Source organism: Streptomyces griseochromogenes (assembly GCF_001542625.1).
Classification (GTDB): domain Bacteria; phylum Actinomycetota; class Actinomycetes; order Streptomycetales; family Streptomycetaceae; genus Streptomyces; species Streptomyces griseochromogenes.
Map to the genome: position 1 here is coordinate 3,825,469 of NZ_CP016279.1, position 57,671 is coordinate 3,883,139.

Sequence of the window (57,671 nt, forward strand, 5' to 3'; positions counted from 1 at the left end):
CGGAAGCTGACGTCGGACCTCGGCGCGGCGGAGCGCACCGCCCTGTTCGAGGGCACCGCGCGGCGCGTCTACGACCTCTGAGCCACCCCGGCGAGCCGCGTCGGCGGCAGATACTCCCGTACGTACGTCCGCTGCCAGCACGCCCCCGTCTCCCGCAGCTCGCGCCAGGTGGTGTAGCGGTAGCGGAAGAGACGGGCACGGATGTAGCGGGGCGGGGCGTCCGGCGGGAACGGCGAGCGGCGCAGCAGCTTCAGGGTGTCGCGGTCGTTCTCCAGGAGCCGTTCCACCAGGCCGCCGAACCAGTCACCGGCGTAGGCCGGGGACAGCGCGGCGAACCACATCAGCCAGTCCAGGCGCAGATGGTAGGGCGCGAACTGGCGGGGCCAGTGCCGAAGATCGCCGGGCTTGCCCTTGAACGCGTACTCGTGCCAGTCCGAGTCCTCCCGCGGCATGTCGTCCCGTGTGCCCTCGACCACCACCTCGTAGCGGACCCGGCTGACGGTGCCGAACGCGCCGTAGGTGTTCACCAGGTGCAACGGGTCGAAGGACCGGTTCATCACCTGACGGCGGGAGATCATGTTCGTGACCGGGTGGTAGCTCAGACAGACCAGCAGCGCGGCGAGGGCGAGCACCACGACCTCGTACCACAGCGGAGCCGGGGGCACGGAGGGTGCCGTGGCGGGCAGCCTGAGCGCCGACAGGGCGAGCACGATGGTGATCCAGTTCAGCCAGGAGAAGTTCCCGGACAGCACCAGCCACAGCTGGGTGACGATCATCAGCGCGGCGGCGGCCGAGGCGACGGGCTGCGGGGTGAACAGCAGCACCGGTACGACCAGCTGGGTGAGGTGATTGGCGGCCACCTCCACCCGGTGCAGGGGCCTGGGCAGATGGTGGAAGAACCAGCTCAGCGGACCCGGCATCGGCTGTGTCTCGTGGTGGTAGTCCAGGCAGGTCAGCTTCCGCCAGCAGGCGTCGCCCCGCAGCTTGATCAGCCCGGCCCCGAACTCGACCCGGAACAGGATCCAGCGCAGCAGGAACAGCACGACGACGGGCGGCGCGACCTCGTCGTTGCCGACGAAGGCGCCCAGGAAGCCGACCTCCAGCAGCAGCGACTCCCAGCCGAACGCGTACCAGGTCTGGCCCACGTTGACGATCGACAGATACAGCGCCCACGGCACCAGCCACAGCAGGATGCCCGCCCACAGCGGCAGCAGGGAGTCCGCGCCGGCCAGCAGCGCCGCCGAGACCGCGCAGCCGGCCCAGGCACAGGCCGCGAAGAAGCGGTCCGAGTAGTGCAGATGGAACAGGCTGGGGGTCCGCCTGAAGGGCGCCCGGGCCGTGAAGCGGGGGATCGGCAGCATGCCGCGCTCGCCCAGCAGGGCCCGGAACTGGAGGGCGGCCACCAGGAACGCGACGAGATACACACCGGCCAGAGCCCGCTGGAAGACCAGCCGGCTCAGCCAGTACTCGGGTGCGGTGAACCAGTCCACGGCCGTGCCCTCCTGCCTCCATTGTGGCCGCCGGGACGGTGGCGTGCCGAGGGCTCGTCACCGCGGGTACCGTACCGCCGCCTCGGTGTGACCCCGGGGAACGAGGCGGACGACCGCCGTCCGGGTCGAAGAATCGCGGAAACCCTGGCAAGGTGGCCCCATGGCTGATCGGGGAGCGAGTGCCCCGTCACTCACGGAGGACTGGCCCGCCCACCCGGGCCCGATTCTGGCGCTCAATCGCATGGGCAGCTTCGACTGGGACCTGGACGCCGGCCTGTTCGACATGGACGCCCAGGCCCACGAGGTGTTCGACATCCTCCCCGAGGAGTACGACGGCAGGCCGGAGTCCCTGGCGGTCCGGGTGCCGCCGCCGGAGTCCGCCCGGCTGGACGCGCTGGTGGCCCAGGCCATCAAGGACGGCAGCGAGAACTACGGCGCCTACTTCCGCATCCGCTGCCGCGACGGCACCCCGCGCTGGACCCACACCCAGGGCTACATCCGGCGCGACGAGACCGGCCGGCCGCGCCGGGTCGTCGGCATCGTCCGCGACGCCACCGAGGAACTCGCCGACCGCGAGACGCGCAGTGTGCGGGCCGCCCAGGACCAGGCCTTCCGGCAGCAGACCAACGTCGTCCAGGTCATCTCCGCCGCCCTCTCCCACGCCCGCACCGTCCAGGACGTCATCGACATCCTCAAGGACGCCCACGGCGTCCGGCACCTCGGCGCGGCGAGCCTCGTCATGGGCCTGGTGGAGGCCGGCCGGATCCGGCTCATCGCGGAGGGCCCGGCGGGCAGCTTCGTGCCCGGCACCCGGATCACCCGGATCGACGAGCCCTACCCGATGGGCGAGGTCGTACGCACGCTCGCCCCGCGCTTCATCGAGTCCCCGGAGGAGTTCGCCGAGGGCTACCCGATCCTGTGGCCGCACATCACCGGCCTGAACATCACCTCCGCCGTCTATCTGCCGCTGATCGCCCAGGCCCGCCCGTTCGGCGCGATGGGACTGCTCTACAACGACCGGCGGGGCTTCTCCAGCGAGGAGCGCGCCGTCCTGGTCGCGCTCGGCAGCACCATCGCGCAGAGCCTGCAGCGGGCCATGCTCTACGAGCAGGAGAAGGACCTCGCCCAGGGCCTCCAGCAGGCCATGCTGCCCCGCACCATCCCGAACGTGCGGGGGGCCGACGTCGCCGTCCGCTACCGTGCCGCCGCCGTCGGGGGAGCCCTCGGCCGGGACATCGGCGGCGACTGGTACGACCTGATCCCGCTGCCCGGTGGCCGGGTCGGCGCGGTCATCGGCGACGTGCAGGGGCACGACACCCATGCGGCGGCCGTGATGGGCCAGCTGCGGATCGTGCTGCGCGCCTACGCCGCCGAGGGACACACCCCGGCCACCGTGATGGCCCGCGCCTCGGTCTTCCTGCACGAGCTCGACACCGACCGCTTCGCCACCTGCCTGTACGCGGAAGCCGACCTGTCCACGGGGGTCGTCCAGGTGGTCCGGGCCGGGCACATCGACCCGCTGGTCAGACAGGCCGACGGCACCTGCCGCCGGATCCCGGTCGAGGGCGGGCTGCCGCTCGGCCTCTCCGCGGAGTTCGGCCGTCTCGAGTACCCCGTCTGCACGCTCGAACTCGACCCGGGCCACACCCTGCTGCTGTGCACCGACGGGCTCGTCGAGCAGCCCGGCGCCGACCTCGACGACGGGATGCGGACCCTGACGAGCCTCATCGCCAAGGGCCCGGACGAGGTGCGCGACCTCGCCGCCCGGCTGATCGAGGTGGCCGAGGAGCGCAACGGCGACGACGACGTGGCCCTGCTCCTGCTGCGCCGCCGTGTCCCCGAGGCCCCCCGGGCCGGCGGCCGGCTCCAGCAGCACGTGGGCCCCGGCGACCCGGAGGCCCTCGCCCACGCCCGGCACATGATCCGCGCCGCGGTCCGCTCCTGGGGCGCCCGGGACCGGGCCGACGAGATCGAGCTGGTCGCCGACGAACTGATCACCAATGCCCTGATGCACACCGAGGGCTCCGCGATCGTCACCCTGCGGGGCCTGGAAGGCAGCGACCGGCGGCTGCGCGTCGAGGTCGAGGACTGCTCCAGCGCCCTGCCCCGCCGCCGTGACGCGGGCGAGGACGGGGTCTCCGGACGCGGACTGCTCCTCGTGGACCGGCTCGCCGACGTGTGGGGTGTGGAGGCGCGGGGCGGCGGCAAGGCCGTGTGGTGCGAGTTCCTGGTGTCCGAGCACACCTGACCTCACGGGCCCCGGATGGCACTCTGGACGTATGCCGGAACTGCCCGAGGTGGAAGCCCTCAGGGACTTCCTGACCGAGAACCTGATCGGCCACGAGGTCGTACGGGTGCTGCCCGTCGCGATCAGCGTCCTGAAGACGTACGACCCTCCGGTCGGCGCGTTCGAGGGCAGCGAGATCACCGCCGTGCACCGGCACGGGAAGTTCCTCGACATCGAGGGGGACTCCGGCCTGCACCTCGTCACCCATCTGGCCCGCGCCGGATGGCTGCAGTGGAAGGACCGTCTCCCGGACGGCCCCCCGCGCCCGGGGAAGGGGCCTCTCGCCCTGCGCGTGGCCCTGGAGACCGGCGCGGGCTTCGACCTCACCGAGGCCGGCACCCAGAAGAAGCTCGCCGTGTACGTCGTCCACGACCCGCGGGACGTGCCCGGGGTGGCCCGTCTCGGCCCGGACCCGCTCGCCGCCGGCTTCGACGAGGCGCGCCTCGCCGCCCTGCTCAAGGACGAGCGGCGCCAGATCAAGGGAGCCCTGCGGGACCAGAGCCTGATCGCGGGGGTGGGCAACGCCTACAGCGACGAGATCCTCCACGCGGCGAAGATGTCCCCCTTCAAGCTCGCCGCGTCGCTCAGCCCCGAGGAGATGCGGAGCCTCTACGAAGCACTGCGCACCACGCTCTCCGAGGCGGTCGAACGCTCCCAGGGCCTGGCCGCCGGACGTCTCAAGGCGGAGAAGAAGAGCGGCCTGAGGGTCCACGGCCGCACCGGCGAGCCCTGCCCGGTCTGCGGCGACACCATCCGCGAGGTCTCGTTCAGCGACTCCTCGCTCCAGTACTGCCCCACCTGCCAGACGGGCGGCAAGCCGCTGGCCGACCGCAGACTGTCCCGGCTGCTGAAGTGAGCCCGGCGGCTACCGCGGCATCAGCGTCACCAGCCGCTGCCCGTCCGTGGTGCGCACCTCGTAGCGGGCGATCTCGTCCGGATGCATCGTGGAGCCCGCCATGGTCGTGGTCGTGCCGGGGGCGTGGTCGCCCGCGTTCCAGCCGGAGACGACCTGCTCGGAGCCGTCCTGGCCGATGACGACGAGCCGGCAGGAGTGGGGTCCGGAGGCATCCTTCACCTCCAGCCGCATCCGGCTGCCGAGGTCCCCGTCCTCCGTCGTGACCTGGGCCCACACCCCCGTCTTCGGGTCGGTCGCGGCGGTGACCCTGGCGGACGGCGCATCGTGCCCGGCGTAGACCATGACCCCTGGCCCGGCCACCGCCAGCACCACCGAGGCGGCCAGACCGTACAGGAAGCGACGGCGCCGGGCCCGGTGCCGGTGGGTGAGCTCGCCGAGGAGCCGGTCCAGCAGCCGGGGACCGGGCTGGGCCATGGGGTGCACGAAGCGCGGCGTGGCCCGACGGTACAGCATCAACTGCCGTGCCGTGGGGCCGAACTCGGTCACGTGTGCCGCGCACCGAGGGCACTCCATGAGGTGGTCCTCGAAGCGGAAGGCCTCCGCCTCGTCCAGCACGCCGAGCGCGTACGCGCCGACGTCGCGATGCCTTTCCAGGGACCTCATGCCGAATCCTCGTGCCTATGGGTGTGGGTGGGGTTACTCCTTGCTCCCACCCGTACGCAGCCGACCACCGAATCACTCAAGACACACACCGAATCGTGACCAAGAGATTCGGAGCGGCCCGGCCCGCGGATTGGTCCGAATTCCCGCCGGTTCAGAAAAGGTGGATGGCCAGATGCCCGAGCGGCAGTCCGAGCCGCCAGGCGGGCGTCCACACCTTGGGCCCGTCGTCCTCGCCGAACACCGCGCCGCCCTGCGGCACCGCGTCCAGGTCGGGCGCGAGCAGCTCGGTCTCCTCCAGCCAGCGCCAGGCTCCGGCCGCCAGGTCCAGGTCCGGCGACGGCGCGCCGGAGCCGGCCTGCTCGGCGGTCAGCTCGGCCATGCGCTCGCGCACCCAGTCCTGCCACGGCTGGTCGTACGCCGTCAGCGACAGCCAGTTCTCCAGCTGCGAGATCACCCGGATACCGGAGAGCTCGCCGTCGGTGTCGGACAGGAAGACGGTCAGCGCCAGCGCGTCCCGGCCGGCCCGGAACTCGAAGGACGTCGGCGGCATCAGATCGCCGGTGCGCAGCAGCTCGTCGGCGATGTACTCGGCGTACAACCAGGCCATGGGGACGGCCAGTTCACCGCCGCCGGTGCCGTCCGTGCTCTCGTGCCCTCTGTGCAGCATCCCGTCCTGCCTTCCTCCGGTGCGTGCGTGTCGCCCGAACCCCTGGACCCAAGACGGCCGGCCCCGTCCGGAACACGGATGAGGACAGCTGATTGCCCGAAGGGGGGTCGCAGCAAGGCGCTTTACCGAGGTTTGACCTGGCCTTCGGTTTCACCGCAGGTCGGCCGCATAACCCGGAAGGGCCCGGCGCAGGGCACGCAGCGCGTAGTACGCGCGGGACTTCACGGTACCGGGTGGAATTCCCAGCGTCTGCGCGGCCTCCGCCACACCGGCCCCACGGAAAGACACGAGTATCAGGACGTCACGGTGTTGCGGCGTGAGTGTCTTCACAGCCTCCCGGACATCGAGCATCGCCACGGCCCGCTCGGCGCAGTGCGCCGCCGGGGGACAGAGGGCGCACGCGGCTGTGCGACGGACGGTCGATCGTGTCGGCGAACGGTAGGAGGGGCGGCCCGCCGCTGCGCAAGCACAGGTCCGAATGGGTTAATGAAGGCGTCTGATTTGTTTGCGTGGTAGGCCGTATTCATACCCATATGCCCATCAAGGCGTTGTCGGTAAATACGACGATCCCGGGGTGTGCAGATGATCGGACGAAGGCACCAGGTGGCACTGGCCCTGACCGCGCTCCTTGCCGCGGGCGCCGCCTGCCAGAACCACGAGCGGCACGAGGCCGCCGCGCCGGGCCGCCCGGCGCCGACCGTCGGCCGCAGCTTCACCCTCGTCGCCTCCGGCGACGTCATGCCGCACAACTCCGTGACCGACCGTGCCGCCTTCGACGCCGGCGGCACGGGCTACGACTTCCGCCCGATGCTCTCCGGCATCGAACCCCTCGTACGCCACGCCGATCTGGCGCTGTGTCACGTGGAGACCGTCCTCGCGGCGGACGGCACCCCCGTCGGCCCGCTGGACGTCGCCTCGCCGCCGCAGATCGCCCAGGGCCTCGCCACGACCGGCTACGACGGCTGCTCCACCGCCTCCGAGCACGCCCTGGACGACGGCGCCCCGGGGCTCGGGCGCACCCTGGACGCCATGGACCGGGCCGGCCTCGGGCATGCCGGAACCGCCCGCACCGAGGCCGAGGCCCACTCGGTCACGATGCTCCAGGCCGGCCCGGCCAAGGTCGCGCACCTCTCGTACACCTTCAGCACCGGCGACCACCAGCTTCCGGCCGGACAGCCCTGGTCCGTCAACCTGATCGACGCGGACCGGATGGTCGCCGACGCCCGTGCCGCCCGCCTGTCCGGCGCCGACGTGGTCGTGGTCTCCGTGCACTGGGGCACCCAGTGGCAGGACGCCCCCGACCGGCTGCAGCTCGAACTCGCCCAGCGCCTCACCGCCGCGCGGACCAACGGCCGCCCGGACATCGACCTGATCCTCGGCACCCACGCCCATGTCCCGCAGGCGTACGAGAAGGTCAACGGCACCTGGGTGATCTACGGCATGGGAGACCAGATCGCCGGCGAGATGTACAACGATAAGGGCGTCAGGGACTCGCGGGGCAACGAGTCCACGATCGGCCGCTTCACCTTCTCGCCGCCCACGGCCCCGGGCGGCCGCTGGCCGGTCACCAAGGCCGAGTTCGTCCCGCAGACCTACGACGTCGACGCCGGCCGCGTGATCGACCTGAACGACGCGATCGCCCACGGCGCCGACCTGGAGGGCGTGCGCGACCGCATCAGGGACGTCGTCCTCAGCCGCGGGGCCGCCGGGGACGGGCTGACGATGGGGGAGTGATCACTCGGCGGGCGGCCGCCCGGCCAGCACCGAGCGGCGGTAGGAGTAGCCGAAGTAGACCACGCAGCCGACCACGAACCAGACGGCGAACCGCACCCAGGTCTGCCACTGCAGAAACGTGATCAGCCAGATCGAGAAGACGACACCCAGCGCGGGCACGAACGGCATCCACGGCGTGCGGAAGGTGCGCGGCAGCTCCGGCTGCCGGTACCGCAGCACGATCACCGCCGCGCACACCACCACGAACGCCAGCAGAATGCCGATGTTGGTCAGCTCCGCCGCCTCGCCGATCGGCAGGAACCCGGCGATCAAGGCCGACGCGGCCCCGACGATCCACGTCACCCGGGTCGGCACGTGCCGCGTCGGGTGCGTCTTGGCGAACCACCTGGGCAGCAGCCCGTCCCGGCTCATGCTGAACCACACCCGGGTCACGCCCAGCATGAAGGTGAACATCACCGTGAGGATGCCGATGATCGCGCCCACCGCGATCACATCGGCGAGCCCGTGCAGCCCCACGGCCTTGAACGCCGAGGAGAAGCCGCTCTCCGGATCGATGTCCTTGTAGTTCTGCATGCCGGTCAGCACCAGGCAGGCCGCCACGTACAGGACCATCGAGATGGCCAGCGAGTAGATGATGGCCCTCGGCATGTGCCTCTGCGCGTCCTTGGACTCCTCGGCCGCGGTCGACATGGCGTCGTAGCCGAACACCGCGAAGAACACGGTCGCCGCGCCCGTGAACGCGCCGCTGATGCCGAACGGGAAGAACGGGTGGTAGTTCGCGGTGTCGATGTGGAACACGCCCACCGCGATCACCAGCAGCACCACCAGCACCTTCAGCGCCACCACGAACGTCTCGAAGCGCGCCGCGCTGCGGATGCCCAGATTGAGCAGCCAGGCGATGAGCAGACACAGCACGGCCGCGAACAGGTCGACCCGGTGCCCGTGCCCGGTGCCGGGCGCACCGAGCATCCAGGCGGGCAGGTTCGCGCCCATCTCCTCGACCAGGAAGCCGAAGTAGCCGGAGATGCCGATGGCGACCACGGCGACGATCGCCGTGTACTCCAGCAGCAGGTCCCAGCCGATGAACCAGCCGGCGAACTCACCGAGCACCGCGTAGCCGTACGTGTACGCCGACCCCGCCTTCGGGATCAGCCCGGCGAACTCGGCGTACGACAGCGCCGCGCACGCGCTCGCCAGACCGGCGATCAGGAACGACACCAGCACCGCGGGCCCGGCCGTGCCGTTGGCCACCGTGCCGGCCAGCGTGAAGATGCCCGCGCCGATGATGCCGCCCACACCGATCGCGGTGAGCTGCCACAGCCCGAGCGACCTGTCCAGCCGAGGGCCCTCGGCGACTTCGGTCTCCTCGATGTGCTCGATGGGTTTGCGGCGGAGAATTCCTTCACCCGCTCGGAGCCTGGCCATACGCCTCACCTCATCGCCGACGGCAAACGGCTGACGCCGGATCATGATGGCTCAGGGGAGTCACAGACGGAAGACACCACGCACGGCCCGGGACGCGCGCAGGCCGCGTCCCACACCAGACGGTGCACCGCTGGGGCCCTTGGCGGAGTGCCGCCGCGAGCGGCCGGAGAGCCGCCTCAGCGCTCGGGGCGCCGGCCTTCGGACGGCTGCCGACCGACTCCACGGTGGTCGCGTCGGCCGGCATCATCTTCACCGCCGCCCCCGGCGCCCACCTCAAGGCGCTCCTGCCGTCCCAGGGGCTGCTCACCGCCACCAGCCGGTCCGAGGCCACGACCTGGACCGCCACCGTGTTCGAGCCCCACTCGGCGGCGTCGCCGTCGGCCCGCTCGGACCGCTGACGACGCTGGTCGCGGACGCCGCCGGGCATCCGCTGTCCGCCTCGCCATCCGGGCGATCGGCACGGACGAGCCCCGCCCCGAGCACCGCCCGCCGTGTTCCGCGCCGGTGACGTCCTCGGCAGCTGACGGCACCTGCTCACCAGCCCCGACCGGCGCCCGCTGCTCCTGAACGTGCTCGTGGTCGGCGCCCTGATCATGGCCGGCTCACCGCTGCTCCGAGCTCTCATGCGCCTGGGAGTCTCCGGGCTGGTGCTGATGCTGGTGCTGGTGGCGTTCGAGGCCGGGTTGATCATGTGCGGGGCGTGTTCACCCTCGGCCACCCTCGGCCACCCTCGGCCACCCTCGGCATCGTCGCCGAGTGTCCGGGCTGACCGCGGCCGATCGGGTGGCCCGTACGCTCGCCGTCCGGTCGGTCGCCGGCACGGCGGTCACCGTGGCCGTGACCGCTCTGCGGGGTCCGCCGGCCCGCGCACCGCGCTCGACGGGGCCCCGGTGCCGCTGCTCGTGACCCCGCTGTCGCTGTGGTGCCCTACGGAACGACCGTCACCGGCCAGCGTCCCGCCTTCACCAGCCGGACCGCCACCGAGCCGATGATGCGGTGCCCGGCCTGCTCGGACGCGCCCACCACCACCGCGTCCGCCTTGAGCTCGTCGGCAGCCTTCACCAGGCCGTTGTAGGCGTCACCGCGGAAGGTGTGGAACTCCCAGCGCACCTCGAATATCCCCTTGACCCGCTCGGCCGCCTCCCGGATCTGCGCGATCAGGTCCTCGGCGATCTCGTCGGTCGTCTCCGCGACCGGCGCCCCGAGCGCCGCCCCGGCCGCGAGCAGCGGCTGCACGTACACCACGGCCAGTAGCGCGTGCTGGCGACGGGCCAGACCGCCCGCGTACGCGGCCGCCCGCAACGAGGTGTCGGAGCCGTCGACCCCGACCACGATGACCTTCGGCCCATCCGTACCGCGCTCGAACTGGTGAGCGTGCTGTTCGTGCTGCTCCGTCACATACCGAGGCTATCGGAATCGGCGCTTCCCACCGAGGCCCGGGGCCGCTCGACGGGCGAGCGGCCCGCGCCCTTCCTACAGTCGGAACCATGACTGCCACCGCCGGGCCGGCCGCGCGAACGGATGCCGCGGGCCCGGCCCGCCCGCCCGCCGGCGGCCGCCTCGGCTGGGTGCCCGAGGCCTTCGGGACCCTCTTCGCCACGCTCGGTCTGCTGTGCGCCCTGCTCGCGTTCTTCGCCCCGCTGCGCCGCCTGCTGCGCCCGCTCGTGCGCATCCTCGACCTGCTGCTGATCCCCATCAGCGCCAACCTCGCCTACGCGGTCTTCCTGTTCCTGCTGGCCGCCGCCACCGCCGCCCGCAAGAAGGCGGCCTGGTGGCTGGTCGTCGTCTACCTGAGCCTGCTGGTCCTGTCCGACATCCTCGGCCTGGCCCTCGGCCAGTACACCGAGTCCCTGCCGTCCCTCGTGCTGTGCACCCTGCTGCTGCTCTTGCTGGTGGTGGCCCGCGGGGAGTTCTACGCCGCCTCCCGCCGCGGTGCCGTGTGGCGCGCGCTGGGCGTCCTGCTGGCCGGTCTCGCCGTGGCGATCGTGGTCGGCTGGGGCCTGGTCTCGCTGTTCCCCGGCACCCTCCCGCAGGGCCAGCACCTGGCCTGGGCGGCCGACCGGGTGTGCGGCGGACTGGTCTCCAACAGCTCCTTCGGCGGCCGCCCGCCGCGCAAGGTCACCTTCCTGCTCGGCCTGTTCGGCGCGCTCGCCCTGCTGAACGCCGCCGCCGCGCTGTTTCGTTCGCAGCGCCTGGAAGCGGCCCTGCACGACGACGAGGAGGCCCGCATGCGCGCCCTGCTGCGGGCCTACGGCGCACGGGACTCGCTCGGCTACTTCGCCACCCGCCGGGACAAGGCCGTCGTCTTCTCCGCCAGCGGCAAGGCCGCCGTCACCTACCGCGTCGAGGCAGGCGTGTGCCTGGCCAGCGGCGACCCCGTCGGCGACCCGGAGGCCTGGCCGCACGCCATCGCCGCGTGGCTGGACGTGGCCCGCCGCTACGCGTGGGCACCGGCGGTGATGGGCGCCTCCGAGGACGGCGCCCGCGCCTACGCCCGCGCCGGACTCGGGGCCCTCCAGCTCGGCGACGAGGCGATCCTGCACGTGCCCGGGTTCGACCTCGACGGCCGCGACATGCGCGTCACCCGCCAGGCCGTGCACCGCGTCCGCCGCACTGGTGCCACCAGCCGCATCCGCCGCCACGCCACGCTCACCGACCGGGAGATGGAGGAGATCGTCGACAGGGCCGACGCCTGGCGGGACACGGAGACCGAACGCGGGTTCTCCATGGCCCTGGACCGGCTCGGCGACCCCGCCGACGGCGACTGCCTGCTCGTGGAGGCCATCGGTGAGGACGGCAGGCTCCTCGCACTGCTCTCCTTCGTGCCCTGGGGACGCGACGGCGTCTCCCTGGACCTGATGCGCCGTGACCGTGCCGCCCCCAACGGGGTCATGGAATTCATGGTCGCCGAACTGTGCGCGGCCGCCCCCAAACTGGGGGTGCGCAGGATCTCGCTGAACTTCGCCGTCTTCCGCTCGGTGTTCGAGGAGGGCGCCCGCATCGGCGCCGGACCGGTCCTCAGGCTCTGGCGCCGGCTGCTGCTGTTCTTCTCCCGGTGGTGGCAGCTGGAGGCCCTCTACCGGTCCAACGCCAAGTACCACCCCGAGTGGTATCCGCGCTTCATCTGCTACGGCGAGACCGCCTCCCTCGCCCGTATCGGCCTCGCCTCCGGCATCGCCGAGGGATTCGTCTCCGTACCGTCCCTGCGCAAACTCTGGGGAAAGGGGCACCCGAAGACGGGGCAGCGGCCCGCCACGACCGAGGGTCTGCCGTCCCTGACGGCGCTCGGTCTCGACGGAGGGGACGAGGCCGGGCCCGCCGCCCCGGACGCGGGCCTGCCCGAACAGGTCCGCGTCCGGTACCGCACACTGGACCGCCTGCGCGCCGACGGCACCGACCCCTACCCGGTCGGCGTCCCCGCCCCCACCCACGCCCTCGCCGACGTCCCGCGGGGCCAGGAGGTCACCGTGGCCGGCCGCGTCATGCTGGTCCGCGACTTCGGCGGCATCGTCTTCGCCGTCCTGCGCGACTGGTCGGGGGACCACCAACTGGCCCTCACCCGCGACGGCTCCGGGCCCGCCCTCGACCGCTTCCGCGCCGACACCGACATGGGCGACCACATCACCGCCACCGGCCGCGCGGGCCTCAGCGACCACGGCGAGCCCACCGTCTTCGTCACCTCCTGGCGGCTGACCGGCAAGTGCCTGCACCCGCTGCCCGACAAGCGGCGCGGCCTCGCCGACCCCGAGGCCAAGGTCCGCCGCCGCTACCTCGACCTGGTGACCAGCCCGGACGCCCGCGACGTGATCCGCGCCCGCTCCACCGCCGTACAGGCCCTGCGCCAAGGCCTTCTGGACCGCGGCTTCCTCGAGGTCGAGACCCCGATGCTGCAGCAGATACACGGCGGTGCCAACGCCCGCCCCTTCACCACCCACATCAACGCCTACGACCTCGACATGTACCTGCGCATCGCACCCGAGCTGTACCTCAAGCGGCTGTGCGTGGGCGGCCTGGAGAAGGTCTTCGAGCTGGGCCGCACCTTCCGCAACGAGGGCGTCTCCTACAAGCACAACCCCGAGTTCACGATGCTGGAGGCCTACCAGGCGCACGCCGACTACGACGTGATGCTCGACCTGACCCGCGAGCTGATCCAGGGCGCCGCGACCGCCGCCTTCGGCACGCCCGTCGTCCGCAAGGACGGCGAGGAGTACGACATCTCGGGGCAGTGGCCGGTGAAGACCGTGTACGGGGCGCTCTCCGAGGTGCTGGACGAGGAGATCGGCCCCGGCACCGAACTGCTCAGGCTGCACCGGCTGTGCGACCGCACGGGAGTGCCGTACACCGCCGACGACGGACCGGGCGATGTGGTCCTGGAGATGTACGAGCGCCTCGTCGAGGAGCGCACCCGCCTGCCCACCTTCTACAAGGACTTCCCGACCGACGTCTCCCCGCTGACCCGGCAGCACCGCGCCGACCCGCGGCTCGCGGAGCGCTGGGACCTCGTCGCCTTCGGCACCGAACTCGGCACCGCCTACTCCGAACTGACCGACCCCGTCGAACAGCGCCGCCGGCTCACCGCGCAGTCGCTGCGGGCCGCCGGCGGCGATCCGGAGGCCATGGAGCTGGACAGGGACTTCCTGGAGGCCCTCGAGTACGCCATGCCCCCGACCGGCGGCCTCGGCCTCGGCGTGGACCGGCTCGTCATGTTCCTCACCGGACTGACGATCCGGGAGACCCTGCCGTTCCCGCTGGTGCGCCGCCGCTGACACCCGGCTCCGGGCCGGCCGCCCGCACCGGGTGCCGGGGCAGGGTCAGCAGCGCGACCACCGCCGCCGTCAGGCACAGCGCCGTACCGAGTTCGAAGCAGTCCCGGACCCCGCCGCCCAGGGAGACCTCGTACTGATGGACACCGGTGAGCGCCGAGGCCGGCGTCCGCTCCAAGGCGACCTGGATGATCCCGGCGAACAGCGACACGCCGAGGCCCGCGCCGAACTGCCGGGAGGAGTTCAGGCCCTGGGGGAGCGCACCGCTGCCCGACCGCGCGAAGCCGGCGGGCAGCGCGAGCACACCGCAGCCGAAGGCGATCAGCAGCAGCGGCGGCTGCACGTCGCCGAAGCCGTAACCCGCCCCGGGAAGGCTCAGCAGCACGTACCCGACGGCCGACACACCGCAGGCCCCGGCCACCGTGGCGGCGAGACCGACGCGGGCGGCGAGGGCGGGCAGCGCCACACACCCCAGCACGACCCCGGCGACGGCGGGCAACAGGGCCCAGCCGACCCGCATCGGGGACAGCCCGCCGAGCAGCTGCGTGGCGATGGTGAGGGCGGACACGACACCGGCCAGGCCCGCCGCCAGCAGCGCCACCACCGTGTACGCGCCGAACGCCCCCCGGTCCCGGTACAGCCGGGCGAACAGCTCCGGTACCCCCTCGCGCCGGCCGAACCAGCCCAGCACGGACGGCACCAGCGCCCCGGCCACGGCCACGGTGATGACCGTGGTCGCGGACAGGCTCCGGTCGCCGAGCCAGTCGGTGAACCAGGCCAGGAAGCCCAGCGGAACGACGGCCAGCGCGGCGCGGCCCACCCCGGGCCCGGCCCCGGGAACGGGCGCGGACTCGGTCAGCGCCACCGGGGCCAGCGCCACGAGCACCAGCCCGGCCACCGCCTGCACCCAGAAGATCGTGTTCTCGGACTGCGAGGCGTCCAGCAGCATGGAACACGGCAGCACCACCGCCGGCGAGGCGCAGGCGACGACCGCGAAGTGCACGTTCAGCGCCCGGTCCCGGCCGGGACCGGCCGGATGCGTGGAGTCGATCAGGGCCAGCGCGCAGGCCGTGATCGCCGCCGCCGCGAGGCCCTGCACCGCCCGCGAGGCCAGCAGCACCCAGGCGTCGGACGACAGCGCGGGCGCCGCCGCCGCGACGCTCGACAGCGCGAGCCCGCCCATCAGCACCCGCCGCTGCCCGAGCGCCTTGCCGATCGCCCCCGCGAACACGGGCAGCGCGGCGAAACAGACGCTGTACACGGACAGCAGCCACGTCAGCCCCGCGAACGACAGCTGCCGGTCGCGGGCGATCAACGGCAGGCCCAACGCGAAGACCATCGTGTCGAAGACGACCAGGAACTGGGCGACGGCCAGCAGCACCACCGCCAGCCCCCTGCGCCGAACCTCACTCGCTCCCCCGTGTACGACCAACTCGGCTCGCCCTCCGACCTCGTCATCAGATCCGTTCCTGCGGACCGATTGCTTATCAGAAGCGACGGAGCGCCGTGCGACCGCCCCCTGTCACTCGGCCGACCGGGTGGATTCCCGCCGCCGCACCGGTGTCGCTGGGGTGCGCCCAAGGCCTGCCGGGCGACTGATGAGTCATGCAGAAGGATCAGTTGTTCACGCGGCGCCGGATGCTGCTCGCCGGCGCCGCCGCCCTGGGGGCCGCCGGCACCGCGGGAGTGGTCGTGGCGAGCGGCGGCGGGGAAGAGACCCACTCCGCCGTCCCCGTCGCCGGTCCGCAGGCCCGTCAGGCGCTCAAGCCCTCCGCCTTCCGGCTCCAGCCGTTCGCCGCGGACGCCCCGCCGCGCGCGGCGCCGCGCAAGCTGAAGGCGCGCCACGAACCCATCCTGCGGATCTCGGGACGCGGCAGGCACATGATGCTGACCTTCGACGACGGCCCCCACCCGGAATACACCCCGCACATCCTGGACACCCTCGCCGAGTACGACGTACGGGCGATGTTCTTCGTGTGCGGGGAGATGGTGGTCGAGAACAAGAAGCTGGTGGCCCGGATGGCCGACGAGGGACACGTGGTCGGGAACCACACCTGGACCCATCCGCTGCTGACCACCCTCAGCCGCGAGGAGATCCGTGGGGAGATGGAGCGGACCAGCGACGCCATCGTGAACGCCTACGGGGAGCGCCCCCAGTGGTTCCGCGCGCCGTACGGGGCTTGGAACCGCGCGGCCTTCCAGCTCGGCGCCGAGATGGGCATGGAACCGATGGCCTGGACCGTCGACACGACCGACTGGATGACGCCCGGCACGGACACCATTGTCGACCGGGTGGAGAACGGCGCCGCCCCCGGCGTCGTGGTGCTCTCCCACGACGCCGGGGGCGACCGTTCGCAGAGCGTCAGGGCCATCCGGCGATATCTGCCCTATCTGCTGGAATCCGGATATCACCTCACCGTGCCGCCCCGCCGCATGTCCTGACGGGGCATTCGCCCGCTCGGACACGGCCTCTCAGGTGACCGCGACCAGGCGGGCGAACACCACGACATTCCCGTCGTAGCCGTGCTGTTTCGAGAAACCGCCGCCGCACGTGATCACCCGGAGTTCCGGCGTGCCCTTCGAGCCGTACACCCGGTCACCGGGGAAACTGCTCTTCGCGAAAAGCTCCACTCCGTAGATGTCGAACACCGCGGTCTTTCCGTCCTTGCGCAGGACCTCGACCCTGCCGCCTTTCTGCAGGCCCCCGAGTCCGTAGAAAACCGCGGGACCCTGTTTGTTGTCGACATGCCCGACGACGACCGCGGTGCCCTTCTCCCCGGGGGAGACCGCGCCGGTGAACCAGCCCGCCAGATTGGGGTCCTCCGGCGGCGGAGCGCCGACCCAGCCCTGCTCGTCCAGGCCGACGGGCACGATGGGCGCGTCGACCCGGATGGCGGGGATCCGGATCCGGGCCGCCACGGAGAACGGCAGCGGGGCCGGGGCGTGCATCAGCGTGCCCGGGGTGGCACCGGTGTCGTCCCGGGTGTCCGGGGCCGCGGCCGAAGCGGGCTGCGGCGGCCCGACATCGAATTCCCCGGAACCATTCCGAATGAGCGCCAGACCGGTCAGCAGAACAAGCGCTATCACGCCCCAGGGCGCGCGCTTCTTCCGGCGCTCCTCCTCTTCGGCCAGTTCGGACAGCTCGGACGCAGACATTCGCCAACCCCTCTCGACGCGGCCTTTACCACGTCCCTTACACATGGGAAAACGCTAAGTCCCGCGCGGGCGACGGGCGACGGGACGACGGGCGAACGGGTGGCCCGCCACGTTCCCGGTGCGCCATCCGAGTTGCAGCCGGAAGGAAATTTCTGACGGTCCGTGACCTGCACCAATATCGGATTGTGTGGTTTTCTCGCGGCGTGTCCGCTCACCAGGACGGACCATTCTCGACATGCGGGCGTGTTCGGCGCGTCTGAGGGTCTTGTCGGGAGGTGCTTTCTCGCCGATCGACCGGGAACCGGACCCGGTGTGCCTCTCGCGGAGGATCAGATGCGAAACCAACGTGTCCTGGCGGCCGCGTGCACCGTGGTCGCCTCTCTAGGGCTCGCCACCCCCGTGGCCGTCGCGGACGGCATGGGCAACGGGGGCGGTACGGGCGGAAACGGCGTCATCACCGTTCCCGGCAACGGCGTCGGTGTCGCACCGGGTGTCGGTGTCGCACCGGGTGTCGGCGTCGGACCCGGTGTCGGACCCGGCTTCGGGAACGGCTTCGGCCGGTGCGACAACGGCCGCGGTGACAACGGCCGCGGTGACAACGGGCGGGGTGACAACTTCGGCCGCTGCGACAACGGGCGGGGTGAAGACTTCGGCCGTGGCGACAACGGAAGGGGCGACATCTTCGGAGACCGGGACAGCCCGCGCAACATCATCGCCACGCCCGGTGTGGTCGCCGCCGGCGGCCGGCTCACCGTCACCGTGGACGGCTGCCACGGTGGCACGGCGTCCTCGCCCGCCTTCCAGACCATCTATCTGGTGCCGATCCGCGACGACATCTCGCGGGGCGAGGCCAGGATCGACCAGGACGCCCATCCCGGCCACTACGACATCACGGTCAATTGCAACGGCCGCACCCTCACCCGCCCGTCGGCCTTCTCCGTGCTCGGCGGCGTCCAGGGCGGCGTCGGCGGCAGCATCACCAGCGGCGCCACATCGGCCGACATGGCCATCGGTGGCGGACTGGTGGCCGCGGCCGTCATCGGGGGCGGTGTGGTCTGGGTACGGCGGCGCAGCGAGAGGCGGATCTGACCCGGAGCCCTGGTTCCCCTTCGTCACGGCGCGGCGCACGCGGACGGGCCTTCGCCCCGACCCTTTGCGGGAACCGGGGCGAAGACCCGTGTGTGTCGCCGCTATCCCTTGACGTGCGGGAACAGGTTCAGGAACGGCTGGGCGGACGCCGCGATGCCCCGGCTGTAGGGCGCGTCGAAGTCCCAGATGAGGAAGAGCATGAAGGCGATGGTCGCGGAGAACAGGCCCGCCAGGATCAACTCGCGCCGGGTGCGCCGGATCTGCAGCGCGAAGACCATGCAGATGGTGATGACCGCTCCGGCGAGCAGCCCGAACCACACCACGGACGGCATCGTCGCCCCGGTCGAGTCGGCGCGTGCGTTGCGCGCCTGGTCGGCGGCGGCCATCTGGTCCAGCAACGGCTGGTAGGCCTGCGCCTCGAAGTCGTTCTTCGGCTGGTAGTCCGTGACGTCGTGACGGACCTGTGCCAGCAGTTCCGTGCCGTGCTCGGTGACCCGCTCGTGCTTGGTCATCGACCTCCACTCGGTGGTCACGACCTGTCCGACATAGGCGTTGACGTCGTCCCGAATCCGGTCACGGACGTCCGGCGGGTAGACCCGCACCCGCTCGGAGATCTCGTGCAGCGCCTGGGCCTCGGCCTGCACGTGATCCTGGGCGGCGCTGCGCGCCTCCCACACGCCCGCGATGGCCAGACCCAGGACGATGGCGTACACGACGCCGATCCACATCGTCATGTACTCGATGACGTCCGGGGTCTCGTTGGGATCCTCGTCGTCGGGCGCCCGCTTGTGCCGGACGAGGGTGATGACGACCACCACGGCACAGGCCGCGAGCATCGCGAGGACGAGAACAAGCCAATCCGACAACAGATGCCTCCAGAAAGAAGGTGGGCGGGCGGCGCGTCAGCGCGGCCGCAGCGCCGCGACGGCGACGATCGCCGGAACGGTGATGAGCAGGACGTAGGTGACCGGCGTGGTGTGGTCGGGCGCGGTGTGCGAGGCCGGCCGGGGGTGGTACGCCGGGTAGCTCACCGGGGTCACGGAGTGCCGCAGACGGGGCTTGGGCTTCGGGACGGGCTTCGGCTCCGCAGTCGGGGCGGGCGGCGGAGCCGGAACCGGAGCCGGGGCCGGAGTCGGCCGGGGTGCGGGGGCCGGTGGGGCGGGCGGCCGCGGCTTCGGTTTCGGCGGCGCCTTCGGTGTGGGGGTGGGCCGCGGCCTGGGCGACGGCTTCGGAGCCGGAGTCGGCTTCGGCGTCGGGGTGGGCGTGGGCGTCGGCGGGCACGGCGGCGGCGTGGGCGTCGGGCACGGCGGAGGAGTGGGCCAGCGGTCGCTGTCTCCCGCGAAGGCCACCGCGACCGTGCCGTCGGGGCCCGTGGAGGCGGAGGCGCAGGCGTCGGCCGACGCGGTGCCGACGGGGCAGCCCACCAGGGTCCAGGTCAGGGTCAGAAGGGCCAACACCCGTGTGGCGGGCGCACATCGGGTCACTTCGGGTCCATGCACGTCGGAGATCATGAGGCGCCGAGCGCCGTCGCACTACGGAGTGGACCGTGATTGATCCGAAAGAGGGATAAAAGGCGATCAATGGTTTGACGCGTAGAAGCATTCACGACTGGTCGATATGTACGCCCGTGCGAGTCCCGTTCGAGGGTCCCGTCACCGGATCCGGAAAGAAATTCGCCCGGCGGTTGAACACGAAGGCCCCCTCCCCGCGTACCCATGGCCGTGCGGCGGCTTGGCAAGGCGTCGCAATATCCAGGCGAATTTGGGGAGTTGACGATGAAGACCTCCTGGCGGACCGCCTCACTGGTGGCCACAGCCGCTTCGGTGCTGGCGCTGACGACGGCGTGCGGTCAGGACAACAGCACCACTCCGTCCTCGGCGGCCCAGAACGTCGGGGCCACGGCCCCGGCGGGCGGCTACGGCGTCCCGGGCGCCACGGCCAGCACCGGGGCGGGGGCGGGCAACGGCTACGGAGCCGACGGCAATCAGAGCTCCAGCTCCCCGGCCCAGTCCGCGCCCGCGGGCAAGCTGACCGTGGCCGGCAACCCCGACCTGGGCAATGTGCTGACGGACGGCTCAGGCCTCACCCTCTACCGCTTCGACAAGGACACCGCCAATCCGCCCAAGTCGAACTGCGACGGCGACTGTGCCACCACCTGGCCGCCGGTTCCCGCCGACGACGCCTCGGCCGGCGCCGGTATCGACAAGGCGCTGCTCGGCGAGGTCACCCGGGCCGACGGCACCAAGCAGCTGACCATCGGCGGCTGGCCCGCCTACCGCTATGCCAAGGACGTCAACGCCGGTGACGTCAACGGCCAGGGCGTGGGCGGCAAGTGGTTCGCGCTCGCCCCCAACGGCAAGAAGGCATCCCTGTCCTCCCTGCCCGGTCTGTCCGTCCGCAAGGACCCCAAGCTCGGCGACATCATCGTCGACAAGAACGGCATGACCGTCTACCGCTTCCTCAAGGACAAGGCCTGGCCGAAGGTCATCTCCAACTGCGCCGGGGCCTGCCTGGAGAAGTGGCCGGCCGTCGCCCCGGTCAAGGCCGACGACACCAAGGGCGTCAAGAAGAAGGGGCTCATGGGCTTCACCCGGCCCGACGGCGAGAAGCAGATGACGGTCAACTGCTGGCCCATCTACACCTTCTCCGGCGACAAGGCTCCCGGAGACACCAACGGTCAGGGCGTGGGCGGCACTTGGTACGCCGTCTCGCCCGACGGCAAGCCGGTCGGCGCGCCGGGCAAGTAGAGATCACCTCCCCAGGGTCGATCGCCCCGCCCACCGGCGCCCGATCGAAGGTCCGCCCCCTCCGCACCGCACGGAGGGGGCGGACCGCTGTGTTCACCCGGACCGCCGCCCCGTCCGAGAGGCGTCACGCAGCGGGGTCGGTCAGGCACTTGCCGCAGGCAGTGACCGGGAACGGATGGTCAATTTCCGGTTCGGGTCGCTCCTTTGCCGGGCGATCAGTAGCCTCTGCTCGAACACCGGATCGCCTGTCCCTGTCGCCTACGCCTTGGAGAGATACATGGAGCGTCCCGCCTGGGCGCCACGGAGCATCGACATCTCGGTGCCGAGCGTCTCGCGTATCTACGACTACTACCTGGGCGGATCGCACAATTTCGAGGTGGACCGGGAAGCGGCCCGCAAGGCAATGGAGTTCATGCCGGGCCTGCCGAAGATCATGCAGGCCAACCGGGCGTTCATGCGCCGGGCCGTGCGCTTCGCGGCAGAGGAGGGCATCGACCAGTTCCTCGACATCGGCTCCGGCATCCCGACGTTCGGCAACGTCCACGAGGTGGCCCGGGCCGCCGTACCGGGCGCACACGTCGTCTACGTCGACCACGATCCGGTGGCGGTCGCGCACAGCCAGGCGGTGCTGGAGGGGAACGAGAGCGCCGATGTGATCGCCGCCGACCTGCGCAAGCCCCAGGAGATCCTCTCCAGTCCGCAACTGGAGCACCTCATCGACCTGAATCGGCCAGTGGCCCTGCTCCTCGTTGCCATACTGCATTTCGTGGAAGACGCGGACGACCCGTACGGTGCGGTGGCGGAACTGCGCGAGGCGCTGGCGCCCGGCAGCCTGCTGATCCTCACCCATGCCTCGTACGAGGGAATCCCGTTGCCACCGGAGCGAGCCGAGGGCGCGGTAGACGTATACAGGGACATTCGCAACCCGCTGATCATGCGCTCGCGCGACGAGATCGCGCGGTTCTTCGAGGGGTACGACATGGTGGAACCCGGACTGGTGCCGATGCCGCACTGGCGCCCGGAGTCGGAGCCGGAGGACGAGGATCCGTATGCCTTCTCCGGATTCGCCGGCGTGGGGCGTACGGCGTGAGCGCGGAACCGGACGGGCCCGAGGGCAGACTGCGCCGGCTGACGACGATCTGGAGCCGGTCCCTCTTCCCGGTCACCTCCACGTCCCGCACCCGCGCCGAGTTCGAGGAGGAACTCCTCCCGCTCGCACGCCGGTTGAGCGGCCTGCTGCGGGCCCGCAGCTTCGACGCCGAGGAGGCCAAGGCGGTCGGCGCCGCCCTGGTCGAGGCGCACTGCACCGACCCCGAGGCGCTCACCCGCACCCTGGACTGCGTCGACGCCTATCTGGTGCTCTACTGCGGCGAGGACGGCCCCCAGGACGAACTGCGCATGCGGTCCTCGCGGTTGCAGCACGCCATGGCCGCCGGGTACGCGCAGGCGCTGCGCGAGCGCACGCTGTCCGAGCAGGAGGCCATCGCCCAGGCCGCGCTGCGGGCCCAGGGCGTGGTGGCGCAGGCGCTGCACGCCAGCGAGGCCCGGTTCCGCGCCGTCTTCGAGGGCGCGGCCATAGGTATCGGCATCGCCGATCTGGACGGCAACGTACTCCAGGTCAACGGGGCCCTGCTGCGCATGTTCGGACTCTCCGCACAGACCCTGCGCGGCCGCAGGGTCCTCGACTGGACCCACCCCGAGGACGCTCCGCAGACCTGGAAGCTCTACGACGAGCTGGTGCGCGGCGAGCGTGAGCACTACCACGTGGAGAAGGCCTTCAACCGGCCCGACGGCACCGTCCTGTGGACCAACTTGACGGTCTCCCTGCTGCGCGATGCCGACGGCAACCCGCAGTACCAGCTCGCGCTCATGGAGGACACCACCGAGCGGCGCCTGCTCCACCTCCGGCTGCGCTACGAGGCCACGCACGACGCGCTCACCGGACTGCCCAACCGAACATTGTTCTTCGAGCGCCTGGAGAAGGTGCTGGGCGCGGGCGAGGGGCAGCGCTTCGGCCTGTGCTACCTCGACCTGGACGGCTTCAAGACCATCAACGACAGCCTCGGCCACGCCGCAGGCGACCGGCTGCTGGTGGAGGTCGCCGACCGGCTCCAGTCCTGCGCGACCGCGCCCGGCGAGATGGTCGCCCGGCTCGGCGGCGACGAGTTCGTGGCCCTGACCACGGGGCCCGGCACCGAGCGCAAGGTCGACGAACTCGCCGAACGCATCATGAACGCGCTGATCACCCCGGTCAGCATCGACGGCCGGGACCTGCTGGTGCGCGGCAGCCTCGGCATCGTGGAGGGCCCGGCGGGCGAACGCACCGCCGCGGAGGTCCTGCGCAGCGCCGACATCACCATGTACCGGGCCAAGTCGGCGGGCGGCAACCGCTCGGAACTCGCCGACCCCGAGGCCGACGCCCGCGCGATCACCCGGCACGGCCTCACCACCGCCCTGCCGACGGCCCTGGAGCGCGGCGAGTTCTTCATCGAGTACCAGCCTCTGGTCCATCTCGGCGACGGCAGCGTACGCGGCGCCGAGGCGCTCGTGCGCTGGCTGCACCCGCAGCACGGTGTCCTCGGACCCGACCGCTTCATCCCGCTCGCCGAGCACACCGGCCTGATCGTCCCGCTCGGCCGCTGGGTCCTGGAGGAGTCCATCCGTCAGGCTCGTGAATGGCGAGAACGCTACGGCGAGGAGACGACCGCGGGGCCGCTGCGCATCAACGTCAACCTGTCGCCCTGCCAGCTCAGCCATCCCGGCCTGGTCCAGGACACGGTGGACATCCTCGAACGTTCGGGCGTCACCCCGGACGCCCTCTGCCTGGAGGTCACCGAGTCGGCCCTGATCGGCGCCGACGACGATCTGCTCAAACCCCTGCGCCGGCTCGCCGAGATGGGCGTCGACATCGCCCTGGACGACTTCGGCACCGGCTACTCCAACCTCGCCAACCTGCGCCGCCTCCCGGTGAGCATCCTCAAACTGGACCGCTCCTTCACCCGGGGCATGCAGCAGTTCCCGGCCGATCCCGTCGACCTGAAGATCGTCGAGGGCATCGTTTCCCTGGCCCACAGCCTCGACCTGGCGGTGACCGTGGAGGGCGTGGAGACGGGAGCCCAGGCCGAACAACTCCGCATACTGGGCTGCGACACGGCCCAGGGCTGGTACTACGCGAGGCCGGGCCCACCGGAGAGACTGCACGACTTGGCTTTGGTGGACGCGAACGGCTGAGTTGGGGGGTGTGGGGGGCGCAGCCCCCCCACAAAGGGGCGCGGGGAACTGCGCGAGCAACCACAAGCGACCCGGACCCCCCGACGGCGCTACCCAGGCACACGCAACCGGGCTTCACCGCTCAAGCAACATCCGCTGCAACTCCCGAGCGGCCCGAGGCGGAGCCACATCACTGCGATGAGCCAGCGCGATGGTGCGATGCAGCCCCGGCCGAGCCAACGGAGTGACCCGCAGCCCCCGCCCGGACCGACTGGCGACCATCCGCGGCACCACAGCGACACCGAGCCCCGCCCGCACAAACCCCAGTACCGCGTCCATCTCGCCCCCCTCCACGGCGAACTCCGGCTCGAACCCGGCGGAGCGACACGCGGCCACCGTCAGTTCGCGCAGGTCGTAGCCGTGCCGGAACATCACGAGGCGCTCGCCCTCCAGATCCCCGATCTCGACCACCCGGCCACCCCGCCCCGGTGCCCGCACCTCGGGTGAGGACACCACCACGAGATCCTCCCGCAGCAGCTCCACCGTCGTCAGCGCGGGCGCGGGCGTCGGCAGCGGCAGCACGACCAGGGCGAGATCCAGGGCTCCGCGCGCCAGCTCCCGTACGAGGTCGTGCGACCCGCCCTCCTCGATCAGCAGCTGGATGCCGGGGTAGCGGTCGTGGAAGGCGCGCAGGACATCGGGCAGCAGGCCCGTGCACAGGCTCGGCGTCGCCCCCAGCCGCACCCGTCCCCGCCGCAGCTGCACCAGTTCCTGCACCTCGTGCCGGGCCGTGTCCGCGTCGGCCAGGATCCGGCGGGCCAGCGGCAGCAGGGCCTCGCCCGCGTCGGTGAGCGTGATGTTGCCCCGGGCGCGCAGGAACAGGTCGGCGCCCAGCTCCCGCTCCAGCGCCTTGATCTGCTGGGAGAGGGAGGGCTGGGCGACATGGACGAGCTCGGCGGCCCGGGTGAAGTGCCGGGTCTCGGCGACGGCCACGAAGTACTGGAGCTGCTGGAACTGCATGGCTCCACGATAGCCTCCACCTATTGAATCCAGCTGGACCATGTCTTGGACCGATGGGGCCGAAGGGCCCTAGCGTCTTGTGGCATGGCTCTGGCAACGCGGACGGACCGACGGCCGTCCATGGCGCGCACCGTGTGGGACAGCACCGTCGGCAAGAAGACGGTGATGGCCGTCAGTGGCGTGATCATGCTGCTGTACCTGGTCGCCCATGTGATCGGCAACTTGAAGATCTTCTTCGGTCCCGAGGAGTTCAACCACTACGGGCACTGGCTGCGCACCGTCGGCGAACCGTTCATGCACTACGAGTGGACGCTCTGGCTCATCCGTGTCGTGCTCGCCGCCGCCGTCGTCGCGCACGCCGTGTCCGCCTACCAGCTCAGCCGCCGCGACATCAAGGCGCGCCCGAGCAAGTACGTGCACGGCAAGCCGCGGGCGAGCTACGCGACGCGCACCATGCGCTGGGGCGGGATCATCCTCGGCCTGTTCATCGTCTGGCACGTCCTGGACCTGACCACCGGCACCGTGCACTCCGGCGGCTTCCAGCCGGGCCACCCGTACCAGAACGTGGTCGACACCTTCTCCACCTGGTACGGCGACGTGATCTACATCGTCGCCATGCTCGCGCTCGGCCTGCACATCCGGCACGGCTTCTGGAGCGCCGCACAGACACTCGGCGTCGGCAGCCGCGCCCGCGACCGCGCCCTGAAGACCATCGCCGACGTCCTCGCGCTGCTGCTCACGGCCGGCTTCATCGCCGTACCCGTGGGCGTCATGACCGGAGTGGTGAGCTGACCATGACCTACACCCACTACACGACCGGCGAGCCGGTCATCGACACCAAGGCCCCCTCGGGCCCCGTCCACGAGCGCTGGGACAAGCGCCGCTTCGAGGCCAGGCTGGTCAACCCCGCCAACCGGCGCAAGCACACGATCATCGTCGTGGGCACCGGTCTGGCCGGCGGCGCGGCGGGCGCCACCCTCGCCGAACAGGGCTACCACGTCGTCCAGTTCTGCTACCAGGACTCCCCGCGCCGGGCCCACTCCATCGCCGCGCAGGGCGGCATCAACGCGGCGAAGAACTACCGCAACGACGGCGACTCCATCCACCGTCTCTTCTACGACACCGTCAAGGGCGGCGACTTCCGCGCCCGCGAGTCCAACGTGCACCGCCTCGCCCAGATCTCGGTCGAGATCATCGACCAGTGCGTGGCCCAGGGCGTGCCGTTCGCGCGCGAGTACGGCGGCCTGCTCGACACCCGCTCCTTCGGCGGCGTCCAGGTCTCCCGCACCTTCTACGCCCGCGGCCAGACGGGCCAGCAACTCCTCCTCGGGGCCTATCAGGCACTGTCCCGGCAGATCGCCGCGGGGAACGTGGAGATGCATCCGCGTACCGAGATGCTCGACCTGATCGTCGTCGACGGGCGGGCACGCGGCATCGTGGCGCGTGATCTCGTCACCGGGAGGATCGCCACGTACTTCGCGGACGCGGTGGTGCTGGCCTCCGGCGGCTACGGCAACGTCTTCTACCTGTCCACGAACGCCATGAACTCCAACGCGACCGCCGTGTGGCGGGCGCACCGGCGCGGTGCCTACTTCGCCAACCCCTGCTTCACCCAGATCCACCCCACCTGCATCCCGCGCACCGGCGACCACCAGTCCAAGCTGACGCTGATGAGCGAGTCGCTGCGCAACGACGGACGGATCTGGGTGCCGAAGGCCAAGGGCGACACCCGGCCGCCGCACCAGATCCCCGAGGACGAGCGCGACTACTACCTGGAGCGCATCTACCCCTCCTTCGGCAACCTGGTCCCGCGCGACATCGCCTCCCGCGCCGCGAAGAACGTCTGCGACGAGGGGCGCGGGGTCGGCCCCGGCGGGCAGGGCGTCTACCTGGACTTCGCCGACGCCATCGGGCGGATGGGCCGGGGGGCCGTCGAAGCCAAGTACGGCAACCTCTTCGACATGTACCAGCGGATCACCGACGAGGATCCGTACGAGGTGCCGATGCGGATCTATCCGGCCGTGCACTACACGATGGGCGGCCTGTGGGTCGACTACGACCTGCAGACCACCGTCCCGGGCCTGTTCGCGATCGGCGAGGCCAACTTCTCCGACCACGGCGCCAACCGGCTCGGCGCGTCCGCGCTGATGCAGGGCCTGGCCGACGGCTACTTCGTCCTGCCGGCCACCATCAACGACTACCTGGCGCGCAACCCGCACCAGGGCCCGGTGACCGACGAACACCCCGTCGTCCAGGAGGTGCTGGCCGAGACCGAGGACCGCGTCAACCTGCTCCTCGCGGTCGACGGCGACCGCACCCCCGACTCCTTCCACCGTGAACTCGGCGAGCTGATGTGGGAGTTCTGCGGCATGGCGCGCACCGACTCCGGGCTGCGCAAGGCCCTGGAGCGCATTCCGCAGATCCGCGAGGAGTTCTGGCGGCGCATCAAGGTGCCCGGCACCGGCGAGGAGTTCAACCAGGCGCTGGAGAAGGCCAACCGCATCGTCGACTACCTGGAGCTCGCCGAGCTGATGTGCCTCGACGCGCTGCACCGCGCCGAATCCTGCGGCGGCCACTTCCGCGAGGAGTCCCAGACTCCGGACGGCGAGGCGGCCCGCGAGGACGACGCGTTCTCCTACGCCGCGGCCTGGGAGTTCACGGGCACGGGCGCGGCGCCCACCCTGCACAGGGAAGACCTGGTCTTCGAGTACGTCCACCCCACCCAGCGGAGCTACGCATGAAGCTCACCCTGCGCGTCTGGCGCCAGAAGAACGCACACGCCGACGGCGCGATGTCCACGTACGAGGTGGACGGCATCTCGTCCGACATGTCTTTCCTGGAGATGCTCGACACGCTCAACGAGGAGCTGATCCTCAAGGGCGAGGACCCGGTCGCCTTCGACCACGACTGCCGCGAGGGCATCTGCGGCGCGTGTTCCCTCGTGATCAACGGCGATGCGCACGGCCCCGAGCGCACCACCACCTGCCAGCTGCACATGCGGTCCTTCAAGGACGGCGACACGATCGACATCGAGCCGTGGCGGGCGTCCGCGTTCCCGGTGATCAAGGATCTGGTGGTCGACCGGTCGGCCTTCGACCGGATCATCCAGGCCGGCGGATACATCACGGCGCCGACCGGGTCCGCGCCGGAGGCGCACGCCACGCCCGTGCCGAAGCCGGATGCGGACTTCGCCTTCGAGCACGCGGAGTGCATCGGATGCGGGGCGTGTGTGGCGGCGTGTCCGAACGGCGCGGCGATGCTGTTCACCTCCGCCAAGGTCAACCATCTCAATGTGCTGCCTCAGGGGGCGCCCGAGCGGGAGACGCGGGTGCTGGACATGGTGGCGCAGATGGATGCGGAGGGGTTCGGGGGGTGCACGTTGACGGGTGAGTGTGCGACCGCGTGTCCGAAGGGGATTCCGCTGGTGTCCATCACGAGCATGAACAAGGAGTGGCTGAGGGCTACCCGGAAGGTGGGGAACAGGTAGCGCCGTCTCCTTCAGTGAACGTTCGCCGAAGAGCGGCGGACGGGCGGGGTCGGGAGTGGTGCTCCTTCCGGCCCCGTCTGGTTTTCCTGCGGCACCCTCACCCACGCCGTTCAACAAGCCCACACCCACTCTCCGGTCCTCGGTCACGCGCAGGTCAACCGGCGTCGGAAGAACAGGACAGGCAGACCGGACCGTCGGACTGCCCCTTCTGCCGACCCCGGCCCGTTTCCATGGAGAGAGCCATGACCGGCGTCACCACGCTCGACCGTCCTCCGCAGCCCGAGGCACCCACCCGCTACACCGTCACCCTGGCCCGCGACGAGGCCGACGTCCGTGCCGCGCAGCGGCTGCGGCACGAGGTGTTCGCGGGGGAGATGGGTGCCCTGCTGGCCACCCCGCAGCCGGGCCTCGACGTCGACCCGTTCGACGCGTACTGCGACCACCTGCTGGTGAACGACACCGTGACCGGACAGGTCGTCGGCACCTACCGGCTGCTGCCGCCGGAGCGGGCCGCGGTCGCCGGCCGGCTGTACTCGGAGGGCGAGTTCGACCTGGCCCGGCTCGACGGGATCCGGCCCGGACTGGTCGAGGTCGGCCGCTCCTGTGTGCACCCCGACCACCGCGACGGCGCGGTCATCGGCCTGATCTGGGCCGGGATAGCCCGCTACATGGTCGACCGGGGCCACGAGTGGCTGGCGGGCTGCTGCTCCGTGCCTCTGGCCGACGGCGGCGCGCTGGCCACCGGTACCTGGGAGCGGGTGCGCGCCAAGCACCTGGCGCCCGAGGAGTTCCGGGTACGGCCCCTGCTGCCGTGGGTCCCGAACGCCGAGGTCCCGGCCGGGCACACCGACCTGCCGGCCCTGCTCCGCGGCTACCTGCGCCTCGGCGCCTGGGTGTGCGGCGAGCCCGCGCACGACCCGGACTTCGGGGTCGCCGACCTGTACGTGCTGCTGTCGATGCGCCGGGTCAACCCGCGCTATCTGAAGCACTTCCTGTCTCTCGTACCGGCCTGATGAGCGTCTGGCTGCCCAGCGCGCCCTGTACCCCGGGCGCCTGTGTGGAGCCGGCCGCGCCCGCCGCGGCCGTACCCCGTGCCGTGCTGCGGATCACCGCGGTCGCGGTCCTGGTACTGGCCGGGGTCGTGCTGGCGCCGCTCGGCGGGAGGATCCCCGCCGAGTGGGTCAGGCGATGGTGCCGGACGATCGTGCGGGTCATCGGGGTCCGGGTCCGCTTCACCGGCACCGCCACACCGGCCGGCGGACTGCTGCTGGTCGCCAACCACGTCTCATGGCTGGACATCCCGCTGCTGGCCGCCGTACGCCCCGCCCGGATGCTCGCCAAGACCGAGATCCGGCAGTGGCCCGTGGCGGGGGCGCTGGTCGCGCGCGGCGGGGCGCTGTTCATCGAGCGGGACCGGCTGCGCGCCCTGCCCGACACGGTCGCCCGGATCGCCGACGCCATGGCCGAGGGCGCGGCCGTGGTCGCCTTTCCCGAGGGCAGCACCTGGTGCGGGCGGGCGCACGGCCGTTTCCACCGGGCCGTCTTCCAGGCCGCGCTGGACGCCGGCGTACCGGTGCAGCCGGTCCGGCTGCGCTATCGGCAGGACGGCGGAGGGGCCGCGACCACCGCGGCCGCGTTCGTCGGCGAGGACACCCTGCTCGCCTCCCTGTGGCGGGTCGCCCGCGCGCGGAACCTGGTGGCCGAGGTGGAGGTACGACCGGTGATACCACCCGGTGCCCATCCCGACCGCCGTGCCCTCGCCGCCGCCGCCCAGCCGGTCCCCTCCGAGCCCGGCTGGACCCATGCCGTCCTGCTGGAGCCGCGGCCCGACCGCGTCACGGCATGACCCGGGCCAGATAGGGCGCCGTCGCGCTGCCCTCGGCCCGTGCCACCCGCAGCGGCGGCCCGGTCACCACGATGCGGCCGCCCCGGTCGCCGCCGCCCGGCCCCAGGTCGATCACCCAGTCGGCCTCCGCGACCACGGTCATGTCGTGCTCGACCACGACCACCGTGTGCCCGGCGTCGACGAGCCCGTGCAGTCGGTCCATCAGCACCTCGACGTCGGCCGGGTGCAGTCCGGTCGTCGGCTCGTCCAGCAGGTAGAGGGTGTGGGCGCGCCGGCCTCGCTGCAGCTCGCTCGCGAGCTTGATCCGCTGGGCCTCCCCGCCGGACAGCTCGGTGGCGGGCTGGCCCAGGCGCAGATAGCCGAGGCCCACGTCCAGCAGCGTGCCCAGGCTGCGGGCAGCGGCCGGGACGTCCGCGAAGAAGGCCGCCGCGGCCTCGACCGTGAAGTCCAGGACCTCGGCGATGTTCCGTCCCCGGTACGCGACCCGGAGCGTGTCGGTGTTGTAGCGGGCGCCGCCGCACTCCGGGCACGGCGCGTACGTGCTCGGCAGGAACAGCAGCTCGACGCTGACGAACCCCTCACCCTGGCAGGTCTCGCAGCGCCCTCCCGCCACGTTGAAGGAGAACCGCCCGACGCCGTACCCGCGTTCCCGTGCCGCGTCGGTGGCGGCGAACACCTTGCGTACGACGTCGAACAGGCCGGTGTAGGTGGCCAGGTTGGAGCGCGGAGTGCGCCCGATCGGCTTCTGGTCCACCCGGACCACACGGCCGACCCCGTCCAGGTCCTGGGTCAGCTCGCCGATCAGCGTGGACTTCCCGGAGCCGGACACACCGGTGACGGCGGTGAACGCGCCGAGCGGGAACTGGGCCGTCACCGCGCGCAGGTTGTGGCGGGTCACGGGGCCCACCTCCAGCCAGCCCCGCGGCTCACGGACCTCACGCGCCGGGCCGGGCGCCTCGTCGAAGAGATGGCGGGCCGTGGCCGACTCCGCGACCGAGGCCAGCTCGGCCACCGGGCCGCTGTACAGCACCCGCCCGCCGTGCTCTCCCGCGCCGGGGCCCACGTCCACCAGCCAGTCGGCGCCGCGCACCACCTCCAGATGGTGCTCCACCACGAACACCGAGTTACCGGCCGCCTTCAGCCGGTCCAGCACCGTGAGCAGGGCCTCGGTGTCCGCCGGGTGCAGTCCGGCCGACGGCTCGTCCAGCACGTACACCACACCGAACAGCCCCGAGCGCAACTGGGTGGCGAGCCGCAGCCGTTGCAGCTCGCCCGCCGAGAGGGTGGGGGCGGCCCGGTCCAGGCTGAGATAGCCGAGGCCCAGCTCCACGACCGGCGCGATCCGGGACTTGAGATCCTCGGTGAGGACGCGGGCGGTCTCCGAGCCGCCGTGCAGCAGTGCGGCCAGGTCGGTCAGCGGCACGGCGGCCAGTTCGGCGATGGTCCGGCCGCCGAAGGTCACCGCCAGCGCCTCGGGCCGCAGCCTGCTGCCCCCGCACACCGGGCAGGGCGCACTGGTCAGGAAGCGTTCCGCCTTCGCCCGCAGCGTCGCTGACCTGGTGTCGGAGAACGTCTTCAGCACATACCGGTGCGCGCTCATGTACGTGCCCTGGTACGGCCGTTGGATCCGGTCGGCGTCCCGGACCGGATGGACGGTGACGACCGGCTGATCCTCTGTGAACAGGATCCACTCCCGCTGCTCGGCGGGCAGCTCGCGCCAGGGCCGGTCCACGTCGTACCCGAGCGTGTCGAGGATGTCGCGCAGGTTCTTGCCCTGCCAGGCGCCCGGCCAGGCGGCGATCGCGCCCTCGCGGACGGTGAGCGAGGGGTCGGGGACCAGCAGCGCCTCGGTGGTGCGGTGCACTTCGCCGAGGCCGTGGCACCCGGGGCAGGCACCGGCCGCCGTATTGGGGGAGAACGCGTCCGAATCCAGCCGCTCGGCGCCGGGCGGATAGTCACCGGCGCGTGAGAACAGCATGCGCAGGGAGTTGGAGAGGTTGGTGACCGTGCCCACCGAGGAACGGGAGGTGGGGGCCGAGCGGCGCTGCTGCAGGGAGACCGCGGGCGGCAGCCCGGTGATCTCGCCGACCTTGGGCGCCCCGACCTGGTGTATCAGTCTGCGCGCGTACGGCGCGACCGACTCGAAGTAGCGTCGCTGCGCCTCGGCGTAGACGGTGCCGAACGCCAGGGACGACTTCCCCGAGCCGGACACGCCGGTGAACACGGCCAGTACGTCCCGTGGGATGTCCACGTCGACGCCCTTGAGGTTGTGCTCGCGGGCACCACGGACGCGAACGTACGGATCATGGGGGCTGTGCATCGCGGGACACTCCGTACGGGCCTGCCGGGGCGGGGGCAAACCCCGCGATTCTAGCCCGCCGTGTCCCGGCTACGGGTGCGGAGGGGTGTCCCGGTCGTCCGTGCCTCCAAGCTGTTCCCTCAGCTTGTCCTGGGCGGTGTCGACCTGAGAGCTGTACTTGCCCTGGGTCTTCTCGTCCACGAAGTCGCCTGCCTTGTCGATGCCCTGGCCGGCCTGCTCTTCGTGGCCCTTGAGCAGCTGCTTCAGCTTGTCCATCACGGACATGGCGGCCCTCCTCGTCGCTTGAGGCCTGCCTTCCCAGCGTCTCCGGTCGGAGCCGGTATCGCATCTCGGCGCTGCCCCCGTGCGTATTTGTACCATTTATGCGAATTTGGGGGCTGATGTCTGCCGATGAAGACGCTGAAGAAAGGCCCGCACCCCATGAGCACCCCAGGTTTCGGTTTCGGACGCAGCCCGTTCGAGGAGTTCGACGAGTTGATGTCCCGGTTCTTCGGCGGCGCACCGGCCCCGTCCGCCCGAAGGCCCCAGCGTGTCGACATCGGCAGTCTGCTCTCCGAGCGGGCCCGCGACCTGGTCGCCGAGGCCCGGGACATCGCGGCGGTCGAGGGCAGCGAGGAACTCGACGCCCGGCACCTGCTGTCCGCCGCCACCCGGAACGAATCCACCCGGCGTCTGCTCACCGAGGCCGGCGCCGACCCGGACCGCATCCGCGAGCAGCTGGGCACCGGCGCGAACGGCGCTGAGAAGACCGAGCCCGGCACGCTCACCCCGGCCGCCAAGCGCGCCCTGCTCGACGCCTACCAGATCTCCCGCGCCGAGGGCGCCTCCTACATCGGCCCCGGTCATCTGCTGCGCGCGCTCGCCGCGAACCCGGAGTCGGCGGCCGGGCAGGTACTCGGGGAGGGCGGCTGGGAGCCGGCCCGGCTGCCCGCCGAGGGCGCTGGCGAGCGGAAGAAGCCGAGCAGCACGCCGACCGTGGACGAGTACGGCCGCGACCTCACCGAGGACGCCCGGGCGGGCCGCCTGGACCCGGTGATCGGGCGTGAGGAGGAGGTCGAGCAGACCATCGAGGTCCTCTCCCGCCGCAGCAAGAACAACCCCGTCCTGATCGGCGACCCCGGTGTCGGCAAGACGGCCGTGGTCGAAGGCATCGCCCAGCGCATCGTGGCCGGGGAGGTGCCCAAGACACTCACCGGCAAGCGGCTGGTCTCGCTGGATCTGGCCGGCATGGTGGCGGGCACCAAGTACCGGGGCGAGTTCGAGGAACGGCTGAAGAGACTCCTCGACGAGGTCGGCGAACACGGCGACGAACTGATCCTGTTCCTGGACGAGCTGCACACCGTCGTCGGTGCCGGAGGCGGCGGCGAGGGCGCCATGGACGCGGGCAACATGCTCAAGCCGGCCCTGGCGCGCGGCGAGCTGCATCTGATCGGGGCGACGACCGTGGACGAGTACCGCAGGCACATCGAGAAGGACGCCGCCCTGGAGCGCCGCTTCGCCCCCATCCTGGTCGGCGAGCCCACCGTGGACGACACCATCGAGATCCTGCGCGGCCTGCGCGACCGGTACGAGGCCCACCACCAGGTGAAGATCACCGACGAGGCGGTCGTCGCCGCGGCCGAGCTGTCCGACCGGTACATCACCTCACGCTTCCTGCCCGACAAGGCGATCGACCTGATGGACCAGGCCGCCGCCCGGGTGCGGCTGCGGGCCAAGACCCCGCTCGAGGACACCCGGGAGATCGAGGACCGCGTCGCCGCCCTGAACCGGGAGAAGGACCAGGCCGTCGCCGACGAGGAGTACGAGCGTGCCAAGGACCTGCGCGACCGCATCAAGGAGGCCGAGACCCGGCTGGCCGCGGCGGGCAAGGCGGAGGAACAGGCGCCGAGGGTCACCGCCGAGGACATCGCCCAGGTCGTCTCCCGCACCACGGGCATCCCGGTGGCGCAGCTCACCGAGGAGGAGCGGGCGCGGCTGATGAAGCTGGAGGAGCATCTGCACGAGCGGGTCGTGGGGCAGGACGAGGCGATCACCGCCGTGGCGCGCGCGGTGCGCAGGGCCCGCGCCGGTATGAGCGATCCCAACCGTCCTGTCGGCAGCTTCCTCTTCCTCGGCCCGACCGGTGTCGGCAAGACCGAACTGGCCCGGGCCCTCGCGGCCGCCCTCTTCGGCGACGAGAGCCGCATGATCCGTCTCGACATGAGCGAGTTCCAGGAGCGGCACACGGTCTCCCGCCTGGTCGGCGCTCCTCCCGGATACGTCGGCCACGAGGAGGCCGGCCAGCTCACCGAGGCGGTGCGCAGGCAGCCGTACGCCGTTCTCCTGCTGGACGAGGTGGAGAAGGCGCACCCGGACGTCTTCAACACCCTGCTGCAGCTCCTGGACGACGGCCGGCTCACCGACTCCCAGGGCCGCACCGTCGACTTCAAGAACACCGTCGTCATCATGACGTCGAACATCGGCGCCGACCGCATCCTGGCCTCCGGCGTGGAGGACTACGCCAAGGTCCGCGAGTCGGTGCTGCCCGTCCTCACCCAGCACTTCCGGCCGGAGTTCCTCAACCGCATCGACGAGATCATCGTCTTCCGCGGCCTGGACCGCGCCCAGTTGCGCCAGATCGTCGATCTGCTGCTGGAGCACACCCGGCGCCGCCTGCACGCCCAGGACGTCACGATGGAGGTCACCGACGCGGCGGCCGGACTGCTCGCGAACATCGGCTACCAGCCCGACTTCGGCGCCCGCCCGTTGCGCCGCACCATCCAGCGCGAGGTGGACGACCGCCTCGCCGATCTGTTGCTGTCCGGCGAGCTGGGCGCGGGCGACCGGGCGGTGGTGGACGCGGCCGACGGCTCCGTGGTGATCCGGACGGACAAGCCGGCCGGCGTGGAGGGCTGAGCCGCTCAGCCGCGGGGCGCGAACAGCGAGGCGAGGCGCCGGTGGGAGTCCAGCAGCGCCGCACGATCGTACGTGCTGGTGGTGACGAGGACTTCGTCGGCGCCCGACTCCTTGAGGACCGTCTCCAGCTCATGGGCGACCTGGTCCTCGGTGCCGGCGATGTGCCCCGCGAGGCCGGACTCGTAGAACTCCCGCTCCTTCGCGGTCATCGTCCTGGCCCCGGTCTCCTCGGCCGGGGCCAGGGGCGGGAAGGTGCCATGGGTCCGTGAGTACGCCATGGCCCAGGCCTCCGGGACGAGCAGCCGCCGGGCGGCCTCCTCGGTCCCGGCGACCGCGATGGTGCCGGAGATCACGACGTACGGCTCGGACGCCCAGGGGGAGGGGCGGAACAGGGAGCGGTACTCGTCGATGCCGCGCAGCATCTTCTCCCGGCCCCGCAGGTCCCCGATGACCATCGGCAGCCCCGCACGGGCCGCGATCCGCGCGCCCTCGCCCATGGCCAGCACAAAGGGCGGTACCCGCAGGCCCTCCGCCGGGCGGGCGTGCACCCCGGTCGGCGAGGTGCCGGCGAACCAGCCGAGCAGCTCGCCGAGCCGCGCCGCGAAGTCCTCGGCGTCGTCCTTGTCCCGCCCGAGGGCCTTGCGCACTCCGTTGGTGAAGCCCACCGAACGGCCGAGCCCCATGTCGATCCGGCCCGGGAAGAGCGACTCCAGCACGCCGAACTGCTCGGCGACGACGAGGGGTTGGTGATTGGGCAGCATGACCCCGCCGGTGCCGACCCGGATCGTGCGGGTCGCGCCGGCCACGGCGGCGGCGAGCACGGTCGGGGCGGACCCGGCGACCCCGGGCACGCCATGGTGCTCGGACACCCAGAAACGGTGGTAGCCGAGCGCCTCCGCTTCCCGCGCCAGCGCGACGGTGTCCCGCAGCGGCTCGGTGTGCGGGCGGCCCTCGCGGGTGCGGGAGCGGTCGAGGACGGAGAACCTGGTTCGGGCGATCACTGCACTCACGCAGGGTTCAACACCGTGGCCGTCCGGGCATTCCCGCCGTCGAACGCGTCGTCGCCGGTTCAGTCCCCGGGGCGCAGGAGCCCGCGCTCGTACGCCTTGACCAGATGCTGCGGTACCAGGTGCCGGACGCCCCCGACCGTCACGGGTACCAGCGCCGGGGTGTTCGCCTTCCACCGGGCGCGGCGGTGCCGTGTGTTGCTGCGGGACATCTTCCGCTTGGGAACGGCCACGGGATTCCTCCTCGGTACTGCGGACGGGTACCGAGGAGGCTATATGAAAATGGATTCCATTAGCAATTCGATGAGGCTAGGGTGGCTGGGTGACCGACAGCAGCGAGCGCCGCATCACCGTGTTCGACCTCGACAACACCCTCGCCGACACCGCGCACCGGCAGCACTTCCTGGAGCAGCGCCCGCGGAACTGGGCCGCGTTCTTCGCGGCCGCGCCCGAGGACCCGCCGCTCGCCGAGGGTGTGACACTCGCGCTGGAGCAGGCCCGGGAGTGCGAGATCGTGTATCTCACCGGGCGGCCCGAGCGGTGCCGCCGCTCCACGCTGGCCTGGCTCGCCGCCCACGGACTGCCCGAAGGGCGCGTCCATATGCGGGGCAATGCCGACCGCAGGCCCGCCCGGTTCACCAAACTGGAGGTCCTGCGCCGGCTCGCCCGGGACCGTGAGATCCGGTTCCTCGTCGACGACGACGAGTTGGTGTGCGACGACGCGGAGCGGGCCGGATTCACCGTCGTGCGGGCGCGCTGGGCGGCGAAGTCCGCCGTGCTTCAGGACGCCCAGGCGCGGGAGGGCCGGACCTGAGGGCGTCGTTGGATCACTCCCCGTCCTCGATGCGGAAGCCCACCTTCAGGCCCACCTGGTAGTGCTCGATGTGCCCGTTCTCGATCTGGCCGCGGACCTGGGTCACCTCGAACCAGTCCAGGTTGCGCAGAGTCTGGTCGGCGCGTGCGATGCCGTTGCGGATGGCCTGGTCGATGCCCTCGTGCGAGGTGCCGACGATCTCCGTGACCCGGTAGGTGTGGTTCGACATGCAGGTGCTCCTCTCCGCCGTGAGGCGAAAGCGGTGCGCCTCACGTCCGCCGTGACGGGTGTGTCACGCCGTACTCCACCGTGCCGTATCCCTGCCCGGCGCGCGAGGCGTCGCCTCTGTGTCCGGGGGGCGCTTGACCAATGGATTGGTCCATACCAAAATCCCGTTCACCCGCACGAACCCCGGTGTTCGTCCCCCCACGTCGGGCTCCCTTCCCTGTCCGCATCGCCCGGGCAAGACAGAACAGGACCCCTCGTGAGACGTCGTCTGCTCGTCCTCCTCTGTGTCACCGGCTCACTCGTCAGCGCCTGCGGGGTCCTTCCCGGCGAACACCAACGGCACACCGTCACCGTGTGGCTGATGAAGGACAGCGCCTCGAAGGACTTCCTGCGGCGCTTCACCGAGGACTTCGAGCACACCCACCAGGACCTCCGTCTCGACATCCGCATCCAGGACTGGACCGGCGTCGTGGCGAAGGTCCGGCGGGCGCTCAGGGCCGACGCCAAGGGCGGCCCCGACGTCATCGAGGTGGGCAACACCCAGGTCGCGCAGTACGCCGACGACGGCCGGCTCGCCGACCTGACACTGGAGTCGATGCGCGACTGGGGCAAGGACGACTGGCTGCCCGGCCTCGCCGAACCCGGCAAGGACGGCAACAAGCAGTACGGGGTGCCCTGGTACGCGGCCAACCGGGTGGTGATCTACCGCAAGGACCTCTTCGCCCGGGCCGGCATCACCGCCCCGCCGAAGACCCGCGAGGCGTGGCTCGCGGACACCCGCAAGCTCGACTCCGGCGGCGACCAGGGGGTCTACCTCGCCGGACAGGACTGGTACACCCTGTCCGGCTTCATCTGGGACGAGGGCGGCGAGCTGGCCGAGCGGAAGGACTACGAGTGGCGGGGCGCCCTGGACACACCGGCCGCGCTGCGCGGCATGGACTTCTACCGGCGGCTCCAGGCGCTCGGCGCGGGGCCCGTGGACGCCGACGAGGAACACCCGCCCCAGGCCGGGGTGTTCGCCGGCGGCAAGGTGGCACAGATCATCGCCGTTCCGGGGCTCGCCCGGTCGATCGTGCGGCAGAACCCCGGCCTCAAGGACAAGCTCGGCTTCTTCCCGGTGCCCGGCAGGACCGCCGCCCGGCCCGGCACGGTCTTCACCGGCGGCTCCGACCTCGTCGTCCCGCAGAACACCGACGACCAGTTCGCCGCGACGGCTGTCATCGGGGCGCTCACCGGGGCCAAGTGGGACACCGAACTCGCCCGCACCATGAACTACGTGCCCAACAAGACCACCCTGGCGGGCGCGGTGGCGGGGGAGGAGGGGGTCGCCGCGATGGCGGCGGGCGCCGCACACGGACGGGCGACCCCCCGCAGCCCCCAGTGGGCGGCGGTCGAGGCCGACAACCCGATCAAGGGGTACATGACCGAGGTGCTTCGCGGGGCCGACCCGGCGAGGGAGGCCCGCCGGGCCTCCCGAAGGATCACCGAAGCCCTCGCCACCGACCTGGGCTGAGCTACGACACCACGCTGAGCGACAGCGCGAAGCGACCTTCGGCGTCCGTCCACCAGTGGGTCAACTCAAGACCGGCGGCGCCCAGTTCCGCACTGACGCCGTCCCTGCGGAACTTCGCCGACACCTCCGTGCGCAGCTCCTCGCCCGCCGCGAAGTCCACGGCGAGGCCGAGCGCCGGGACCTTGACCGTCTGCGCGGTGCGGGAGCGCAGCCGCATCTCGATCCACTCCCGCTCCGCGTCCCACAGCGCCACATGATCGAAGGCGTCGGGGTCGAAGTCGGCGCCCAGCTCCCGGTCGACGACGGCCAGCACGTTCTTGTTGAACGCGGCCGTCACCCCGGCCGCGTCGTCGTACGCCCGGACCAGTACCCGCTCGTCCTTGACCAGGTCCGTGCCGAGCAGCAGCCCGTCGCCCGGCGCGAGCAGGGAACGCACGGACGCCAGGAACTTCTCCCGCTCGGCGGGCAGCAGGTTGCCGATGGTGCCGCCGAGGAACGCCAGCAGCCGGGGCCCGGGAGTTTCGGGCAGGCTCAGTGGGGCCGTGAAGTCCGCGATGAGCGCGTGGACTTCGAGGTCCGGCCGCTCCTCGACGAGCGCTCGGCCGGCCTGGGTGAGCGCACTCTCGCTGACGTCGACCGGAACGTACGCCTCCAGGGAGGTGAGCGCGTCGAGCAGGTGGCGGGTCTTCTCCGAGGAGCCGGAGCCCAGTTCGACCAGGGTGCGGGCACGGCTCGCGGCGGCGATCTCACCGGAACGGGTGGTGAGGATCTCGCGCTCGGCTCGCGTGGGGTAGTACTCGGGCAGCTCGGTGATCTGCTCGAACAGCTCGCTGCCCCGCGCGTCGTAGAACCACTTGGGCGGCAGCGACTTGGGATTGACGGTGAGGCCGGCGAGGACATCGGCGCGCAGCGCGGCGTCCGTGGCGTCCTCGGGGAGGGTGCGGGTGACACGCAGGGGACTCACGTACAGGGCTCCTTCGGTGATGGGGATGTCCCCGCTCGAGCGGAGTCGAGAGTGGGGGAGGACGCCGGATCCTCCAGCGGGGCGAGCAGCACGCCGGTGCGGCTCGCCGTGAGAACGGTGCGGTCGGGGATCTCCTGCCAGAGCGGGTCGTCGTCGTACGGTTCGGAGGCGACGACCGTGCCGGAGTCGGGCTCCGTGCGGTACCAGAGGCTGTCGCCCCAGGTGGTGGCGGTGATGCTGGTGCCGTCGGTGAGCAGCAGGTTCAGCCGGGAGGCGGGGGCCGCCTCGGCCAGCCGGCGAACGGTTTCCCCCAGGGCGTCGGCGGGTTCGTCACCGCAGCGCAGCCGGTGCTGGACCAGGGCCCACACGAACGCCGAGTCGGTGCGCGCCTGGAGCGAGAGCAGATCGACCGGGGGCAGCGAGGGCACCAGGGGTGCCGCCGCGTCCGGCCAGCCCGCGATCGCGCCGTTGTGACTGAACAGCCACCGTCCGGCGGCGAAGGGTGCCGCCGCGGCCTCGCCGTCCGCACCCGGGAGGGTCGCGTCACGCACGGCGGCGAGCAGCGCACCGCTGCGCACCACCCGGGCCAGATCGGCGAAGGACAGGTCCCCCCAGATCGGCCCGGCCCGCCGGTAGCGGGCCGGGACCGGATCGTCCTGGGCGTACCAGCCCACGCCGAATCCGTCGGCGTTGACCGTCCCGTACCGCTGCCGCTCCGGTGCCCACGACTGCCGGTACAGACTGTGCGGGGGCTCCACGAGGAGCCGCCCGAGCGGCTCCTCGGGTCCCAGATAGGCCAGATGGCGGCACATCAGAGGGCCTCCGAGCGGGCGGTGCGGAAACCGGAGAAGATCTGCCGGCGGATCGGGTAGTCCCAGTTGCGGAACGTGCCCCGGCAGGCCACCGGGTCCACGGCGAACGAACCGCCGCGCAGCACCTTGTGCTCGGAGCCGAAGAACACCTGCGAGTACTCCTTGTACGGGAACGCCCTGAACCCCGGGTACGGCAGGAAGTCGCTCGCCGTCCACTCCCACACGTCGCCGATCAACTGCCGTACACCGAGCGGGGATTCACCCTTCGGGTAACTGCCGGCGGGGGCGGGGCGCAGATGCCGCTGGCCCAGGTTGGCGTGCTCCGGCGCCGGATCGGCGTCGCCCCAGGGGTAGCGGTTCGAGCGTCCGGTGGCCGGGTCGTGGCGGGCGGCCTTCTCCCACTCCGCCTCGGTGGGCAGCCGGCGCCCGGCCCAGCGGGCGTAGGCGTCCGCCTCGTACCAGCACACGTGCATCACCGGCTCGTCGGGCGGTACGGCCTCGGTGATGCCGAACCGGCGCCGGAGCCACTGCCCGCCGTCCCGGCGCCAGAACAGCGGGGCGGTCAGGGAGTGCTGCCGGATGTGCGCCCAGCCCTCGGGCGTCCACCAGCGCTCGGTGTCGTAGCCGCCGTCCTCGATGAACGCCGTGTAGGCCGCGTTGGTCACCGGCGTCGTGTCGATCCAGAACGGTGCCACGTCCACCGGGTGCGCCGGACGCTCGTTGTCCAGCGCCCAGGGCTCGGTGGAGGTGCCCATGGTGAACGGGCCGCCGGGGACGAGGACTTCGGCCGGGCCCGCGAACAGCTCGGCCGGTTCCGGGTCGGGTGCGGTCAGGGCCTGCGGGCCCTTGCGCAGCTGATGGGTGATCAGCATCGTCTCGTCGTGCTGCTGTTCGTGCTGGGCGATCATCCCGAAGGCGAAGCCGGCCTCGGTCAGCCGGCTGCCGTGGAAGTCCGCGGCCGCCAGCAGGTCCAGGGCCCGGCCGCGCACCTCGGCCGCGTACGCGCGGGCCTCGGCGGGCGCCAGCAGCGGCAGCGAGGGGCGCTCCGAGCGCGGATGCTCGAAGGCGTCGTACAGGCCGTCGATCTCGGGCCGCATGGCCTCCCGGCCGCCGACCGCCCGCAGCAGCCACAGCTCCTCCTGGTTGCCGATGTGCGCGAGGTCCCACACCAGCGGGGACATCAGCGGGGAGTGCTGGGCGGTGAGGTCGGGGTCCTCCACGCAGCTGGTCAGCAGCGTGGTGCGGGCGCGGGCGGTGGTGAGCGAGGCGAGCGCGCGCTCGCGCAGCCCCTCGCCGTCCGCCTCGGTGGGCGTGGCCTCGGTCTCAGGGGCGGTCATGTGCGGATGTCCTTCCTCCCGTGGATGGTGGGGGTCCCCCCGGTCGAGCGCAGCCGAGTCTGGGGGATGTCGGTCTCGCGCAGACGGTCCAGCAGGTCGTCGGCGGGGCAGCGGCCCCGGACGACGTAGCGGTTCAGATACGCCGCCACGGCGTCGATGACCGGGGATGTGGCGCCGAGCCGGGGCAGGGCCTCCAGCGCCGCCGTGAAGCAGGCGACGGCGGCCTCCCGCAGCTCGGCGTCGGCGAGACCCTGCCGGGCCGCGTCGATCCACAGCGGATTGTGCGGGGCGGGCAGGTTCAGGGCCCGCTCCGCCAGGGGTTTCACCGCCCGGTACGCGGCTTCGGCGGCCTCCGGGTCGTCGAACAGCGCCGCGGTCACCGCGAGCGGCACGATCCAGCCGTCGTCACCGGGCTGCGCGTCGATCATCCGCAGCTCCAGGTGGCCGCGAGGCCGCACCGGCGGGAACAGGGTGGTCAGGTGGTAGTCGAGATCCGCCCGGGTGGGCGGCCGGGGCGAGCGCGACCGGGTCCAGGCGCGGAAGGTCAGGCCCTCGGGCACGTCCCACGGGCCGCCGTCGTGGCGGACGCACATCACCGGGGCGTCCAGCACATGGCGGGCCCAGGCGGTCCTCGGCGGCCCGTCCGCCGGGGGAGCGCCCGCGCGGCCGGCGCCGATCTCCGTCCACAGCAGCTGCCGGGTGGAGCGCCAGCCCGTGGGTTCCCGGCCGACCAGGGGGGAGTTCGCGAACGCCGCCACCAGCACCGCGCCCAGGTGGTGCGCCAGCCACCAGCGCCGCTCGTGTCCGAGCGGGCCGGGTTCTTCGTATCCGGCGTCCACGCACACCTGGACGGAGGCCGAGGTGCACATCATGTGCCGCCCGGCCGTGCCGGTGCGGTCGAGGCAGACCTCCATGGCGTCGTAGCGCGGTTCGCGCAGGAACCGGCGGGGTGTGTGCCAGGGGTCGTGGCCGAAGCCGACCAGTCCCAGGCCGTCCTCGGCGAGGACCGCGCGGACGGTGTCCAGGTCGGCGGAGACGGTCTCTATGAGCTCCGTCAAGGAGGCGGCGGGCGGCGAGCTGAGCTCCAGCTGGCCGCCGGGTTCGACCGTGAGGGGGGACCTCAGCGGCACGGTCCGCAGGGCGGCGTAGGCCGCTTCGAGTCGTTCGGGTGCTACCGGGAGCTGCGGCAGCCGCAGCTCGTGGACGAGCCATTCCACTTCGACCCCGAGAGTGCGGGGCGGGCCGGTCTTGAAGCAGATGCCCTGGACGAGGGCGTCCACCTCGGCTTCGGTGACGGCGGTACGGTGCTCCGTACAGTCGCCACAGTCGTCCATGGAGTCGGACATGTCGGGATCCTCCTGAGATTCCACCATGCCACCGGCGTGGCTCTCGCTGAGCCCGCGCAGGCACTCGTCCCACCCAAGACCTTCGAATCGATTCGCACAAGGGCGCCGAAGAGGGCGTTCCGGATCGGTAATCTCCGTTTTCTGACTCGTTTCCAGGCCGTTCCGGTACCGGGAAACTCCGTTGCACAGCATCACCAGCATCGCCCAGGATCGGTGCATGAGCACGACGGGGACGGCCGCGCAGGCCGTGATCAGGGCGTCCACGGGGGTGGCGCCGTGAGTGCGCGCCTGCGCGGCATCGCCATGGAGACCGAGGAGATCGTGGCGGCCGGCGGGTATCGCGCGCCGGACGGCCGCGAGGTGTCCGTGGCCGCCGCGACCGAGGCCGCCCGGGCGGGGACACGGATGTACGGCCCCGAGCCGGTGCCGGTGCCCACAGACCGGGACGAGGAGCCGTTCTTCGAGGTTACGGGCGAGAGCAGCCTCGAGGCCGCCCGCCGGCTGGCCGACGCCCCGGTCGCCGTCCTGAACTTCGCCTCGGCCCGCAATCCGGGCGGCGGCTATCTGAACGGCGCCCAGGCCCAGGAAGAGGCCCTGTGCCGTGCCTCGGCGCTGCACACCTGCCTGCTCGAAGCCCGCGCCTTCTACGACCACCACCGGGCCCACCGCGACCCGTTCTACACGGACCGGGTGATCCACAGCCCTGCCGTGCCGGTCTTCCGTGACGACCGGGGCCGGCTGCTGCCGGAGCCGTACCTCGCGGGGTTCCTGACGGCGGCGGCGCCCAACGCGGGTGTCGTACGACGTACGGCGCCGGAGCGCGCCGGCGAGCTGCCGGCCGCCCTGGCCGCGCGGGCCGGGCGGGTCCTGGAGACCGCCGCGGCCCACGGCTACCGGCGGCTGGTGCTCGGCGCCTGGGGCTGCGGCGTCTTCCAGAACGACCCGGCGCAGGTCGCGGGCGCCTTCCGGACGCTCCTCGGCCCCGGCGGGCGATTCGCGCGGACGTTCGACCATGTCGTGTTCGGCGTCCTGGACCGTACGCCGGGAGCGACGGTCCGGGAGGCCTTCGTGCGGGCGTTCCCGGAGCGTCTGCCGCGGCCCTAGGGGTGTCAGGTCCAGCCGTACCGCTCGTGGAGCCGCTGCCTGACCAGGTTGAAGCGCATCCGGTCGAGCGCGCACGCCTCCCGGCGCATGCCCTCCTCGTGCAGCCGCAGCACCCGGTCCACATCCACCCACGAGTCACGGCCGGTCCGGTCCCAGGGGCCGCTGCCGATGGCCACCCACTCCCGGTCCCCGTCGTGCCGCTTGCTGGACAACTGGACGGCGAGGAAGGTGCCGGCCGCTTCCCGGGCCACCACCAGCACCGGGCGGTCCTTGCCCCGGCCGTCGTTCTCCTCGAACGGCACCCAGGTCCACACGATCTCGCCGGGGTCGGGGTCGCCGTCGTGGGCGGGGGAGTATTCGGTACGCACCCGGCCGACCTCGTGCGGGTCGGCCTCGGTGGTGGCGTGCGGGCCCTGGCGGCCCGGGACGTTCTCATCGGTGTACGTGCTCACGCAGGCACCCTAGTGGTCCCATACGCTCGGGGATCAGGGGGCCTTGGGGGCCGGAACATGACGTACGGGGGGTATCCGGGACATGCGCACGCCTGAACAGATCTGGGAGGACGCCGATCTGCCCACGCGTCGGCTCGCCGGGCTCGCGCTCAATCCGTCCGCGTCCGTGGACGTCCTGCTGAGGCTGCTCGCCGACGCGCCCCCGGCCGTGCGGATGGTGCTGTGCCGGGACCGGGATCTGCCCTTGGCCGTCGTGGACGCGGTGGTCGAGCATCCCGACCGGCGTACGCGTGGTTTCTTCGCGGCCAATCCCCACGTCGATCCCGCTCAGCGGGCACGCCTGTTGCACGACCAGGACTGGTTCGTCCGCGGCCACCTCGCCGACGGGCCGCTTGTGAGCTTTCCCCACCGGCCCAGGCCCCTGCCCGACGAAGCCATCGTCCACATGATCTGCGCGTACGAAGCCGAACACCTGGGCTCGTACCGTTTCCACCAGCAGATGTCCGCCGCTCTGATCCAGTCGATGCCCACGCACCCGGTGCCGGAGGTCCGCTGCTGGGGAGTCAGCGGCTGGGGGCAGCTGCCCGCGGACACCAGGGCCGTACTGCTGGCGGACCCCGACGACAGCGTGCGGGAGCGGGCACAGAACCATGCGCGGTACGAGGACCCGGCCTGGGTGGAGAGCGTGCTGCCCGCCCGACCGTGCCATGGCCGCACCGACATCTTGCTCCAACGGGCCCTCAGCAGAGCCGTCGTGGACAGCGTGCTCACCGCTCCGGCGCAACCGGACGAAAGGGCCACGATCGCGGGAAACCCCACTCTGCCGCCCGACGTGGTGGTCCTCCTGGCCGCCGATCCGGACCCGAAGGTACGGGAACGGATCGCCCGCCGTCCGGACCTCCGGCCCACCGAACGCCGTGCGCTCGTCGACGATGCGGATCCCGAAGTGCGCAGGGCGGCCGCGCACCACCCGGATCTCGGGCCGGCCGAGCGCGCTGCCCTCGCGGCGGACCCCGATCCGGGGGTGCGGCTGGCCGTGTCCGTCCACCCCGCCCTGACCGAGGAGGAACGGGCCCGGATCGACTACGAGGTCCCCATGGACGGCCGTTTCGGGTTCCGTCACGTGTCCGTGCGGCCGGAGCCCCGGGACCCCGAGGCCGTCCGCCGCAAGGCGCTCTCCGGTCACCCGATGCTGCGCCGCGAGGCCGCCGAGGACCGCGCGTTGCCGACGGACCTCGTGGCACGCCTGGCCGAGGACGACGACCTCGGCGTGCGCGTACTGCTGGCCCAGAACCATCCGGAGGCCCCGGAAGCCCTCCTGCTGCGCAGCTTCCTGGAGTACACCGGCCCCGAACGCGAGAACCTGATCGCCCGGCCGAACTTCCCGCATGCCGGTCTTGCCGCCCTTGCCGACCACGAGGACCCGCGGGTCCGCGCCCTGGCCGCCCGCGACCCGGACACCGCGCCGGCCACCGCGGAGCGGCTCACCCGGGACCCGGACCCGGACGTACGGGTCGCGCTGGCCCGCCATCCGAACCTGCCGCGGCCCCGCCTCGCGGAGCTCCTCCACGACGAGGAACTGGCCCACGCCGCCGCCGCGAACCCGGCGCTGGACCCGGCCACGATCGACCGCCTGCTGACGACGGACGGCCGGAGCCCCGACGCGGACCCCGGCCCGGCCGCCTAGTCCTCCCGCTCCACCGGCACCTTCTGCGACGCGGGCGGCACGACCCCGTTGCGGGACGGTGAAGTGCCGTTGTCCGTCTGCCCGTTCTCGTTCATGGACGCGAGCAGCCGGCGGGCGAGGCCGAGGCCCGTACCGCCCATGGTGAGCGCCTTGGCGAACAGCTCGGACATTCCGTCGGCGCCGTTGAGCAGCACCATGTTGTCCACGTTGCCGAAGGCGGACGCGCCGGCCCGGACGATCTCCGGCCAGTTCTCGGCGAGTTGCTGGGCGACCACCGCCTCCTGGTTCTCGGCGAGGGCGGCGGCGCGAGCCTTGATGGCCTCCGCCTCCGCGAGACCCTTGGCCTTGGACGCCTCGGCCTGAGCCAGACCCTTGGCCTGTGTGGCGGCCGCCTCGGCCTCACCCGTGGCCCGGGTCGCCGCGGCCGTGGCCGTACCCCGGGTCTTGGTGGCCTCCGCCTCGGCGCCCGCGGCCGTCTTGACCCGGGTCGCCTCGGCCGCGGCCGCCAGCTCGGTCTCCTTCGCCTTCGCCTGTGCCGCCGAGATCCGCGCGTCGCGCTCGGCCTCGGCCAGCGTCCGCTTCTCGTAGGCCTTGGCGTCGGCCGGCTTGCGGACGTCCGCCTGGAGCTGCTGTTCCCTGCGGTGCGCCTCCAGTTCGGCGACCCGCGTCTCCTGGACGACGACCTCCTGGCGGGCGGCCGCGTCGGCGAGCGGACCGGCCTGGCGGGACTTCGCCGCCGCCTTGTCCCGCTCGGCCTGGTAGCCGGCCTGCAGGATCTCGCTGTCCCGGGTGGCCTCCGCCATCCGGGCGTACGACTGCTGCTCGGCCTCGGTGGCGAGACGATTCGCCTCGGCCTGCGCGATGCGCGCGTCCCGCTGCACGGCCGCCGCGTGCGGCATGGCCAGGTTCTGGATGTACCCGGTCGGGTCCTCGATCTCGTGGATCTGCAGCGAGTCGACGATCAGGCCGAGCTTCTCCATCTCCGTACCGCAGGCCGCCCGGGTCTGCCCGGTCAGCTTCTCCCGGTCGCGGATCATGTCCTCGACCGTCAACCCGCCCACGATGGACCTGAGATGACCGGCGAAGACGATGTGCACCCGCTCCGACATCAGCCGCTGCTGGTCCAGGAAACGGCGGGCCGCGTTGGCGATCGACACGAAGTCGTCGCCCACCTTGAAGATGACCACGCCCCGTACCTCGAGCGGAATGCCCTGGTGGGTCACGCAGTCCACGTGCAGCTCGGTCTCGTTCAGGTCCAGGGAGAGCTTGCGCACCGCCTGCACACCGGGCAGCACCAGCGTGCCGCGCCCGGTGACGATGCGGAATCCCATGCCCTCCTCAAGGCCCTCGGTACGGTGCGTGGACCCGGAGATGATGAGCGCCTCGTTCGGCTCGGCGACCCGCCACATCATCTTGAACAGACCGATCACGACGAGGACGGCAACGACGGCCGCCCCCGCAACGACGCCGATGACCATCGGCATTCGCCCCCTTTGCATGGTGCCCGTCCGGCACCGAACGAAGGGAGTGTGCGCCTGCCGCGACGTGCCGAGAAGACGCTGATGAATCCTTGTTGCAGTCTTGACACACGCCCCTCACCTGGGGCGGAGCATGCTCAACTGTCGTATGCGGCGGTGACGTAGACGGTCCTCGGCGGCAGGTACTCCACCACCATCACCACCGTGCCGCGCTCGATGCGGCCCGTGCCGTCGGCGGCGTAGGCGAGGAAGTGCTCCGCGCCGCCGCGCACCCGGACGATCACCTCGCCGACCAGGCCGGGCCCGATCGTCCCCGTCACCCGCCCCATGAGCCCGACCATCGACGCATCGTCCATGGTCACAGGGTACGGGCGCATCACGCTCACGCGGCCCTGGAATCCTCGCCCGGTTCCACGGGCGGCCAGAGCTCGTGCCAGCGCAGGTCCGCCTCCAACTGGGCGGCGAGGGAGACCAGCAGGGGTTCACTGTTCGCCGGGCCCAGCAGCTGACCGCCCACCGGCAGGCCTCCTCCGACGAAGCCGGCGGGCACGTTCACACCGGGCCAGCCGAGGACGTTCCATGGCCAGGCGTACGGACAGGCGGCGATCATCGCGCGATCGGTGGCGAGGCCGCGGAGCCCGTGCAGGGCACCGATCGCGAGCGGGGGAGCGGCGGTGGTCGGGGCGAGGACCACGTCGTACGACCCGAAGAACGCCCCGATCCTGCGGTGCAGGACCGCCTCGGCCCGCCGGGCCGCCCTCAGCGGGGCCCCGCCGAGGAGCCGGCCGAGCCGGGCCGCGTCCCGGGTGCGCGGGTCGAGCAGCGCGGGGTCGGGGGCCTCGCGGACCCGGTCGGCGATACCGGCGGTGGCGCGCGGCACGAAGGTCAGCCCGATCTGGCCGTAGGGCGGGTCGGCCTCCTCGACGATGTGCCCCAACGCGGCGAGTTTCTCGGCGAGTTCGAGAATCCGGGCCCGGACCTCCGTATGCAGCCGGGCGGGTACGGCGGTGAACGGCGGCTTGAGCGACAGCGCGACACGCAGCCGGCCGGGGTCGCGGCCGACCGCCTCCGTCACCGTGAGGGCCGGCGGGCGGTGCGGGTCCCGTTCGTGGTTGCCGCTCGCCGCGTCCAGCAGCAGGGCCGCGTCGGCGACCGTACGGGCCAGTGTGCCGTTGACCGTGATGCCGTGGAAGGACTCGCCGTGCGGCCAGGTCGAGATGCGTCCGCGCTGCGGCTTGATGCCGATCAGATGGGTCCAGGAGGCCGGGATCCGCACCGAGCCCGCACCGTCCGAGCCCAGCGCGGCGGGGACCAGGCCGGCGGCCACCGCCGCCGCGGAGCCCCCGGAGGAGCCGCCGGGGGTGTGGCCGGTGTGCCACGGGTTGCGGGTCTCCCCGAACGCCGGGCCCTCCGTGAACGGCCACTGCCCCAGCTCGCAGGTGTTCGTCTTGCCGACGATCACGGCCCCGGCCGCGCGCAGCCGCCGTACCGCCTCGCCGTCCGTCGCGACCGGCGGAAAGTCGCCGGGGCAGCCGAACGCGGTCGGTTCCCCCGCCACGTCCATGTCGTCCTTGACCGCGACCGGCACCCCGAGCAGCGGGCGCCGCGCTCCGCCGGCCAACTCCCGGTCGGCGGCGTCCGCTTCGGCGAGCGCGGCCTCGGCGCGCACGATCCGGAAGGCGTTCAGGGTCGGCTGGGTGGCCTCGATGCGGGCCAGGGCCTGCTCGATCAGCGCGCGCGAGGTCACCTCCCCGTCGGCGAGCGCGCGGACGGACTTCGCGAGGCCTGTGGCACGGTCGGGCGTCATGGCGGGGCACCTCCGGAAGCACGCTGTCTACCGAACGGTAACCGCAAGGTGCCGGGTGCCGTACGGGTTTCGTACAGGTGAATCGAGTCAGGTTCCCGTCAGCGCGTGAACCTGTTCGCGCCTGTCATGACTGGGCCCACGCGTCGTCCGGCTCCCGTGTCTGCTCCGGGGCGTCGGTCCACCGTTCCTTGCTGCCCACGGCGAGGAGTTGCTCCTCCAGCAGGAGCAGCAGGGCGACGAGGGTCATCAGGCCGCCGATCAGGAAGGTGCCGCGCACGCCGGTGAGATGGAGCAGCAGGCCGCCCATGAAGGCGCCCGCGGCCACGCCCGTGTTGTAGGCGGCGCCGTTCGCGGCGATGGCCGTCTCCGTGCGGCCCGGCGCGAAGTGCATGACCTGGCTCTGCGTGGCCATGAAGATCGGTCCCAGGGAGGCGCCGAGGAACACGATCATGATCACCGCCACGACCTGTGACCCGCCCGCCGCGTACAACCCGAGCAGTGCCACCGCCTGTGTCGAGACGGGGAGGGCGAGGGTCGCCCGCGGGAAGCGGTCGAGGAGCCGGCCGTACACCGCGACGCCGATGATGCCGGTGATGCCGAGGGCCAGGAGCAGGCCGCTCACGGAGGACTCGCTGAACCCGCTCTCGTCCACGAGGAACTTGGAGATGTAGGTGTATCCGGCGAAGACACCGGTGACGGTGAGACCGGTGACGGTCAGTACGACCGCGAACCGGCGGGTGTCCGGTGCGACGCCGTGCACCGCGTGTCCCGCTTCCGGGCGGGACGTCGGCAGCGCGGTGGCGATCACGATGAGGGAGGGGATGGCGAGCGCCCCGACCACCAGGAACGGCACCTGCCAGCTGGCGTGCTCGCCCAGCCAGGTGCCGCCGGGCACCCCGAGGACGAGGGCGAGCGAACCGCCCACGGACAGCGCCCCTATGACGCGGCCTCGGACCTCGGGGGGAAACAGGCCGACCGCGACCGGCCCCATCACCGCCCAGAACAGTGCCTGGGCCACCGCGGTGACCAACCGGCTGGTCAGCAGCACCCAGTAGGAGGAGACCACGGCCGCCGCGACGCTCGCGAGGAAGAGCGCGGCCAGCAGGACGCAGAGAACGAGGCGGCGCGGTATCGAGCGGGTCACCCTGGCGATCGGCACCGAGACGACGGCGACCGTGAGGCCGTACCCGGACACCAGCAGGCCGACGGCCGACAGTGACTGGTGCAGGTCGTCCGAGATCAGCTTGAGGATGCCGATCGGCAGGTTCTCGGTGGTGTTGAAGGCGAACGCTCCCAGCATGAGCGCACCGACCACGGCGACACCACGCCGGTACGTCGACTTCTCCGTCGCCATCCATCCTCCACGTTCACGGTGAGTACACAAAACTATGGGTGTGGCCTGTTTTAATTCCGAAGTGGCTTGATCTTGCTTCTGCTTACTTCAAGGAGTAGCCGAACGTCAGCGTAGACCCTGGTCGGCGAGAACGTGCTGAAGCACCTCGAATTACGGGATCGATCCTGCCGGCAAGAGGTCCGCATAGACATATCGGAGGTAGCCGGCTCGGTGTTGCGTACCGTGACGCTGGCACATGTCTTCACAAGGGCGTGGACGTTCCACCGGGTGGTGTGTAAGCTACAGTTGTTGCGTGGCTCTCCCAATGGTGTTCGTGACGTCTGTGTGATGTGGCGTCGATTTAAGCACGGTGGCCCCCACAAGGAGTGAACGTTGCTTAATCGCGAGGAACCGGAACTTCTCTTACTTGCTCCACAGTTACGCACTTGGTCGGCTCAGGCTGAAGACCTGAGCAACCCTGTTTACTGTATTTGCGACTACCTCGACATCCGAGGACAAGTCGACCCTGTTCTGATGAGCTCCGCGCATGACCACGTCGAGCGGGAAGCCGAGGCGCTGCGCCTGGGCATCAGGAACGCAGAAGGAGAGTACCGACAGTTCCTGCGCGACGAGACGGCCCCACTGGACTTCCTGGATCTGAGTGGAGAATCCGCGCCGGAAGCGGCGGCGAAGTCCTGGATGGAATCCGACGCCCATCGGCCGGTGGACCCGCTGCGGTTGTGCACCGCGGCGCTCATCAAGGTCGCCGGTGATCATTTCATCCTGTACCGGCGGGTGCACCACGCCCTCGTCGACGGCTACAGTCTCGCCCTCGTCTTCAACCGCACCGCCGCGGTGTACACCGCGCTCGCTCAGGGACTTCCGCCCGGCGACGGCGGCTTCCCTCCCTACGCACGTCTGCTGGAGACCGACGCGGAGTACCGCGGCACCAGGAGTTTCGCCCGCGACCGGGAGCACTGGCTGCGGAAGATGGCGGGCCACCCCGAGCCGGTGAGCCTCGCGGGCCGCAAGGCGGGACTGGCCATCGGGCGCCGCCGCACCGCCGAGCTCGCGCCGGACGCCGTCGCACGCCTGGAGCGCGCGGCCGGTGGTCTCGGCGTGACCTGGTCCGACCTGGCCGTCAGCACCATGGCGGCGTACGTGGCGCGCACCACCGGCGCCGGCGAGCTCCTGCTCGGCCTGCCCACCGGCGGCCGCCTGAGTCCGCAGACGCGGAACGTGCCCGGCATGACGATGAACATCCTGCCGCTGCGCCTCACCGTGGACACCACCACCTCGCTCGACGCGTTCGCCGGGCAGGTGTCGCGGGAGATAAGGGAAGTACTGCTGCATTCCCGCTATCCCACCGCCGAGATCTCCCGCGAACTCGCCGAACAGGGCGGCGGGTCGCGACTGTGGGGCCCCATGGTCAACGTCATGAGGTTCGATTACAAGCTGGACTTCGCCGGAGCCCACGCCGCCATGCGCACGGCGTCGATTCCGCTCACCGTCGACCTGACCGTGTACTTCTTCCAGACCTCGGCGGACGGCACCACCGAAGTCATTCTCGACGCGCATCCCGAGCTGTACAGCCCGGAGGAAACAGACCGGCACATGGACGGTCTGCTCTCTCTGCTGCGCTCGATGGAAACCACCGAGCCCCACACCGTCGTGGGTGACATCGGCAGCTGACTTTCATCGGTGAAAGCACAGTCCCTTTGCTCGTGAAGCCACAGCGGAACACCATCTGAATTCCGCGCATCAATAATTCCCCAACAGCGACCCTGCGGTGCGTCGGCATGCCGTCGACACAGTGCCGCCGTGCCGTCATGCCCCGAACCTTCCGGTCACGGGGAAACTCGGCGCGCCACCGGGAGATCCATCGGGCCACGCTGTTGGGGATAACTACGGGGAAAACGAGGGAACAACGATGGATCTGACCGCGGACGGCGCTGTCGCCCCGCAGTTACCGAATTCCCAGGAGGCCACCGAACTCAGAGCAGCGCTGAAACACCTGCGCTCGGATCCACGGGGATGGGTCTTCACCCTGAAATTCACCCTCTGCGCGCTGCTCACCGCGGGCGGCGTCGCGATGGCGCTGCGGCCCGAGTGGGGGTGGCGCGTCGCCGGAGTCGTACTGATCGGCTGCATGTTCGCGCACGCCGCGGAACTCCAGCACGAGACACTGCACAATCTCGCCTACCGCAGCCGCCGGCTGAACACGGTCACCGGAGTCGTCCTCGGCCTGCCGATGCTGATTTCCTTCGCGGCCTACAAGGCGACGCACATGCGCCACCACCGCGACCTCGGGACCCCCATGAACCGGGAGTTCTTCGACTACGGCGACCAGTACGGTCTCGAGGAGCGCTCGAAGTTCGGATCCTTCGTCGACTGGGCCGTGCGGTTCACCATGGTCCACCACTACGCGCTGTTCGTGGTGAACCTCGGCCGGTCCCTGCTCGGCCGGGACTTCAGCGGGGAGAGCGTACGGGTCTCGCGCCGCATACGCCGCGACCACCGCCTGGCCCTCGCCCTGCTGCTCCTGCTGTCCGCGCTGTCCTGGTGGCTGCACTCCGCGGTCGTCGTATGGGTGTGGCTCCTCCCGCTCGTCCTGGTGGCAGGGCCGGTGCACGCCCTCATCGAACTGCCGGAGCACTACGACTGCGAAACCCTGAACCGGGACCCGTTCGCCAACACCCGCACCATCCGCTCCAACCGCGTCCTGACATGGTTCACCAACAGCAACAACTTCCATGTCGAACACCACCTGATGCCCAATCTCCCGCTGGAGCGGCTGCCGGATCTGCACGCCGAAGTCCGCGGACGCATCCGCTACTTCAACCGCGGCTATCTCGAGTACTTCGGAAAGCTGCTCCGCAAGTGAACCGTGCGTACCCCGTGACCCCGCCACCCCCAGCAGGTGAGAGGAGCAGCAGGTGAACGTGACCTTCCGACTGGCGCGTACCGAGACCGACAAGACAGACGTGCTGCGGCTGCGTGACGCCGTGTACGTCGGCGACCAGGGCCGGCTCGCGGACGTGACAGACACGGCGGCGACCTTCGACCGCTTCGACCCCCATGCCGAGTACATCGTCGGGTACGCCGACCGGAGCCCGGTGGGCACCGTCAAGGTCGTCCCCGACACGGCGGCCGGGCTGCCCTGCGACGACACCGTGGACCTCACGGCACTGCGCAAGGGCAACCGGCTCGTGGAGTTCGGGCACTTGATGACCCTGCCCGAGGTGCGCAACCGCGACATAGGCATGGGTCTGATGCGCGCCGCCGTGGTCCACAGCGCCCGGACGTACGACATGACCCACATCCTCGGCGACTTCTTCGTCGACGACTCCGGAGGGCTGCGCGGCTTCTACAAGGAGATCGGCTTCTTCGCCCTGCACGAGCCGTACGAGGACACCCGTTTCAAGGGGGCGCCGCTCAGCCTCGTCGCCGCTCTCGACGTCACCGAGGCGGTCCGCCGCGCCCGCACTGAGCAGGGGAAGCAGAGCAGGCTGCTGCAGTACTTCTTCGGCGACTACGACAGCTACATACGACAGGAGGCGACGGATGCGGACACGGCGGCAGCTCCTCGCTGAGGCGAAGGCGGCGCACAACCACCCGGCCTACGCCAAGATGGCGTTCGTCATGGGCTGCGGAGTCCAGGGAAAGGGCGAGGGCAGCCGGGTCCTGGACGCCGACGAAGGCAGCGCGTATCTGGCCCTGTTCGACCAGTACGGCAACCAGTCCTTCGGCTACTCCCACCCGCGGATCGTCGCCGCGGTGCGCGAACAGCTCGACACCGGCGTCCTCAACAGCACCAAGATCATGTTCGAGGAGGTGCAGATCCGGCTCTCCGAGCGGCTCGCGGAGGCCACCGGACAGCGCCTGCCGTACTCGTACCTGGCCAACGGCGGCGGCGAGAGCATCGACAACGCGCTCAAGCTGGCCCGCGCCGCGACCGGCCGGCCCGGTGTGATCAGCGCCCGCGGCTGCTTCCACGGCAAGACCTTCGCCACCCTCAGCGCCTCCGACCGGCCCGAACACCGCGCGCTGCTCGGCCCGTTCATGGAGCACTTCCGCCAGGTCGACTTCGGCGACGTGGACCAGCTCGCCGCGGCGCTCGACGACACGGTCGCCGCCGTGCTCCTGGAGCCCGTGCAGGCGGAGGCGGGCGTGATCGTGCCGCCACCCGGATATCTCCAGGAGGTGCGCAGGCTGTGCACCGAGGCCGGCGCGCTGCTCGTCCTGGACGAGATGCAGACGGCGTTCGGCCGTTGCGGCACCTTCTTCGCCCACGAGCAGTTCGGCATCACCCCGGACCTGGTGTGCGTGGGCAAGGCCTTCGGCGGCGGGGTGCTCCCGCTGTCCGCGGTGCTCGGCACCGAGCGGGTCTGGGAGGTCCTGCGGGTGCTGCCGTCGACCTTCGGCTCCAGCCTCGGCGGCAACCCGCTGTCCTGCCGGGTCGGCATCGAGGCCATCGAGATCGCCTCCGACGAGGCGTTCCTCACCACGGTCAAGGAACGCTCGCTCACGATCGACGCGCGGCTGTCCGCCGCGGCCGCCCGGCATCCGGCACTCATCGCCGAACACCGCGGCCTCGGCATGATGCACGGCCTGGAGTTCACCGACGGGGCGACGGCCGGACTCGTGCTGGGCCGGCTCCTGGAGGAGCGCGTCACCTCGACGTACTCGCTCTACCAGACGAGCGTCCTGCGCGTGCAGCCCCCCATGGTCATCTCCGAGGAAGACCTCGACCACGGTCTGTCCGTGCTCGAAAGCGTCCTCGCGGAGGTCGACGGCCACCGGCAGCCGTCCGCGCCGTCCGGCGCGCCCACGGCGGAGCTGTCCCCGGTGACCCGGACCGTCCGGCTGCCGTACCCCGCCGCGCAGGTGCTGGACATGCTGGCGTCCCGGCCCCGGCTGCTCGACCCCTTCGCCGCGGACCCCGCGGCGGCCGCGGCACCGGGCCACGCGCCGGAGTTCGCCGGGCGGCTCGGCGGCGACGCGGTGGTCTGGGCGGACCGCGCCGAACTCCTCGACGACGGGGTGCGGCTGACCGCGGAGCCCGGCTGGCTGTGGCACACCCTCGAACGCCGTGTGACGGTCACGCCCGGCGACGGCGGAAGCCTCCTGGAGGTCCGCGTCGCCTGGAACACCGACAGCGGAGCGTACGAGGACATGCTCGGCGGCCGGATCGGATTCCTGGCGGGCGAACGGCTCGCCGAACTCATCACCGCGCTGGAAGCGGAACTCGACCGCCAGGGACACCTGGAGACGTTGGAAAGGAAGTCGGCCGACACGTGAGCATGAACCTTGCGGACCTCTTGGACCGCTCCGGCAACCACACCGCCGCCCGCGTGGTGGAGATCGACGTCACCGGCGGGCGCCGCGAGCTCACGCACAGCGCGCTGACGGACCTCGCACGCACCCGGGCGCGGCAGCTGACGGCCGCGGGCGTGCGCCCCGGCCACCTCATCGGCATCCGCGCGGCCAACAGCCTGGACTGGCTCGCCTGGGACCTGGCTGCCCTGGCCGCGGGAGCCCGGCTGAAGGCGTTCGCCGACACCACGGACATCCCCGACCCCCACGACTTCATCGCCGGCCACGGGCTCGCCCTGCTGATCGCAGACCTGCCCACGACCGCCCCCGCCGTCGTACGGCCCGACGGCGTCCCGGGTGCGGACGTGGTGCCGCCCACCGCCGTCGTCGTCGAGACCGACGACGTCCACAGCCTGGTCTACTCCTCGGGCACGACCGGCCGGCTCAAGGGCCTGGAGATCAGTGCCAAGGGCACCGAGTACGTCATCAACCGCTTCATCGACGCCTTCGGCGTGACCGGCACCGACCGGCACCTGATCTTCCTGCCGCTCGCCAACTACCAGCAGCGGCTGTCCGTCTACCTGTGCCTGTGGCTCGGCGCGGACCTGGTGCTCGCCCCGTACCAGCGGGTCTTCCAGGCGGTGCGCGCGGAGAGCCCGACCTTCCTGATCGGACCGCCCGTCTTCTACGACACGGCGCTCCAGCTCCATGTGAAGGGCGCGGGCAAGGACTCGCTCCCGGACTTCCTGGGCGGACGCATCCGCTTCATGATCACCGGCATGGCACCGATCCGGCGCGCGACCCTGGACGGATTCTGG

The 57,671-nt window shown here is 71.4% G+C and carries 50 protein-coding genes and 2 pseudogenes (2 of these 52 only partly in view); 27 read left to right on the plus strand and 25 right to left on the minus strand.

The genetic code is table 11. The annotated features are described in order from the left end of the window. Positions 1-81 carry the 3' portion of an amidohydrolase family protein gene (locus tag AVL59_RS16180; RefSeq protein ID WP_067304552.1) on the plus strand. Its footprint begins 759 nt before the window's first position, so the window shows 81 of its 840 coding nt (coding positions 760-840); its start codon lies off the left edge, out of view; it ends in the stop codon at positions 79-81. Here AVL59_RS16180 and AVL59_RS16185 read toward each other — a convergent pair. After that, a complete protein-coding gene (locus AVL59_RS16185; protein WP_067304555.1) occupies positions 69-1,490 on the minus strand; it encodes a lipase maturation factor family protein in 1,422 nt (473 codons plus the stop codon). The two genes, AVL59_RS16180 and AVL59_RS16185, sit on opposite strands and share 13 nt — an antisense overlap. A 160-nt stretch (positions 1,491-1,650) precedes the next feature. Between AVL59_RS16185 and AVL59_RS16190 the strand changes: the two genes are divergently transcribed. Beyond that, the gene (locus tag AVL59_RS16190) at positions 1,651-3,738 is read left to right on the plus strand and encodes a SpoIIE family protein phosphatase (RefSeq protein ID WP_067304557.1); all 2,088 of its coding nucleotides are present in this window, start codon (positions 1,651-1,653) and stop codon (positions 3,736-3,738) included. Between the two features lie 31 nt (positions 3,739-3,769). Then, positions 3,770-4,633, plus strand: coding sequence for an Fpg/Nei family DNA glycosylase (locus AVL59_RS16195; protein ID WP_067304560.1), 864 nt, complete (start codon positions 3,770-3,772; stop codon positions 4,631-4,633). 9 nt (positions 4,634-4,642) lie between these two features. On the opposite strand, the gene AVL59_RS16200 is transcribed toward AVL59_RS16195, so the two are convergent. The 3 genes and pseudogenes from AVL59_RS16200 to AVL59_RS16210 all read right to left on the minus strand — a co-directional run. Further along, positions 4,643-5,296, minus strand: a complete 654-nt coding sequence (locus AVL59_RS16200) for a zf-HC2 domain-containing protein (RefSeq protein ID WP_067304563.1) — start codon at positions 5,294-5,296, stop codon at positions 4,643-4,645. Between the two features lie 151 nt (positions 5,297-5,447). After that, positions 5,448-5,963: a hypothetical protein gene (locus tag AVL59_RS16205; protein ID WP_067304565.1), complete on the minus strand. Its 516-nt coding sequence runs from the start codon at positions 5,961-5,963 to the stop codon at positions 5,448-5,450. Positions 5,964-6,113: 150 nt separating this feature from the next. Beyond that, a pseudogene (locus AVL59_RS16210) lies at positions 6,114-6,332 on the minus strand (sigma factor-like helix-turn-helix DNA-binding protein); the annotation flags it as partial. A 213-nt stretch (positions 6,333-6,545) separates the two neighbouring features. Between AVL59_RS16210 and AVL59_RS16215 the strand changes: the two are divergent. Continuing rightward, positions 6,546-7,697, plus strand: a complete 1,152-nt coding sequence (locus AVL59_RS16215) for a CapA family protein (protein WP_067317349.1) — start codon at positions 6,546-6,548, stop codon at positions 7,695-7,697. On the opposite strand, the gene AVL59_RS16220 is transcribed toward AVL59_RS16215, so the two are convergent. Continuing rightward, a complete protein-coding gene (locus tag AVL59_RS16220; protein ID WP_067304568.1) occupies positions 7,698-9,122 on the minus strand; it encodes an amino acid permease in 1,425 nt (474 codons plus the stop codon). Between the two features lie 224 nt (positions 9,123-9,346). Between AVL59_RS16220 and AVL59_RS52150 the strand changes: the two genes are divergently transcribed. Next, positions 9,347-9,520: a hypothetical protein gene (locus AVL59_RS52150; protein WP_159399929.1), complete on the plus strand. Its 174-nt coding sequence runs from the start codon at positions 9,347-9,349 to the stop codon at positions 9,518-9,520. 529 nt (positions 9,521-10,049) lie between these two features. On the opposite strand, the gene AVL59_RS16225 is transcribed toward AVL59_RS52150, so the two are convergent. Then, a complete protein-coding gene (locus AVL59_RS16225) occupies positions 10,050-10,520 on the minus strand; it encodes a universal stress protein (RefSeq protein WP_067304571.1) in 471 nt (156 codons plus the stop codon). Positions 10,521-10,609: 89 nt separating this feature from the next. Here AVL59_RS16225 and lysX point away from each other — a divergent pair, with 89 nt between their 5' ends. Then, entirely contained in the window at positions 10,610-13,888 is a 3,279-nt protein-coding gene (lysX, locus tag AVL59_RS16230) for a bifunctional lysylphosphatidylglycerol synthetase/lysine--tRNA ligase LysX (protein WP_067304574.1), read from the plus strand. Here the strand turns inward: lysX and AVL59_RS16235 are convergent. After that, on the minus strand, positions 13,833-15,269 hold the full coding sequence (locus AVL59_RS16235) for an MFS transporter (protein ID WP_067304577.1): 1,437 nt from the start codon (positions 15,267-15,269) through the stop codon (positions 13,833-13,835). The genes lysX and AVL59_RS16235 overlap by 56 nt on opposite strands. Before the next feature lie 221 nt (positions 15,270-15,490). Here AVL59_RS16235 and AVL59_RS16240 point away from each other — a divergent pair, with 221 nt between their 5' ends. Then, positions 15,491-16,327 (plus strand): polysaccharide deacetylase family protein, encoded by an 837-nt coding sequence (locus tag AVL59_RS16240; RefSeq protein WP_067304578.1) that lies wholly within the window; start codon positions 15,491-15,493, stop codon positions 16,325-16,327. Between the two features lie 30 nt (positions 16,328-16,357). Here AVL59_RS16240 and AVL59_RS16245 read toward each other — a convergent pair whose 3' ends face one another. Continuing rightward, positions 16,358-17,041: a class F sortase gene (locus AVL59_RS16245; protein WP_067304582.1), complete on the minus strand. Its 684-nt coding sequence runs from the start codon at positions 17,039-17,041 to the stop codon at positions 16,358-16,360. A 693-nt stretch (positions 17,042-17,734) separates the two neighbouring features. On the opposite strand from AVL59_RS16245, the pseudogene AVL59_RS54300 reads away from it, so the two are divergent. Further along, positions 17,735-18,130, plus strand: a pseudogene (locus AVL59_RS54300) (hypothetical protein); the annotation flags it as partial. 101 nt (positions 18,131-18,231) lie between these two features. On the opposite strand, the gene AVL59_RS16255 reads toward AVL59_RS54300, so the two are convergent. Together AVL59_RS16255 and AVL59_RS55575 are read right to left on the minus strand one after the other, a co-directional pair. Next, positions 18,232-18,996: a bestrophin-like domain gene (locus AVL59_RS16255; RefSeq protein ID WP_067304589.1), complete on the minus strand. Its 765-nt coding sequence runs from the start codon at positions 18,994-18,996 to the stop codon at positions 18,232-18,234. A gap of 36 nt (positions 18,997-19,032) precedes the next feature. Then, a complete protein-coding gene (locus AVL59_RS55575) occupies positions 19,033-19,161 on the minus strand; it encodes a hypothetical protein (protein ID WP_257785085.1) in 129 nt (42 codons plus the stop codon). A 28-nt stretch (positions 19,162-19,189) separates the two neighbouring features. Between AVL59_RS55575 and AVL59_RS53570 the strand changes: the two genes are divergently transcribed. The 4 genes from AVL59_RS53570 to AVL59_RS16275 all read left to right on the plus strand — a co-directional run bounded on the left by AVL59_RS53570 (position 19,190) and on the right by AVL59_RS16275 (position 24,108). Next, positions 19,190-19,684, plus strand: a complete 495-nt coding sequence (locus AVL59_RS53570) for a hypothetical protein (RefSeq protein WP_067304638.1) — start codon at positions 19,190-19,192, stop codon at positions 19,682-19,684. 221 nt (positions 19,685-19,905) lie between these two features. After that, the gene (locus AVL59_RS16265; RefSeq protein ID WP_067304642.1) at positions 19,906-20,877 is read left to right on the plus strand and encodes an SCO0930 family lipoprotein; all 972 of its coding nucleotides are present in this window, start codon (positions 19,906-19,908) and stop codon (positions 20,875-20,877) included. Between the two features lie 277 nt (positions 20,878-21,154). After that, positions 21,155-21,967: an SAM-dependent methyltransferase gene (locus AVL59_RS16270; protein ID WP_067304645.1), complete on the plus strand. Its 813-nt coding sequence runs from the start codon at positions 21,155-21,157 to the stop codon at positions 21,965-21,967. After that, on the plus strand, positions 21,964-24,108 hold the full coding sequence (locus AVL59_RS16275; RefSeq protein ID WP_067304648.1) for a putative bifunctional diguanylate cyclase/phosphodiesterase: 2,145 nt from the start codon (positions 21,964-21,966) through the stop codon (positions 24,106-24,108). The genes AVL59_RS16270 and AVL59_RS16275 overlap by 4 nt, the downstream gene beginning before the upstream one ends. 114 nt (positions 24,109-24,222) lie before the next feature. Here AVL59_RS16275 and AVL59_RS16280 read toward each other — a convergent pair whose 3' ends face one another. After that, positions 24,223-25,107: a LysR family transcriptional regulator gene (locus AVL59_RS16280; protein ID WP_067304650.1), complete on the minus strand. Its 885-nt coding sequence runs from the start codon at positions 25,105-25,107 to the stop codon at positions 24,223-24,225. A 120-nt stretch (positions 25,108-25,227) separates the two neighbouring features. Between AVL59_RS16280 and AVL59_RS16285 the strand changes: the two genes are divergently transcribed. From AVL59_RS16285 to AVL59_RS16305, 5 genes are all read left to right on the plus strand, one after another. Beyond that, positions 25,228-25,899 carry a succinate dehydrogenase gene (locus AVL59_RS16285; RefSeq protein WP_067304653.1) on the plus strand — a complete coding sequence of 224 codons (672 nt, stop codon included), beginning with the start codon at positions 25,228-25,230 and terminating at the stop codon, positions 25,897-25,899. A gap of 2 nt (positions 25,900-25,901) precedes the next feature. Next, positions 25,902-27,848 (plus strand): fumarate reductase/succinate dehydrogenase flavoprotein subunit, encoded by a 1,947-nt coding sequence (locus AVL59_RS16290; RefSeq protein WP_067304656.1) that lies wholly within the window; start codon positions 25,902-25,904, stop codon positions 27,846-27,848. Further along, positions 27,845-28,594 (plus strand): succinate dehydrogenase/fumarate reductase iron-sulfur subunit, encoded by a 750-nt coding sequence (locus tag AVL59_RS16295; RefSeq protein WP_067304659.1) that lies wholly within the window; start codon positions 27,845-27,847, stop codon positions 28,592-28,594. Before AVL59_RS16290 ends, AVL59_RS16295 begins: the two co-directional genes overlap by 4 nt. A 242-nt stretch (positions 28,595-28,836) precedes the next feature. Then, entirely contained in the window at positions 28,837-29,607 is a 771-nt protein-coding gene (locus AVL59_RS16300; protein ID WP_067304661.1) for a GNAT family N-acetyltransferase, read from the plus strand. Continuing rightward, a complete protein-coding gene (locus AVL59_RS16305) occupies positions 29,607-30,440 on the plus strand; it encodes a lysophospholipid acyltransferase family protein (RefSeq protein ID WP_067304664.1) in 834 nt (277 codons plus the stop codon). Before AVL59_RS16300 ends, AVL59_RS16305 begins: the two co-directional genes overlap by 1 nt. Here AVL59_RS16305 and AVL59_RS16310 read toward each other — a convergent pair. Next, a complete protein-coding gene (locus AVL59_RS16310; protein ID WP_067304669.1) occupies positions 30,430-32,760 on the minus strand; it encodes an ATP-binding cassette domain-containing protein in 2,331 nt (776 codons plus the stop codon). The two genes, AVL59_RS16305 and AVL59_RS16310, sit on opposite strands and share 11 nt — an antisense overlap. A gap of 69 nt (positions 32,761-32,829) precedes the next feature. Continuing rightward, the gene (locus AVL59_RS16315; RefSeq protein ID WP_067304672.1) at positions 32,830-33,024 is read right to left on the minus strand and encodes an antitoxin; all 195 of its coding nucleotides are present in this window, start codon (positions 33,022-33,024) and stop codon (positions 32,830-32,832) included. A gap of 156 nt (positions 33,025-33,180) precedes the next feature. On the opposite strand from AVL59_RS16315, the gene AVL59_RS16320 reads away from it, so the two are divergent. Beyond that, a complete protein-coding gene (locus AVL59_RS16320) occupies positions 33,181-35,655 on the plus strand; it encodes an ATP-dependent Clp protease ATP-binding subunit (protein ID WP_067317350.1) in 2,475 nt (824 codons plus the stop codon). A 5-nt stretch (positions 35,656-35,660) separates the two neighbouring features. Here the strand turns inward: AVL59_RS16320 and AVL59_RS16325 are convergent, their stop codons facing one another. Continuing rightward, positions 35,661-36,665 carry an LLM class flavin-dependent oxidoreductase gene (locus AVL59_RS16325; protein ID WP_067304675.1) on the minus strand — a complete coding sequence of 335 codons (1,005 nt, stop codon included), beginning with the start codon at positions 36,663-36,665 and terminating at the stop codon, positions 35,661-35,663. A 59-nt stretch (positions 36,666-36,724) separates the two neighbouring features. Then, positions 36,725-36,895 (minus strand): 50S ribosomal protein L32, encoded by a 171-nt coding sequence (rpmF, locus tag AVL59_RS16330; protein WP_067304677.1) that lies wholly within the window; start codon positions 36,893-36,895, stop codon positions 36,725-36,727. Positions 36,896-36,984: 89 nt separating this feature from the next. Here rpmF and AVL59_RS16335 point away from each other — a divergent pair, with 89 nt between their 5' ends. After that, positions 36,985-37,476: a phosphatase domain-containing protein gene (locus tag AVL59_RS16335; RefSeq protein ID WP_067304679.1), complete on the plus strand. Its 492-nt coding sequence runs from the start codon at positions 36,985-36,987 to the stop codon at positions 37,474-37,476. Between the two features lie 13 nt (positions 37,477-37,489). On the opposite strand, the gene AVL59_RS16340 is transcribed toward AVL59_RS16335, so the two are convergent. Continuing rightward, a complete protein-coding gene (locus AVL59_RS16340) occupies positions 37,490-37,705 on the minus strand; it encodes a dodecin (protein WP_067304682.1) in 216 nt (71 codons plus the stop codon). Between the two features lie 255 nt (positions 37,706-37,960). Here AVL59_RS16340 and AVL59_RS16345 point away from each other — a divergent pair, with 255 nt between their 5' ends. Beyond that, positions 37,961-39,217, plus strand: coding sequence for an extracellular solute-binding protein (locus tag AVL59_RS16345; RefSeq protein WP_067304685.1), 1,257 nt, complete (start codon positions 37,961-37,963; stop codon positions 39,215-39,217). A 1-nt stretch (position 39,218) separates the two neighbouring features. Here the strand turns inward: AVL59_RS16345 and egtD are convergent, their stop codons facing one another. From egtD to egtA, 4 genes are read right to left on the minus strand one after another with little or no spacing between them, the layout of a single operon-like run. Further along, complete coding sequence (egtD, locus tag AVL59_RS16350) at positions 39,219-40,181, minus strand: L-histidine N(alpha)-methyltransferase (RefSeq protein WP_067304687.1); 963 nt, start codon at positions 40,179-40,181, stop codon at positions 39,219-39,221. Then, positions 40,178-40,993 (minus strand): ergothioneine biosynthesis protein EgtC, encoded by an 816-nt coding sequence (gene egtC / locus AVL59_RS16355; protein ID WP_067304690.1) that lies wholly within the window; start codon positions 40,991-40,993, stop codon positions 40,178-40,180. The genes egtD and egtC overlap by 4 nt, the downstream gene beginning before the upstream one ends. Continuing rightward, positions 40,993-42,330 carry an ergothioneine biosynthesis protein EgtB gene (gene egtB / locus AVL59_RS16360; protein ID WP_067304693.1) on the minus strand — a complete coding sequence of 446 codons (1,338 nt, stop codon included), beginning with the start codon at positions 42,328-42,330 and terminating at the stop codon, positions 40,993-40,995. The genes egtC and egtB overlap by 1 nt, the downstream gene beginning before the upstream one ends. Continuing rightward, positions 42,327-43,676 carry an ergothioneine biosynthesis glutamate--cysteine ligase EgtA gene (egtA, locus tag AVL59_RS16365; protein WP_067304696.1) on the minus strand — a complete coding sequence of 450 codons (1,350 nt, stop codon included), beginning with the start codon at positions 43,674-43,676 and terminating at the stop codon, positions 42,327-42,329. The genes egtB and egtA overlap by 4 nt, the downstream gene beginning before the upstream one ends. A gap of 276 nt (positions 43,677-43,952) precedes the next feature. Here egtA and AVL59_RS16370 point away from each other — a divergent pair, with 276 nt between their 5' ends. Next, positions 43,953-44,780, plus strand: coding sequence for a TIGR02452 family protein (locus AVL59_RS16370; RefSeq protein WP_067304699.1), 828 nt, complete (start codon positions 43,953-43,955; stop codon positions 44,778-44,780). 5 nt (positions 44,781-44,785) lie between these two features. On the opposite strand, the gene AVL59_RS16375 is transcribed toward AVL59_RS16370, so the two are convergent. Beyond that, positions 44,786-45,232, minus strand: coding sequence for a type II toxin-antitoxin system PemK/MazF family toxin (locus AVL59_RS16375; RefSeq protein WP_067304702.1), 447 nt, complete (start codon positions 45,230-45,232; stop codon positions 44,786-44,788). A gap of 82 nt (positions 45,233-45,314) precedes the next feature. Here AVL59_RS16375 and AVL59_RS16380 point away from each other — a divergent pair, with 82 nt between their 5' ends. After that, on the plus strand, positions 45,315-46,919 hold the full coding sequence (locus AVL59_RS16380; protein ID WP_067304705.1) for a hypothetical protein: 1,605 nt from the start codon (positions 45,315-45,317) through the stop codon (positions 46,917-46,919). Here the strand turns inward: AVL59_RS16380 and AVL59_RS16385 are convergent. From AVL59_RS16385 to AVL59_RS16400, 4 genes are all read right to left on the minus strand, one after another. Then, positions 46,916-48,403, minus strand: coding sequence for an SPFH domain-containing protein (locus tag AVL59_RS16385; protein ID WP_067304707.1), 1,488 nt, complete (start codon positions 48,401-48,403; stop codon positions 46,916-46,918). The two genes, AVL59_RS16380 and AVL59_RS16385, sit on opposite strands and share 4 nt — an antisense overlap. Positions 48,404-48,534: 131 nt before the next feature. Then, the gene (locus tag AVL59_RS16390) at positions 48,535-48,753 is read right to left on the minus strand and encodes a hypothetical protein (protein ID WP_208870388.1); all 219 of its coding nucleotides are present in this window, start codon (positions 48,751-48,753) and stop codon (positions 48,535-48,537) included. Between the two features lie 26 nt (positions 48,754-48,779). Continuing rightward, positions 48,780-50,204, minus strand: coding sequence for an amidase (locus tag AVL59_RS16395; protein WP_067304710.1), 1,425 nt, complete (start codon positions 50,202-50,204; stop codon positions 48,780-48,782). A gap of 124 nt (positions 50,205-50,328) precedes the next feature. Then, on the minus strand, positions 50,329-51,558 hold the full coding sequence (locus AVL59_RS16400; protein WP_237281517.1) for an MFS transporter: 1,230 nt from the start codon (positions 51,556-51,558) through the stop codon (positions 50,329-50,331). Positions 51,559-51,930: 372 nt separating this feature from the next. On the opposite strand from AVL59_RS16400, the gene AVL59_RS16405 reads away from it, so the two are divergent. From AVL59_RS16405 to AVL59_RS16425, 5 genes are all read left to right on the plus strand, one after another. Then, a complete protein-coding gene (locus AVL59_RS16405; RefSeq protein WP_079146726.1) occupies positions 51,931-53,229 on the plus strand; it encodes a condensation domain-containing protein in 1,299 nt (432 codons plus the stop codon). A 238-nt stretch (positions 53,230-53,467) separates the two neighbouring features. Then, positions 53,468-54,421 carry a fatty acid desaturase family protein gene (locus tag AVL59_RS16410; RefSeq protein WP_079146727.1) on the plus strand — a complete coding sequence of 318 codons (954 nt, stop codon included), beginning with the start codon at positions 53,468-53,470 and terminating at the stop codon, positions 54,419-54,421. Between the two features lie 52 nt (positions 54,422-54,473). After that, positions 54,474-55,130, plus strand: coding sequence for an N-acyl amino acid synthase FeeM domain-containing protein (locus AVL59_RS16415; RefSeq protein WP_067304716.1), 657 nt, complete (start codon positions 54,474-54,476; stop codon positions 55,128-55,130). After that, a complete protein-coding gene (locus AVL59_RS16420; protein WP_067304719.1) occupies positions 55,102-56,838 on the plus strand; it encodes an aspartate aminotransferase family protein in 1,737 nt (578 codons plus the stop codon). The genes AVL59_RS16415 and AVL59_RS16420 overlap by 29 nt, the downstream gene beginning before the upstream one ends. Positions 56,839-56,840: 2 nt before the next feature. After that, on the plus strand, positions 56,841-57,671 hold the 5' portion of the coding sequence (locus AVL59_RS16425; protein ID WP_067304721.1) for an AMP-binding protein. Its footprint extends 702 nt past the window's final position; only the first 831 of its 1,533 coding nucleotides appear in the window; the start codon lies at positions 56,841-56,843; its stop codon lies beyond the right edge, outside the window.

Coding starts and splice junctions, on each gene's coding strand:
- AVL59_RS16390 (WP_208870388.1), bottom strand. CDS start 48,753: ATGGACGATGCGTCGATGGTCGGGCTCATGGGGCGGGTGACGGGGACG.
- AVL59_RS16285 (WP_067304653.1), top strand. CDS start 25,228: ATGGCGCGCACCGTGTGGGACAGCACCGTCGGCAAGAAGACGGTGATG.
- AVL59_RS16190 (WP_067304557.1), top strand. CDS start 1,651: ATGGCTGATCGGGGAGCGAGTGCCCCGTCACTCACGGAGGACTGGCCC.
- AVL59_RS16320 (WP_067317350.1), top strand. CDS start 33,181: ATGAGCACCCCAGGTTTCGGTTTCGGACGCAGCCCGTTCGAGGAGTTC.
- AVL59_RS16220 (WP_067304568.1), bottom strand. CDS start 9,122: ATGGCCAGGCTCCGAGCGGGTGAAGGAATTCTCCGCCGCAAACCCATC.
- egtA (WP_067304696.1), bottom strand. CDS start 43,676: ATGTCCGACTCCATGGACGACTGTGGCGACTGTACGGAGCACCGTACC.
- AVL59_RS16265 (WP_067304642.1), top strand. CDS start 19,906: ATGAAGACCTCCTGGCGGACCGCCTCACTGGTGGCCACAGCCGCTTCG.
- AVL59_RS16300 (WP_067304661.1), top strand. CDS start 28,837: ATGACCGGCGTCACCACGCTCGACCGTCCTCCGCAGCCCGAGGCACCC.
- AVL59_RS16340 (WP_067304682.1), bottom strand. CDS start 37,705: ATGTCGAACCACACCTACCGGGTCACGGAGATCGTCGGCACCTCGCAC.
- AVL59_RS16310 (WP_067304669.1), bottom strand. CDS start 32,760: ATGCACAGCCCCCATGATCCGTACGTTCGCGTCCGTGGTGCCCGCGAG.
- AVL59_RS16195 (WP_067304560.1), top strand. CDS start 3,770: ATGCCGGAACTGCCCGAGGTGGAAGCCCTCAGGGACTTCCTGACCGAG.
- AVL59_RS16385 (WP_067304707.1), bottom strand. CDS start 48,403: ATGCCGATGGTCATCGGCGTCGTTGCGGGGGCGGCCGTCGTTGCCGTC.
- AVL59_RS16270 (WP_067304645.1), top strand. CDS start 21,155: ATGGAGCGTCCCGCCTGGGCGCCACGGAGCATCGACATCTCGGTGCCG.
- AVL59_RS16315 (WP_067304672.1), bottom strand. CDS start 33,024: ATGTCCGTGATGGACAAGCTGAAGCAGCTGCTCAAGGGCCACGAAGAG.
- AVL59_RS16200 (WP_067304563.1), bottom strand. CDS start 5,296: ATGAGGTCCCTGGAAAGGCATCGCGACGTCGGCGCGTACGCGCTCGGC.
- AVL59_RS16290 (WP_067304656.1), top strand. CDS start 25,902: ATGACCTACACCCACTACACGACCGGCGAGCCGGTCATCGACACCAAG.
- AVL59_RS16240 (WP_067304578.1), top strand. CDS start 15,491: ATGCAGAAGGATCAGTTGTTCACGCGGCGCCGGATGCTGCTCGCCGGC.
- AVL59_RS16305 (WP_067304664.1), top strand. CDS start 29,607: ATGAGCGTCTGGCTGCCCAGCGCGCCCTGTACCCCGGGCGCCTGTGTG.
- AVL59_RS16410 (WP_079146727.1), top strand. CDS start 53,468: ATGGATCTGACCGCGGACGGCGCTGTCGCCCCGCAGTTACCGAATTCC.
- AVL59_RS16280 (WP_067304650.1), bottom strand. CDS start 25,107: ATGCAGTTCCAGCAGCTCCAGTACTTCGTGGCCGTCGCCGAGACCCGG.
- AVL59_RS16395 (WP_067304710.1), bottom strand. CDS start 50,204: ATGACGCCCGACCGTGCCACAGGCCTCGCGAAGTCCGTCCGCGCGCTC.
- AVL59_RS16245 (WP_067304582.1), bottom strand. CDS start 17,041: ATGTCTGCGTCCGAGCTGTCCGAACTGGCCGAAGAGGAGGAGCGCCGG.
- AVL59_RS16295 (WP_067304659.1), top strand. CDS start 27,845: ATGAAGCTCACCCTGCGCGTCTGGCGCCAGAAGAACGCACACGCCGAC.
- lysX (WP_067304574.1), top strand. CDS start 10,610: ATGACTGCCACCGCCGGGCCGGCCGCGCGAACGGATGCCGCGGGCCCG.
- egtC (WP_067304690.1), bottom strand. CDS start 40,993: ATGTGCCGCCATCTGGCCTATCTGGGACCCGAGGAGCCGCTCGGGCGG.
- AVL59_RS16215 (WP_067317349.1), top strand. CDS start 6,546: ATGATCGGACGAAGGCACCAGGTGGCACTGGCCCTGACCGCGCTCCTT.
- egtB (WP_067304693.1), bottom strand. CDS start 42,330: ATGACCGCCCCTGAGACCGAGGCCACGCCCACCGAGGCGGACGGCGAG.
- AVL59_RS16400 (WP_237281517.1), bottom strand. CDS start 51,558: ATGGCGACGGAGAAGTCGACGTACCGGCGTGGTGTCGCCGTGGTCGGT.
- AVL59_RS16420 (WP_067304719.1), top strand. CDS start 55,102: ATGCGGACACGGCGGCAGCTCCTCGCTGAGGCGAAGGCGGCGCACAAC.
- AVL59_RS16380 (WP_067304705.1), top strand. CDS start 45,315: ATGCGCACGCCTGAACAGATCTGGGAGGACGCCGATCTGCCCACGCGT.
- AVL59_RS16205 (WP_067304565.1), bottom strand. CDS start 5,963: ATGCTGCACAGAGGGCACGAGAGCACGGACGGCACCGGCGGCGGTGAA.